The 57,671-nt window shown below is 51.3% G+C and carries 48 protein-coding genes (1 of these 48 only partly in view); 42 read left to right on the plus strand and 6 right to left on the minus strand.

Going from position 1 to position 57,671, the window contains the following annotated elements:
* Nucleotides 1–2,654 carry the 3' portion of a beta-glucosidase gene (locus tag B5F07_RS09495; RefSeq protein ID WP_087161043.1) on the plus strand. Its footprint begins 550 nt before the window's first position, so the window shows 2,654 of its 3,204 coding nt (coding positions 551–3,204); its start codon lies beyond the left edge, outside the window; the stop codon is at nt 2,652–2,654.
* A 62-nt stretch (nt 2,655–2,716) separates the two neighbouring features.
* Here the strand turns inward: B5F07_RS09495 and B5F07_RS09500 are convergent, their stop codons facing one another.
* A complete protein-coding gene (locus B5F07_RS09500; protein WP_087161044.1) occupies nt 2,717–3,949 on the minus strand; it encodes an argininosuccinate synthase in 1,233 nt (410 codons plus the stop codon).
* A 353-nt stretch (nt 3,950–4,302) separates the two neighbouring features.
* On the opposite strand from B5F07_RS09500, the gene B5F07_RS09505 reads away from it, so the two are divergent.
* From B5F07_RS09505 to B5F07_RS09520, 4 genes are all read left to right on the plus strand, one after another.
* Nucleotides 4,303–4,884 (plus strand): SOS response-associated peptidase, encoded by a 582-nt coding sequence (locus B5F07_RS09505; RefSeq protein WP_087161045.1) that lies wholly within the window; start codon nt 4,303–4,305, stop codon nt 4,882–4,884.
* Nucleotides 4,885–4,927: 43 nt separating this feature from the next.
* A complete protein-coding gene (locus B5F07_RS09510) occupies nt 4,928–6,025 on the plus strand; it encodes a tetratricopeptide repeat-containing glycosyltransferase family 2 protein (RefSeq protein ID WP_087161046.1) in 1,098 nt (365 codons plus the stop codon).
* A 623-nt stretch (nt 6,026–6,648) separates the two neighbouring features.
* Complete coding sequence (locus B5F07_RS23055; RefSeq protein WP_242972486.1) at nt 6,649–6,981, plus strand: hypothetical protein; 333 nt, start codon at nt 6,649–6,651, stop codon at nt 6,979–6,981.
* A 177-nt stretch (nt 6,982–7,158) separates the two neighbouring features.
* The gene (locus tag B5F07_RS09520) at nt 7,159–8,394 is read left to right on the plus strand and encodes a MalY/PatB family protein (protein ID WP_087161048.1); all 1,236 of its coding nucleotides are present in this window, start codon (nt 7,159–7,161) and stop codon (nt 8,392–8,394) included.
* Nucleotides 8,395–8,507: 113 nt separating this feature from the next.
* Here the strand turns inward: B5F07_RS09520 and B5F07_RS09525 are convergent, their stop codons facing one another.
* The gene (locus B5F07_RS09525; RefSeq protein ID WP_162613099.1) at nt 8,508–9,428 is read right to left on the minus strand and encodes a helix-turn-helix transcriptional regulator; all 921 of its coding nucleotides are present in this window, start codon (nt 9,426–9,428) and stop codon (nt 8,508–8,510) included.
* 273 nt (nt 9,429–9,701) lie between these two features.
* Between B5F07_RS09525 and B5F07_RS09530 the strand changes: the two genes are divergently transcribed.
* The 28 genes from B5F07_RS09530 (at nt 9,702) to dnaJ (ending at nt 40,590) form a co-directional block, all read left to right on the plus strand.
* Nucleotides 9,702–10,475 carry an MATE family efflux transporter gene (locus B5F07_RS09530; RefSeq protein ID WP_330397778.1) on the plus strand — a complete coding sequence of 258 codons (774 nt, stop codon included), beginning with the start codon at nt 9,702–9,704 and terminating at the stop codon, nt 10,473–10,475.
* A 136-nt stretch (nt 10,476–10,611) separates the two neighbouring features.
* A complete protein-coding gene (locus tag B5F07_RS09535) occupies nt 10,612–11,235 on the plus strand; it encodes a DapH/DapD/GlmU-related protein (RefSeq protein ID WP_242972487.1) in 624 nt (207 codons plus the stop codon).
* A gap of 134 nt (nt 11,236–11,369) precedes the next feature.
* Entirely contained in the window at nt 11,370–12,797 is a 1,428-nt protein-coding gene (locus tag B5F07_RS23565) for a cytochrome c biogenesis protein/redoxin (protein WP_087161050.1), read from the plus strand.
* 76 nt (nt 12,798–12,873) lie between these two features.
* Nucleotides 12,874–13,473 (plus strand): MerR family transcriptional regulator, encoded by a 600-nt coding sequence (locus B5F07_RS09545; RefSeq protein ID WP_087161051.1) that lies wholly within the window; start codon nt 12,874–12,876, stop codon nt 13,471–13,473.
* Nucleotides 13,474–13,782: 309 nt separating this feature from the next.
* Nucleotides 13,783–14,595, plus strand: coding sequence for a DNA-3-methyladenine glycosylase family protein (locus tag B5F07_RS09555; RefSeq protein WP_087161104.1), 813 nt, complete (start codon nt 13,783–13,785; stop codon nt 14,593–14,595).
* A gap of 3 nt (nt 14,596–14,598) precedes the next feature.
* The gene (locus B5F07_RS09560; RefSeq protein ID WP_087161053.1) at nt 14,599–15,789 is read left to right on the plus strand and encodes an iron-containing alcohol dehydrogenase; all 1,191 of its coding nucleotides are present in this window, start codon (nt 14,599–14,601) and stop codon (nt 15,787–15,789) included.
* A complete protein-coding gene (locus B5F07_RS09565; protein ID WP_087161054.1) occupies nt 15,786–16,106 on the plus strand; it encodes a hypothetical protein in 321 nt (106 codons plus the stop codon). The genes B5F07_RS09560 and B5F07_RS09565 overlap by 4 nt, the downstream gene beginning before the upstream one ends.
* Nucleotides 16,107–16,111: 5 nt before the next feature.
* Nucleotides 16,112–16,636 (plus strand): nitroreductase, encoded by a 525-nt coding sequence (locus B5F07_RS09570; RefSeq protein ID WP_087161055.1) that lies wholly within the window; start codon nt 16,112–16,114, stop codon nt 16,634–16,636.
* A 142-nt stretch (nt 16,637–16,778) separates the two neighbouring features.
* Nucleotides 16,779–17,657, plus strand: coding sequence for a glutamate 5-kinase (proB, locus tag B5F07_RS09575; protein WP_087161056.1), 879 nt, complete (start codon nt 16,779–16,781; stop codon nt 17,655–17,657).
* Nucleotides 17,658–17,713: 56 nt separating this feature from the next.
* Entirely contained in the window at nt 17,714–18,964 is a 1,251-nt protein-coding gene (locus B5F07_RS09580; protein WP_087161057.1) for a glutamate-5-semialdehyde dehydrogenase, read from the plus strand.
* Nucleotides 18,965–19,182: 218 nt separating this feature from the next.
* A complete protein-coding gene (gene argC / locus B5F07_RS09585; RefSeq protein ID WP_087161058.1) occupies nt 19,183–20,223 on the plus strand; it encodes an N-acetyl-gamma-glutamyl-phosphate reductase in 1,041 nt (346 codons plus the stop codon).
* Between the two features lie 153 nt (nt 20,224–20,376).
* Nucleotides 20,377–20,823 (plus strand): GNAT family N-acetyltransferase, encoded by a 447-nt coding sequence (locus tag B5F07_RS09590; protein ID WP_087161105.1) that lies wholly within the window; start codon nt 20,377–20,379, stop codon nt 20,821–20,823.
* A gap of 49 nt (nt 20,824–20,872) precedes the next feature.
* A complete protein-coding gene (argJ, locus tag B5F07_RS09595; RefSeq protein WP_087161059.1) occupies nt 20,873–22,096 on the plus strand; it encodes a bifunctional glutamate N-acetyltransferase/amino-acid acetyltransferase ArgJ in 1,224 nt (407 codons plus the stop codon).
* 146 nt (nt 22,097–22,242) lie between these two features.
* The gene (gene argB, locus B5F07_RS09600) at nt 22,243–23,145 is read left to right on the plus strand and encodes an acetylglutamate kinase (RefSeq protein WP_087161060.1); all 903 of its coding nucleotides are present in this window, start codon (nt 22,243–22,245) and stop codon (nt 23,143–23,145) included.
* A complete protein-coding gene (locus B5F07_RS09605; protein ID WP_204248836.1) occupies nt 23,132–24,322 on the plus strand; it encodes an aspartate aminotransferase family protein in 1,191 nt (396 codons plus the stop codon). The genes argB and B5F07_RS09605 overlap by 14 nt, the downstream gene beginning before the upstream one ends.
* Nucleotides 24,323–24,409: 87 nt before the next feature.
* The gene (locus B5F07_RS09610) at nt 24,410–24,841 is read left to right on the plus strand and encodes a DMT family transporter (RefSeq protein WP_087161061.1); all 432 of its coding nucleotides are present in this window, start codon (nt 24,410–24,412) and stop codon (nt 24,839–24,841) included.
* 166 nt (nt 24,842–25,007) lie between these two features.
* Nucleotides 25,008–25,727 carry a helix-hairpin-helix domain-containing protein gene (locus B5F07_RS09615; RefSeq protein WP_242972488.1) on the plus strand — a complete coding sequence of 240 codons (720 nt, stop codon included), beginning with the start codon at nt 25,008–25,010 and terminating at the stop codon, nt 25,725–25,727.
* A 24-nt stretch (nt 25,728–25,751) separates the two neighbouring features.
* Nucleotides 25,752–26,438, plus strand: a complete 687-nt coding sequence (locus B5F07_RS09620) for a response regulator transcription factor (protein ID WP_087161062.1) — start codon at nt 25,752–25,754, stop codon at nt 26,436–26,438.
* A 61-nt stretch (nt 26,439–26,499) separates the two neighbouring features.
* Nucleotides 26,500–27,879: a sensor histidine kinase gene (locus B5F07_RS09625; RefSeq protein ID WP_242972489.1), complete on the plus strand. Its 1,380-nt coding sequence runs from the start codon at nt 26,500–26,502 to the stop codon at nt 27,877–27,879.
* Nucleotides 27,880–27,881: 2 nt separating this feature from the next.
* Nucleotides 27,882–28,823 (plus strand): GerMN domain-containing protein, encoded by a 942-nt coding sequence (locus B5F07_RS09630; RefSeq protein ID WP_087161064.1) that lies wholly within the window; start codon nt 27,882–27,884, stop codon nt 28,821–28,823.
* A gap of 23 nt (nt 28,824–28,846) precedes the next feature.
* Entirely contained in the window at nt 28,847–31,225 is a 2,379-nt protein-coding gene (locus B5F07_RS09635) for a DNA internalization-related competence protein ComEC/Rec2 (RefSeq protein WP_242972490.1), read from the plus strand.
* A 10-nt stretch (nt 31,226–31,235) separates the two neighbouring features.
* The gene (gene holA / locus B5F07_RS09640; RefSeq protein ID WP_087161066.1) at nt 31,236–32,219 is read left to right on the plus strand and encodes a DNA polymerase III subunit delta; all 984 of its coding nucleotides are present in this window, start codon (nt 31,236–31,238) and stop codon (nt 32,217–32,219) included.
* A gap of 11 nt (nt 32,220–32,230) precedes the next feature.
* On the plus strand, nt 32,231–34,045 hold the full coding sequence (gene lepA / locus B5F07_RS09645) for a translation elongation factor 4 (RefSeq protein ID WP_087161067.1): 1,815 nt from the start codon (nt 32,231–32,233) through the stop codon (nt 34,043–34,045).
* 32 nt (nt 34,046–34,077) lie between these two features.
* A complete protein-coding gene (hemW, locus tag B5F07_RS09650) occupies nt 34,078–35,268 on the plus strand; it encodes a radical SAM family heme chaperone HemW (RefSeq protein WP_087161068.1) in 1,191 nt (396 codons plus the stop codon).
* 132 nt (nt 35,269–35,400) lie between these two features.
* The gene (gene hrcA / locus B5F07_RS09655) at nt 35,401–36,450 is read left to right on the plus strand and encodes a heat-inducible transcriptional repressor HrcA (protein WP_087161069.1); all 1,050 of its coding nucleotides are present in this window, start codon (nt 35,401–35,403) and stop codon (nt 36,448–36,450) included.
* A 25-nt stretch (nt 36,451–36,475) separates the two neighbouring features.
* A complete protein-coding gene (grpE, locus tag B5F07_RS09660) occupies nt 36,476–37,222 on the plus strand; it encodes a nucleotide exchange factor GrpE (protein ID WP_087161070.1) in 747 nt (248 codons plus the stop codon).
* 101 nt (nt 37,223–37,323) lie between these two features.
* Nucleotides 37,324–39,207, plus strand: coding sequence for a molecular chaperone DnaK (gene dnaK, locus B5F07_RS09665; RefSeq protein WP_087161071.1), 1,884 nt, complete (start codon nt 37,324–37,326; stop codon nt 39,205–39,207).
* A 192-nt stretch (nt 39,208–39,399) separates the two neighbouring features.
* Nucleotides 39,400–40,590: a molecular chaperone DnaJ gene (gene dnaJ / locus B5F07_RS09670; RefSeq protein WP_087161072.1), complete on the plus strand. Its 1,191-nt coding sequence runs from the start codon at nt 39,400–39,402 to the stop codon at nt 40,588–40,590.
* 506 nt (nt 40,591–41,096) lie between these two features.
* Here dnaJ and glgX read toward each other — a convergent pair.
* The 3 genes from glgX to B5F07_RS09685 all read right to left on the minus strand — a co-directional run bounded on the left by glgX (nt 41,097) and on the right by B5F07_RS09685 (nt 45,049).
* Nucleotides 41,097–43,208: a glycogen debranching protein GlgX gene (gene glgX / locus B5F07_RS09675; protein ID WP_087161108.1), complete on the minus strand. Its 2,112-nt coding sequence runs from the start codon at nt 43,206–43,208 to the stop codon at nt 41,097–41,099.
* Between the two features lie 117 nt (nt 43,209–43,325).
* Nucleotides 43,326–43,946 (minus strand): response regulator, encoded by a 621-nt coding sequence (locus B5F07_RS09680; RefSeq protein ID WP_087161073.1) that lies wholly within the window; start codon nt 43,944–43,946, stop codon nt 43,326–43,328.
* Nucleotides 43,943–45,049: a sensor histidine kinase gene (locus B5F07_RS09685; protein ID WP_087161074.1), complete on the minus strand. Its 1,107-nt coding sequence runs from the start codon at nt 45,047–45,049 to the stop codon at nt 43,943–43,945. The genes B5F07_RS09680 and B5F07_RS09685 overlap by 4 nt, the downstream gene beginning before the upstream one ends.
* A 254-nt stretch (nt 45,050–45,303) precedes the next feature.
* Here B5F07_RS09685 and B5F07_RS09690 point away from each other — a divergent pair, with 254 nt between their 5' ends.
* From B5F07_RS09690 to B5F07_RS09700, 3 genes are read left to right on the plus strand one after another with little or no spacing between them, the layout of a single operon-like run.
* On the plus strand, nt 45,304–46,233 hold the full coding sequence (locus B5F07_RS09690) for an ABC transporter ATP-binding protein (RefSeq protein ID WP_087161075.1): 930 nt from the start codon (nt 45,304–45,306) through the stop codon (nt 46,231–46,233).
* Nucleotides 46,234–46,251: 18 nt separating this feature from the next.
* Nucleotides 46,252–47,436: an ABC transporter permease gene (locus tag B5F07_RS09695; RefSeq protein ID WP_087161076.1), complete on the plus strand. Its 1,185-nt coding sequence runs from the start codon at nt 46,252–46,254 to the stop codon at nt 47,434–47,436.
* Nucleotides 47,423–48,568 (plus strand): ABC transporter permease, encoded by a 1,146-nt coding sequence (locus tag B5F07_RS09700; protein WP_087161077.1) that lies wholly within the window; start codon nt 47,423–47,425, stop codon nt 48,566–48,568. Before B5F07_RS09695 ends, B5F07_RS09700 begins: the two co-directional genes overlap by 14 nt.
* 99 nt (nt 48,569–48,667) lie before the next feature.
* Here the strand turns inward: B5F07_RS09700 and B5F07_RS09705 are convergent, their stop codons facing one another.
* A complete protein-coding gene (locus B5F07_RS09705; protein ID WP_087161078.1) occupies nt 48,668–49,684 on the minus strand; it encodes a LacI family DNA-binding transcriptional regulator in 1,017 nt (338 codons plus the stop codon).
* 219 nt (nt 49,685–49,903) lie between these two features.
* Here B5F07_RS09705 and B5F07_RS09710 point away from each other — a divergent pair, with 219 nt between their 5' ends.
* From B5F07_RS09710 to B5F07_RS09735, 6 genes are all read left to right on the plus strand, one after another.
* Nucleotides 49,904–51,304: an L-fucose/L-arabinose isomerase family protein gene (locus tag B5F07_RS09710; protein WP_087161079.1), complete on the plus strand. Its 1,401-nt coding sequence runs from the start codon at nt 49,904–49,906 to the stop codon at nt 51,302–51,304.
* Nucleotides 51,305–51,350: 46 nt separating this feature from the next.
* Nucleotides 51,351–52,175 carry a transketolase gene (locus B5F07_RS09715; protein ID WP_087161109.1) on the plus strand — a complete coding sequence of 275 codons (825 nt, stop codon included), beginning with the start codon at nt 51,351–51,353 and terminating at the stop codon, nt 52,173–52,175.
* Nucleotides 52,175–53,137 carry a transketolase family protein gene (locus B5F07_RS09720; protein WP_242972491.1) on the plus strand — a complete coding sequence of 321 codons (963 nt, stop codon included), beginning with the start codon at nt 52,175–52,177 and terminating at the stop codon, nt 53,135–53,137. Before B5F07_RS09715 ends, B5F07_RS09720 begins: the two co-directional genes overlap by 1 nt.
* 16 nt (nt 53,138–53,153) lie before the next feature.
* Nucleotides 53,154–54,647 (plus strand): FGGY-family carbohydrate kinase, encoded by a 1,494-nt coding sequence (locus B5F07_RS09725; protein ID WP_087161080.1) that lies wholly within the window; start codon nt 53,154–53,156, stop codon nt 54,645–54,647.
* 114 nt (nt 54,648–54,761) lie between these two features.
* Entirely contained in the window at nt 54,762–56,174 is a 1,413-nt protein-coding gene (locus B5F07_RS09730; protein ID WP_087161081.1) for an amidophosphoribosyltransferase, read from the plus strand.
* A 26-nt stretch (nt 56,175–56,200) separates the two neighbouring features.
* A complete protein-coding gene (locus B5F07_RS09735) occupies nt 56,201–57,598 on the plus strand; it encodes an MATE family efflux transporter (RefSeq protein ID WP_087161082.1) in 1,398 nt (465 codons plus the stop codon).
* Nucleotides 57,599–57,671: the final 73 nt, after the last annotated feature.

The following is a 57,671-nucleotide window of genomic DNA, read 5'->3' on the forward strand; positions in this document are numbered from 1 at the left end:
GCGCATCTGTCAATATTTCTGAATATCCGCTGGAAGTATATCAGAGTATATCAGATACATGTAAAGATACGATAGGAATTATTTTTATCGGAAGAGCAAGCGGAGAAGGCGGAGATTTATATACCCAGGAGTATACGGACGGGACACCACACCAGTTGGCGCTTACATCGGCAGAAAGAGATATGATCAAATTTGCGGAAGAAAACTGTAAAGGTGTCGTAGTTGTACTGAATTCATGCAATACTATGCAGATTCCGGAACTGGAAGATGATGATGAAATTAATGCGATTATACAGATGTGTACGCCGGGTGCAATGGGATTTAAATCTCTTGGCAAAATTTTAAATGGTACGGTTACTCCATCAGGAAGAACAGTAGATACTTTTGCAGCCGACCATACAATGACGCCGACCTTTGTCAATTTTAATAATGGGACGGGGAATACGGTATATGAAAATACTTCATATACAAGGGATATCTGGCTTGCGGCATTTAAAGGCGGATCAGAATTCAAGGCACCGTTCCGGGAATACGAGGAAGATGTCTATCTGGGCTACCGCTGGTATGAAACGGCTGCTGATCTGGGATACTTTACATCTGATAACCTGCCGGAAGGAGTAACAGATCCGTATTACAACCGTGATAATGGCGTTGTTTATCCGTTTGGATACGGGCTCTCATACACAACATTCGACCAGGAAATTACGGAATTTACCGATCAAGGGAATACAATAGATATTTCTGTTAAGGTAACAAATACTGGTGATACTTATGCAGGAAAAGAAGTCGTTCAGTTATACTATGAAGCACCATATACACAGTTTGATATTGATAATAGTATTGAAAAATCAACAGTAAACCTTATTGATTACCAGAAAACAGATATTCTCCAGCCGGGAGAGTCACAGACACTTTCGTTCACGCTTGAAAAAGAAGATATGGCGTCTTACTGTTATACACATCATAACGAAAATGGCACAACAGGATGCTACGTTCTGGAAAATGGAGAATATACGGTTTCTGTCCGGGCAAACAGTCATGAAATTTATGATACCCGTACTTTTAGTGTAGAAGATACATTCTGGTATGACGGATCAGACGAAGATCATATCCGCCAGTCAGAAAAAGAGGGGCAGTCCCAGTGGGATGCGGAAGGAAATCCGACAGGAACGCCGGAAAATCCGGATTCCGGGTTCGTTGCAGCGACAAATCAGTTCGAGCATGCCAATCAGTATATGACGGATGAAGAGGTCGGTCATGATGTGACAATTCTGACCCGCAGCGACTGGGCGGATACCCAGCCAAGCGCTCCGACAGAAGAAACCCGGCAGGCAAGCGATACGGTAAAAGAGTGGCTGGATTATGGATACGCTACCTATGATCTTGGAAATGGCATATGGGATGCTGATACTGATCCGGTTTTGGGAAATGTGGAAGGCAGTGAAGTATATGTACCGGAATCAGAAATGCCGGAGTCGGATCAGGACAATGGTCTGACACTGTCTGATATGAGAGGACTCGATTATTACGATCCGCTGTGGGATGAATTGCTGGATCAGATTGATTATGCAAGCGATGAAATCAACTCTGCTCTTTTTGTCAACGGTTATGCATCAGGAAAATTAAGTTCTGTTGGTAAAATGGCAACATCAGAGCATGACGGACCGCAGGGAATCGGACTAAACGATAACGAAGGAAACAGTTGGGTAGACTGCTGTTCTTTCCCGGCGGCGACTACTATGGCACAGACTTATAATGTAGAACTTGCATATGAGATGGGAAAAGCTGTTGCGGAAGAAAATTACTGGATTGATGGAGGCGGTTGGTATGCCCCGGCTGTAAATCTTCACTGGTCACCGTTTTCGGGAAGAAACTATGAATACTATTCGGAGGATCCAATTGTATCTGGAAAGATGGCTGCAAAAGTGATTTCCGGTGCAGGAGATAACGGAACGTACTGTGCTTTAAAACATTTTGCCATGGTTGATCAGGAGGAACAGAGATGGTGGATTCCATCTGTGTGGGCGACAGAACAGACAATCCGTGAACTTTATCTGAAACCATTTGAAATGGCAGTGAAGGAGTCTGTTAAAACGATCAAATATATTTCTGATGACCAGGGAACCGTATCTACAAAGACAATGCGGGCATGTGACTGTATGATGTCAAGCGGATGGTCTGGAATTGGAGGAATCTGGACAGCATATGATTATAATCTTCTTACGAATGTTTTAAGGAATGAATGGGGATTCCAGGGATTTGTGATCACAGACTACGATCAGGGAAATGGACCGAATGATGATATTGCTGTAAACAGAATGGTCAGAGCAGGTACAGACCAGCATATGATTGATAATACGATGAGTCCCGGAAAATATACGGAGACTGATAACGCGACAGGCGTAACTGCACTGCGGAAGGCTGTAAAGAATACATTGTTCACTATGGCAAATTCTGCACAGGTAAATGGGGCTGCTCCGGGAGCTGAAGTTTACTATTCGATGTCTCCATGGAGGATTGCCGTAATTGCTGTCGATATAGTAATCGGACTCGGAACTTTGTGGGGAATTGCGGTAATGATAATCCGTTCGAAGGACGCAAAAAAGAATCCTGAGAGATATAAAAAGTCAAAGAAAAAGAATGAATCTGTATAAAAATCAGAAGCAGCCGGGAATTTTTCCCGGCTGTCTTTATTAATGAACGAAAATTCTGTTTTTTATTTCGTCTCTTCTTTCTTCAGCTCACGCATCTTCATAGCGCGGACCTTCAGCGGCAGTCCGAACAGATTGATGAATCCGTCCGCATCGTGGTGATCGTAGAGATCGCCTGTTGTGAAGCTTGCCAGTGACTCGCTGTACAGCGAATACGGGGAAGTTTCTCCCGCACGGATGATGTTGCCTTTGTAAAGTTTGAACTTCACTTCTCCGGTTACATACTGCTGTGTCACATCAACGAATGCCTGGATCGCCTCGCGCAGCGGTGTGAACCATTTTCCTTCGTAGACCACCTGTGCAAGTTTATTGCCCATCTCTTTCTTGACCTCATAAACTGCACGGTCAAGTACAAGCTCCTCAAGCTGCTGGTGTGCTTCCATGAGGATCGTTCCGCCAGGTGTCTCATACACGCCGCGGGATTTCATGCCGACAACGCGGTTCTCCACGATATCGATGATTCCGATGCCGTGCTTCCCGCCCAGGCGGTTCAGTTCGCGGATAATATCGGAAACTTTCATGGCCTTTCCGTTCAATGTCTTCGGAACACCTGCCTCGAATGTCATGGTCACATATTCCGGTTCATCCGGAGCCTTCTCCGGGGTTACGCTCAATACAAGAAGATCATCATAGTTCGGCTCCTGGGAAGGATCCTCAAGTTCCAGTCCCTCGTGGCTGATATGCCAGATGTTGCGGTCACGGCTGTAGCTGTGCTTCGTGTCAAATGGAAGATCAATGCCGTGTTTCTTGCAGTACTCGATTTCATCCTCACGGGACTGCATGGTCCATACATCCGTCATACGCCATGGAGCGATGATCTTGATGTCCGGGGCAAGAGCCTTGATGGAAAGCTCAAAACGGATCTGATCGTTTCCTTTTCCGGTTGCACCGTGGCAGATTGCAACCGCGCCTTCTTTTCTTGCAATTTCAACAAGCTTCTTTGCGATAACCGGGCGCGCCATGGATGTTCCGAGAAGATATTTGTTCTCATAAACTGCTCCTGCCTTTACGCACGGCATGATGTAATCGTCGCAGAACTCATCCACAATATTTTCAATATATAATTTGGAAGCGCCGGAGAGTTTCGCCCTCTCGTCCAGGCCGTCCAGTTCTTCGCCCTGCCCGCAGTCTACGCAGCAGCAGATGACGTCATAACCGAACGTCTCCTTCAGCCATGGAATGATTGCAGTCGTGTCAAGACCGCCGGAATACGCTAAAACTACTTTTTCTTTACTCATGGTAAATGCCTCCTGAAATGTATTTTTATTAATCTGCCGCCTGCAGTACAGTGACGGCTCAGATATGGGTTATGTACTTTTGGAATGTACGATTCATGCACCGCCTGTGCGGGCTAACACATACTATACACTACATTTAATAATTATGCAAGTGAAAATTTATAAAAATTCATATAGATGCAAATATTTATAAAAATATGCATAAAAATGCAAATATCATGATTCTTTATGCATAAAAGAGAATATGTGTGAAATATCTGCTTGCTCTGGAAAAAGAAATGATTATATAATGGAAAATAGTGGAAATACATGAGTAACGGAAATAACAGAAAAGAAACAGCAGGAAAAGCAGAATGAGCAAACAGAAGAAAGAGGTGTGTGAGATGTGCGGCAGATATTTTACAGGAGGTCTGTTGGAGAGGAAGGATATCTGTCCTTCTGACCAGGCAGTGATTCTGTGCAGAGGGGGTGCAGCCGGAGAAAGGCACATGGATGGGAAGATTGTCCGGTCGGGGGCTGTATGGGGATTTCCCGCTCCGGAGGGGAATCGGCTGATCATCAATGCACGGGCGGAAAGCGCTTTGGAGCGCAGGATGTTCTGTGACAGGATCCGGCGGGAAAGGTGTGTGGTTCCGGCAGGAGGATTTTATGAGTGGAACCGGCTCAAAGAGAAAAGCGAATTTACCCGGAATGAAGGAAAAAACATGTACATGGCGGGAATCTGCGGAGAGTTCGCCGGTCAGAAAAGATTTGTCATACTGACAACAAAGGCAAATGAGAGTGTCAGTCCTGTCCATGAACGGATGCCGCTTATCCTTGAAGAATCCGAGATTGAACCGTGGATTCTGGATGATGGCCTGGTGGAATATTTTCTGGCTAAAAAACCGTCATCTCTCAAACGGGATCAGGAGTATGAACAGTTAAGTCTGTTCTGACATATTATGGAAAAAGCATAAAATGTAGTATCAGGGGAGAAGAATGGCTTCCATCAGTTTGTGTATGATTGTAAGAGACGAGGAGGATGTGCTGGGCCGATGTCTGGAAAGTGCCGGAGAACTTGTAGATGAGATTATTATTGTGGACACGGGCTCAAAGGATAAAACAAAAGAAAAAGCATTACAGTATACGGACAAGATCTATGACTATTCCTGGCAGGATGATTTTTCAGCTGCCAGGAATTTTTCTCTGGCAAAAGGGACGAAGGACTTCCTGATGTGGCTGGATGCTGACGATGTGATATCCGCAGATGATGCCGGAAAATTTAAGCGTTTGAAGGAGAAGATGGAATCGGATACGGATATGGTGATGATGCCGTATATTACAGCATTTGATGAGAGTGGAAAAGCTGTGTTCTCTTATTACAGAGAGCGGATATTCAGAAACAGACGTGGATTTGCGTTTCGGGGGAGAGTCCATGAGGCTGTAACTCCTGCGGGAAAAATCGTTTACTGGGATGCAGCCGTGGAACACAGGAAAGTTCATCCGGGAAACAGTACGAGAAATCTTCGGATCTATGAAAATATGGAACGGTCCGGAGAGTATTTTGACAGCCGGTCACTTTACTATTATGGAAGAGAGCTGATCGGACATAAAAAATATGAGAAAGCAATCCGGATTCTGGAAGAGTTTTTGGGCAGAGAAGATGCCTGGGTGGAAAACAGGATTGATGCGACAAGACGGCTGGCTGATGCGTGGTACGCAAAGGACAATGATAAAAATGCACTGAAGGCTCTCCTGAAAGCTCTGGAGTATGATGTCCCCAGAGGAGAAACATGCTGCTGTCTGGGACGGCATTTCCAGGAGCGGGGGCAGTATGAACAGGCTGTATACTGGTATACACAGGCACTTGCGGCAAAAAAGAATATGATGTCAGGAGCTTTTATCGAGGAAGATTGTTATGGTTTTCTTCCGGCAATTTCGCTGTGTGTGTGCCATGACAGGATGGGAGATCTGGAACAGGCGGAATATTATAATGAAATGGCGGGAAAATTCCGGCCGGATTCTCCGTATTATCTGCAGAACAGGGAGTATTTCAGAGGGGTGAAAGATAAGCAAAATCAAAATACCCACATATAGTAATAAGGAATCAGAATAAAAGGAGGGAAGAATATATGTTATGGTTCAGAAAAAAATCGGATACAGAAGGAAGAATCCCAGAAGGAGTGCAGGAGCAGGCAGTCGGAAACGGCAGTGAAACAGAATCCTGCAGCTGCAGAAGAGATTTCTTCGGACGGCCCTGCTGTCCGGAAACGTGTCCTTGCAAAGGACCAACCGGAGCGACGGGTCCGACCGGTCCCAGTGGAGCAACTGGTCCGAGCGGCCCGAGCGGGGCAACCGGTCCAACAGGTCCGACCGGTCCGAGCGGAGTAACCGGTCCAATAGGTCCGACCGGTCCGAGCGGAGTAACCGGTCCAACAGGTCCGACCGGCCCGAGCGGGTCAACCGGTCCAACGGGACCGACCGGCCCGAGCGGGGCAACTGGTCCAACGGGTCCAAGCGGAGCAACCGGTCCGAGCGGGGCAACCGGCCCCACAGGTCCGAGTGGAGCAACCGGCCCGAGTGGAGCAACGGGACCAACGGGACCGACCGGAGGCAACTCTTCTCCGGAGCTTCTGGCAGCTTATTCTACGCCGTCACAGACCGGGACATCAGGTAGTCCGCTTATCTTTGACCGCAACGCAGTGTCAAGTGGAGACGCAGTGACTCATACACAGAACAGCGGCAGTATTGTGATACAGGAGCCGGGATTTTATGAGGTGTCTTTCCACGGAACATTCGGTTCGGTCAGCGGGGCTGATTTCCCGTCAACGGTTTCCGTCTATCTGGAACAGCAGGGGCAGGTGGTCCCCGGTACGAATGTGCAGCATACGTTCCACACGACTTCCGATACAAGCGGTCTTTCTTTTTCACAGATTGTCAATGTGTCAGAGGTCCCGGCTACACTGGAGATCATAGGACAGGGAACAGACTGGTTTTACAGTGGAATCACTCTTACGGTAAACCGTCTGGGCGGAGATGGAACAGAATCGTAGGAAAGCCAGAGAAAAGTAAAAACGGATTATGCAAAAGAATACCGGCAGGCGTCCCGTAAGGGGCGCCTGAACCGGAGAATTTGGCAGTGAGAGCTATCACTTCGGGAAAGATGATTTTCCTGTCTGTTTGTGATAGAATAGGACAGGAGAAATGATACGAGAAAAGAGGAGAGAAAGATGAAATACGATTTTACCAGTATTTTGGACAGGCGCGGAAAGGATGCGATTGCGGTGGACGCGCCGGAGATGGAAGGAATTTTCGGCTCGGATTATTTCGGGCAGGCGAAACTGAAACCCGGATTTGACCGGATTCCGATGTGGGTGGCAGACATGAATTTTCCCACCGTACCCACAATTCCGGAAGCGATTATTGAGCGGGCGAAACATCCGGCATATGGCTATTTTGCACCGCGGGATGAGTATTTTGATGAGATTATCCGATGGCATGAGAAACGCAACGGTGTGACCGGATTAAAGAGAGAACATATCGGTTATGAAAATGGAGTTCTGGGCGGCGTGATCAGCGCTTTGAATGTTCTCTGCTCAAAAGGAGACTCCGTGCTGCTGCATTCTCCGACCTATATCGGTTTTACCGGATCAATCGGCGGAAACGGATATAATATGGTGCTGAGCCCCCTGGTTCAGGATGAGGAAGGAATCTGGCGGATGGATTATGAGGATATGGAAAAGAAGATCGTGGAGAATCACATCCACGCCGCTGTTTTCTGTTCGCCCCACAACCCCACGGGAAGAGTGTGGGAGCGGGAAGAGATGGAAAAGATGATGGAGATTTACCGGAAATATGACGTCTATGTAGTCTGCGATGAAATCTGGTCCGACCTGATTCTCAATGACAACAGACATATTCCGCTTCAGAGCATTTCCGAGGATGCCAGGAACCGGACTGTGGCGGTCTATGCCCCGTCCAAGACTTTTAATCTGGCAGGGCTGATCGGAAGCTACCATATCGTTTACAACAGGTGGCTCCGGGAAAGAATGGACAAGGAATCCTCCCTTTCCCATTACAACAGCATGAATATGCTGTCCATGTACGCTTTGATCGGCGCTTATAAACCGGAGGGCTATGAGTGGGTGGACGAGCTCTGCCAGGTGCTCAGCGGGAATATCAATTTTGCCTGTGATTTTATCCGGGAGCATTTCAAAGGCGTGAGAGTGTCAAAACCCCAGGGAACGTACATGCTTCTTCTGGACTGTGAAGAATGGTGCAGGGCGAACGGCGTATCTATCGGAGAACTGCAGGTGAAAGGTCTGGAGGTTGGCGTGCTCTGGCAGGACGGGCGTCCTTTCCACAGCGAATACGGAATCCGTATGAATCTGGCTCTGCCGTTTTCACGGGTGAAAGAAGCCTTTGAGCGTCTGGACCGGTATGTATTCAACGGGACACAGGAGTAATGCGTTGGAGAGAGAAAAAAAGACGGGGAAGGCGTGACTCGCATGAGCCGCGCCTTCTCCTGTCTGGAACGGTCTGCTTTTCGCCGGCCTCTCATCTGTTTCCCGTCCGCTTTTCATTTGTTATCTGCTGTCTTCTGCCATCTTTTCCGCATCTCTGAGGGGCTGATTTTCAGCCATTTCCGAAATGTCTCAGCGTAATAACTGGCATTGGAAAATCCTACTGACAGGGCGATCTCCGTAATGGACAGATCCATATTCCGAAGCAGTTCCACACTTTTGTCCAGACGGTAATGAGTCAGGTATTCCCCGGGAGTCTGGGAATAGTATCTGGCAAAGAGCCGGCAGCATTTACTCTGTCCGACAGCCCCGGCAGCGGCGATCTGGGCGAGAGTAATCTTATTTCTGTAATTTTTCTGAATAAATCCCACCATATTTTTCATAATGACAAGATCCTGGCTGGGGGCATGATCCGTTCCGGTATCCTCCGGGGCATGTTCGCAGAGCAGCCCCCAGATCCGGGCAAAGGCGGACAGTGCAAAGAGGGGAATTGTGTTTTTTGCTTGTCTGTTCCGGGAAAGTTCTTCATTTTCAGAAAAAAGTCTGCGCAGCAGGGAAAGAATCTCTTCCTGCCAGTCAATTTCCGGGAAAAGCAGGGAGTAAGGCATCCGGCTGTTGCGGATCAGGGGGAGGATGAAATCACTTTCAAAAGGATACATGGAGCACAGAAGCATGGGATGGAAGAGGATGCACAGAAAATCGCATTCGCTTTCTGAATCCGAAAATACGAAATGCATCTGTCCCGAATTGACAAAGATTCCTTCTCCGCTTTTCATGGTTACAATCTCTCCGTTTATGTTGTACTGCATCTGCCCCGAAAGGATGCAGATCAGTTCCACATCATCGTGCCAGTGGTTCGGGGCACGGTAATCCGGGTAAAGGGAGAGAAGCCCTCTGCGGATATAGACAGGATAACCGGGGAAGGTATAGCGGACTTTTTCCGAGCGGTCATCGTTTAAAAGAATCGATGGCGTCATGGAAAGAGACCCAGTTCGGGATTGGGGCTGGAACATAAATATCACCTCGCAGGATTGTTATGGAATCTGACAGATATCTGATAGATATTCTGTATTTGGTACAGTAAAATTATATTTGATACGGCGAAACGTGTCAAGCGGCCGGCATGTGTCAGAACATGCGGTCTGTCGGGCGGCAAAACCTGTCAGGTGGTTGACAGTATCGGGCGGCGAAAGCCGTCAGGTGACCGGATATGCCGGCAATATATACGGAAAGAAGGGAATTTTGGAAATATGGATGACAAAGAATTTCGCAGAAAGCTGGTCAGCCTTGTACTGCCCATCACATTCCAGCAGTTTATGCTTGCAGTGGTCAGCGCCTGTGACGCGCTGATGGTTGGAGTGATCAGCCAGGATCTGCTCTCGGCGGTATCCCTGGCGAGCCAGATTACTTTCGTATACAATCTGTTTTCCGCTGCGCTGACCATCGGGACAAGCATGTTTGCGGCGCAGTACTGGGGGAAGGGGGACAGAAGATCCATTGAGAAAATACTGGGAATCGTGCTGAGAACCTCTCTTGGCGTGTCCATGGTCTTCTTTCTGGCGGCGGTCTTTTTCCCGGATCTTCTGATGAAGATCTTCACAGCGGACCCGATTCTGGCAGAGTATGGCTCCGGCTATCTGAGGATCGTGGGAATCACGTATCTTCTGTGCGGCATATCCCAGATCTATCTGTGCATTATGAAAAACAGCGGTCTGGCGGCGAAAAGCATGGTGATCAGCTCGACTGCTGCGGTGTTGAATATTTTCCTGAACGCAGTGCTGATCTACGGACTTTTCGGCGCGCCGAGGATGGAGGCAGAGGGAGCTGCTGCGGCATTATATGGTGGGAAAATATGTAAACAGCACGACCATCGGCGGTATTTTCTGCGCGGGCGGAGATTCCAGATTCGGGTTCCTGTGCGATACGGTTACTCTCTGGTGCTTTACAGTTCCGGCGGGGTTTCTGGCGGCATTTGTGCTCAAATGGCATGTCCTCGCCGTGTATTTCATCATCAGCCTGGATGAGATCGTTAAGCTGCCGGCTGTATACAGGAGATATAAACGGTATGTGTGGCTGAAGGATCTGACGAAGGTCGGAGGAAGCGGAAAATAAGAGGATGCTGGAAGGAAAACCCGAAAAGAAAAGACGGAGGGAGAAAAGATGAAGGAAAAAAAGATGACAATGCGGGAGAGAATCATGCAGGGAAAACTGTTTACCGATGAGTGCGAGGGGCTGCCAGAGGAACGGCTTGCCGCGAAGAAACGAATGAAAGCATTTAACGATTCTGCACCGGATGAGACAGAGAAAAGGCAGGCGCTTCTGACGGAGATTTTCGGAAAGAAGACGGACGTCTGGATCGAGCCGCCGTTTTACTTCTGCTATGGGACTCACATTTCGGTTGGAGAAGGGTCTTACATTAATATGAACTGTAATTTTATTGATGATGGATCGATTAGCATCGGAAAAAATGTCATGTTCGGTCCGGCTGTTACGGTTGCAACCGTGGGACATCCGGTAAATCCCGGACTGCGGGGATACATGTATACAGATCCGGTGAGGATCGGCGACAACTGCTGGATCGGCGCGAACGTGATGATCTGTCCCGGCGTTTCAATCGGGGAGAACAGCGTGATCGGAGCGGGCAGCGTGGTGACACGCGATATCCCGGCAGGTTCTGTCGCTGCGGGGAATCCCTGCCGCGTGATCCGTGAAATTGGAGAGCGGGACGAAGTGTACTATTATAAGGAACGGAAGATCGAGCTGCCGGAAGAGCAGCAGGAGTGATGTTTATCCGATTTCACGGAAGTCCGGAATGAACGGAAAAGAAACAGAAAAATTTTTCGGGAAAATGTGATTCTGTCACTGACTGTAGAGAAATAGTATGATATACTGGCAGAAAAATGACAGGAGAAGCATTTATGGGATTTACGATAGAGACAAGTATATCAGCGATTACGGTTTTTCTGCAGGGGCTTTTAAGCTTTTTCTCGCCCTGTGTTCTTCCGCTCGTCCCCCTTTATCTGGGGTATCTTTCCGGTGGGATCGGCGCGGAGAGCAGGAGACAGGAGAGTAAGAAGGATGAAAATCAGTCCGGAAGCGTGGGACAGTCCGGCAAAGTGCAGTCCGGACACAGGGATGGGCTCGCAGGGGGCAGGATGCGGATTTTCCTGCGCGTTCTCTTTTTCGCGCTAGGGATCAGCGCCGCCTTTTTCGTCCTCGGTCTGGGAGCGACGGCGGCGGGAAGTTTCCTGAATGAGAACCGCATGCTCTTTGCCCGGATCGGGGGAGTGCTGATCATTCTGTTCGGTCTGTACCAGATGGGCGTGTTCGGCAGTTCCAGGCTCCTGGGAGAGGAACATCGCATCCCCTTCCATCTGGAAAAGATGACCATGTCTCCTGTTACGGCTCTGATTATGGGCTTTACTTTCAGCTTTGCCTGGACGCCCTGCGTGGGACCTGCGCTTACCAGCGTGCTTCTGATGGCAGGCAGCGCCCAGAGCAGTGCGAAAGGTTTTCTGCTGATCGGAGTATATACGCTTGGGTTTGTTCTGCCGTTTCTTGCTGCGGGAATCTTTACATCGCAGTTGCTTGGATTTTTCCGGAAGCATATGAAAGTTGTTCGCTATACGGTGAAAATCGGCGGCGTGCTCATGATTCTCATGGGTGTTCTCATGTTTACCGGGACGATGAATAATATCACCGGGTATCTTTCCACGGTGCAGCAGGCAGAATCCGAAGGCGGGGATACAGCCGGCACGGAGAATGTGGCTGATACGGAGAGCGCCGGGCAGCAGGAGAGCTCTGCGGAAAGTCAGACAGATGAAAACAGTGCAGCGGCCAGTCAGACAGAGAATGAAGAGAACCAGTCCGGGAACGCGGACGGAAGCTCTGAGGAAAACCGTACGAAAGCCTATGATTTTACTTTGACAGACCAGTATGGCAACACCCATACACTGTCAGATTACGAGGGAAAAGTGATCTTCCTGAATTTCTGGGGAACCTGGTGTCCGCCGTGCAGGGCGGAGATGCCGGATATCCAGAAGCTCTATGAGGAGTATGCTTCCCAGGGTGACGATGCTGAGGTGGTGATCCTCGGCGCGGCAGCGCCCGGCATGGGGCAGGAAGGATCGAAAGAAGAGATTACTTCATTTATGGAAGAAAACGGATACACTTATCCGGTACTCATGGATGAGACATATGAGATGTTTAACTGGTATGGGATCACAGCCTTTCCTACCACTTTCATGATTGACAGGGAAGGATATGTTTATGGTTATGTAAGCGGTCAGATGACCGAGGATATCATGCGCAGCATTATCGACCAGACGTTAAGCGGGGGAAAATAAATATTTTTCTTTCAAATTCTTGACCTTCCAGGGACTTGAAGGTGTATAAAGAAGGCGGAAACGGAGGAATGAGGCTGTGAATATAAAAGATGCAGAACGGCTGACCGGACTGAAAAAGGCAAATATCCGCTATTATGAAGAGATGGGGCTTCTGACACCGGAGAGAAACGAGCAGAATAATTACCGGGAATATGGGGAGCGGGAGATCAGGATCCTGGAACGCATCAAACTTTTGCGGCTTGCCGGTGTTCCTATACAGGAGATCCGAAAGCTTCAGGAAGGAAAGTCATCCGTGCCGGAGATTATGCAAAAGCGAAGAATGGAACTTGCTGCGGAGATGGAACACCTGAGAGAACTGGAGGACCTCTGCAGAAAACTGGAAAGACAGGGAACAACATTCGAAAGCCTGGATCCGGCAGTGCTGGATTATGGCAGCCTTTTCTTTAAAAAGAAAGGAGAGGTTCTGATGAAGACAGACAGAAACCGGAAATATGAGCAGCTGATGGATCTGGTACGGACGCTGATGTGTGTGGCTGCGGCACTGGGAGTACTTGTACCGTTTGCAGGACGTGTTGCCGGTATGCACGTGCCGGGCTGGTTTGTCGCCTTTCACCTGTTTGTCCTGGCTGTGCTGTTTGTATGTTTCTGCATATTCCGGTATAAAAGCGTAGAATAAATATGAAATATAAAATTTTGATTGACTGATCAGAAAAGAGAATTGAGACATGCGCAGAGAGCGGAGAAAATCCGACTCTGCTGATATGTCTCTTCTTTTACCCATTTTTTTATTAACTTATTTAATTATCCGCGCAGTACAGCCGGATGATTGGCAGAATACGCTCCCCTTAACACTTGCAGGAGTCCGGAAAAGCCAGTATAATAAAGAACGTGAATATGCAGGAATATACATGGACTATGCATAGTCACAAAAGAAATAAATCTACAGAAGAAACAAATATACAGAAGAAACGGAATGACGGAAACGATGGTTACGATACAAAATGAATATTTTTCCATTCCGCAGATCTGTGATTCCGGACAGTGCTTCCGCATGGAGAAGACCGGGGACCATGTCTACGAGCTGGTGGCAGGGAACCGGTATCTGAAGATCCGTATAGAGGAAAATGAGACGGTACTGGAGTGCACCAGGGAAGAGTACGAGGAATTCTGGAAGTCTTACTTTGATCTGGAGAGCTGTTATGAGGACTACATATCCGGGATTGATGAGCATGACGCTTACCTGAAAGAGGCTGCGGCGTTTGGAAAGGGGATCCGGATTCTGCGCCAGGATGTGTGGGAGATGATTATTACCTTTATTTTAAGCCAACAGAACAATATTCCCAGAATTAAAGGGATGATCCGCGCGCTTTCCCGCCGTTACGGAAGAAAGATCGAGATGCCGGATGGAATAATATTTGACGCATTTCCGGAACCGCAAGGTCTGGCAGAAGCCACAGAAGAGGAATTGAGGGAGATGAAATTCGGCTACCGCAGCCGCTATATTGTCGGAACAGCGAAGAAGATCACCTCCGGGGAAGTGAATCTGGAAGAAATCGCAGAGATGGACTATCCGCAGGCGAGGAAAGAACTGATGAAACTTCCCGGAGTGGGCGGCAAGGTGGCGGACTGCATCTGCCTGTTTGCCCTGCATCAGCTGGATGCATTTCCGGTGGATACACACATCCGGCAGGTGTTGGATGCCAGGTATGAGAACGGTTTCCCGTTTGAAAGATACCGGGGCTTTGCCGGGGTGCTGCAGCAGTACATTTTCTATTTTGATTTGAAAGGAGAAAAGTGAGATATGGAAAATTTTAAATACTACACTCCGACGAAAGTTGTTTTCGGAAGAGGGGTGGAGAACCAGGTCGGAGAACTGGTAAAAGAACAGGGATGCAGAAAGGTGCTTGTTCACTATGGAAGCGGAAGCGTCCTAAGAAGCGGGCTGCTGGACCGGGTGCTTGATTCCCTGAAAGCGGAAGGGATTCCTGCTGTGGAACTGGGAGGAGTCGTTCCGAATCCGCGGCTGTCTCTTGTCCGTGAAGGAATTGAGCTGTGCCGCAGGGAAGGAATTGATTTCATCCTTGCCGTGGGCGGGGGCAGCGTTATTGATTCTGCAAAGGCTATCGGTTACGGTGTTGCAAATGAAGGCGATGTGTGGGACTTCTATGAGAAGAAGCGCCAGGCAAAAGGGTGCCTTCCCATCGGCGCGGTACTTACCATTTCGGCAGCAGGTTCGGAGATGAGCGATTCCTCCGTGATTACCAATGAAGACGGCTGGCTGAAGCGGGGGTACAGCAGTGATTACGGCAGGGCGAGATTCGCGGTGATGAATCCGGAGCTTACCATGACACTTCCGAAATACCAGACGGCAAGCGGATGTGTGGATATTATGATGCACACCATGGAGCGCTATTTTAATATGAGCGAAAATATGGAGCTGACGGACGGAATCAGCGAACAGCTGATCCGCACTGTGAAGAAAAATGCAGAGATCCTCATGGATGAGCCGGATAATTATGATGCGCGTGCGGAAGTGATGTGGGCGGGAAGTCTTTCCCATAACGGACTTACCGGATGCGGAACAGACGGCGGCGACTGGGCAAGCCATCAGCTGGAACATGAGCTTGGGGGCATGTTTGACGTGGCTCACGGCGCGGGGCTTGCTGCAATCTGGGGGACCTGGGCGAGATATGTGATCGATGCCCGCCCGGAACGTTTCGCACAGTTTGCCGTAAAAGTTATGGATGTGGAGCCGGGAAAGGATGCCCTGGAGACCGGTCTGAAAGGAATCGAGGCCATGGAGGCATTTTACCGGAGAATCGGTATGCCTGTCTGTATCTGTGATCTGGGAATTGATCCGACGGAAGAGCAGATGCGGGAAATGGCGGAAAAATGCAGTCACTTCCGGAAACGGACGGTTGGGTGCGTGAAGAAACTGGATGTAAATGACATGTATGAGATTTACAGAAACGCGAAAGGAAGGATGGCATGAAAAGTGCAGTAGAAATACTGGATGAGCTTCAGAACCTGGCGATTGGTGACAGTAATCTGAGGGAACGGCTGCTGAAGACACGGCAGAGTGAAGATCCTTTGGAGGAATTCTGCCGGGTGTGCCGGGAACTGGGATATGAACTCTATCCTATGGACATTGTTCAGTCAGGAGATGAGTTCTACGCAACAATGAAACGGAGCACGAACGGCGGCGGGGAGAATTCTCCGGTTCTTGAAGGAGAGGACGACCCGTATGAAATGTTTTTTGCAAGCCTGGAACAGGCAGAAAAAGAAAATAGATTACAGCAGGAGGAGTAACAGTTATGGAAGGAACATTAAATGATTTGAAGGCAAGAAGAAGTATCCGTGCATACAGACCGGAGCAGATTAAAGAGGAAGAACTGCAGAAGATCCTTGAGGCGGGAACCTATGCGCCCACCGGTATGGGAAAACAGTCGCCGAAGATCGTTGTCGTGCAGGATCGGGAGACGAGAGATCTTCTGTCCAGGCTGAATGCAGAGGTGATGGGAACGGATTCCGATCCGTTTTACGGAGCTCCCACTGTGCTTGTGGTTCTGGCAGACCGGGAGAGACCGACCTGTGTGGAGGACGGCTCCCTTGTCATGGGAAATCTGATGAATGCGGCACATGCGGTCGGCGTTGGTTCCTGCTGGATTCACAGGGCCAGGGAAGTGTTTGATTCAGAGGAAGGAAAGGCGCTGCTGAAAAAGTGGGGAATCGAAGGGGACTACATCGGTGTCGGACACTGTATTCTCGGATATCCCGCGGAGGGTGCGGTCCCGGAGGCAAAACCGCGGAAAGCAGATTATGTCGTATATGTAAGATAGCGGACATTTTCCGGCTTTATACTTCCTTCAGACTTTGCAAAATATACTATGGCAGAAATGGAGGAATAATGGTATACTATAATGCAGTCGGCAGGGGGGAGTTATTCCCTGCGGATGTACAGTTTGATGGAAGGTCAGAAAAATGGACAGGAAAGAGATACTGGTTAATAAGAAACGAATAGTGATCAAGGTGGGAACGACCACGATCACATACAGCGAGACGGGGAATATCAATCTGGACAAACTGGAAAAATTTGTCCGGGTTCTCATCAATCTGCGAAATCAGGGAAAAGAAGTCATCGTCGTTTCCTCGGGAGCGGTGGGCGTCGGGAAAAATGCTCTCGGCATGAAGCAGAAACCGGAGACAGAGGCGGCGAAGCAGGCCTGTGCAGCAGTAGGACAGGCGAGATTGATGATGATCTATGAAAAATTATTTAATGAATATGCTCAGCTGACGGCTCAGGTACTGCTCACCAAGGAGTCGGTTACGAACAAGGAGTGCAGGCGCAATGCGCGACAGGCGTTTGACGAGCTGTTCCGGATGAATGTGGTTCCGATTGTCAATGAGAATGACGCCATATCCGTGGATGAACTTTCCTATGGGAACTTCGGAGACAACGATACGCTGGCCGCCTATGTGGCGAAACTGGTGGATGCAGATCTGCTGATCCTCATGTCGGATATCAACGGGCTGTATACGGATGATCCGAAACTGAATCCTCAGGCAAAGCTGATTCATACGGTCGGACGGATCGATGCCCGGCTTGAATATATGGCAAAGGGTGCCTCCACGGAACTCGGGACAGGCGGTATGGCGACAAAGATCAAGGCGGCAAAGATCGCTACGGCGGCAGGTGCGGATATGGTGATCGCAAATGGGGAGAACATTTACACGATTAACGATATTATGGCCGGAAAACGTGTCGGGACGCTGTTCCTCTCCAAAGAACACCGGAAGGACAGGGCAAAGAAGCCGGGAATGAAGAAGAAATCTGCAGAGGCAGAGGAGACAAAGAGCTGAGAACCTGCCGGACGGCGGGACAGGAAGGAATACGGAGAAAGGAGTACTAGAACAGGATGTCAACTTATATGGAGATGCTGGCCGGACTGGCAAAGGAAGCTTCCAGGGAGGCGGCGAAACTCGGTACTAATGACAAGAACAGGGGACTTGCTGCCGTGGCAGACGAACTGATTGCCCAGCAGGAGAATATTCTGGCGGAAAATGCAAAGGACCTGACGGCGGCAGAGGCAAAGGGAGTAAAGAAGTCCCTGCTTGACCGCCTCGCCCTTTCCGAGAAGCGGATCGCCGATATGGCGGAAGGTCTCAGACAGATTATCTCTCTGGATGATCCTATCGGGGAACTGCTGTATATGAAGAACCGCCCGAACGGGCTGCGGATCGGGAAAAAGAGAGTGCCTCTCGGGGTTGTGGGAATTATCTATGAGTCCCGCCCGAATGTGACTGCGGATGCTTTCGGGCTCTGTTTTAAGACAGGAAATGCAGTAATTCTCCGTGGCGGAAGTGATGCAATTCACTCCAACCAGGCGATTGTAAAAGCAGTGAAAGCCGGTCTGAGAAAAGCAAAGCTCTGTCAGGACCTGATCCTTCTTGTAGAGGATACAAGCCGTGATGTGGTCAATGAGATGATGCGGATGCATGGACTTATTGATGTGCTGATTCCGCGAGGAGGAGCCGGCCTGATTGCAAATGTAGTGGAACACAGCACGGTCCCGGTAATCGAAACAGGTACCGGAAACTGTCATATTTATGTGGACCAGTCTGCGGATCCGGCGATGGCGGCGGAGATCGTGGAAAACGCAAAGACTCAGAGAATGGGCGTGTGCAATGCATGTGAGTCCCTTGTGATCCACGCGGATGCGGCGCCGGTGGTCCTGCCCCGTATTGTCAGAAAGCTGAAAGATCATCAGGTTGAGATACGCGGGGATGAGCGGGCGATGGCGATCAGCCCGGAGATTGTCCCTGCCACGGAGGAAGACTGGGGAACCGAGTATCTGGACGCCATTATTTCGGTGAAGACAGTGGATTCCATTGATGAGGCGATCGCGCATATCAATAAATACAATACAGGACATTCAGAGTCAATCATCACAAAAGACTATGACAATGCTCTGAAATTCCAGGATGAGATTGATGCTGCGGCAGTGTATGTGAATGCTTCCACACGCTTTACTGATGGATTTGAGTTTGGTTTCGGTGCGGAGATCGGTATCAGCACACAGAAGCTCCATGCCAGAGGACCTATGGGGCTGGAGGCGCTGACTACTACGAAATATGTGATTTTTGGAAATGGACAGGTAAGAAAGTAGACAGACAACTTCAGAGCTGAATACCGAGCATCAGGTAATAAGGTTACAGAACCCGGTTTTGCGGACAGCCTGCCAGGGGCGGTTCAGAAAACCGGGTTTTTTCGCGGATTTAAAAATAATGGTTGCATAATATGCAAAAAAGATGTATTATTATGCAATACAAATCAAAACAGTAAGATCTGATTTGGAAAAATGATGATAGAAAGGAACGGACAGATATGATAAAAGCAGGAATTATCGGAGCAACGGGATACGCGGGCGGAGAGCTGGTCCGAATCCTTCTGGGACATAAAGATGCTGAAATCAAATGGTATGGTTCCAGAAGTTATATAGATAAAAAATATGCGGAAGTGTATCAGAATATGTTTCAGATTGTCGATGCAGTCTGCATGGATGACAACATGGAAGCACTGGCCGATCAGGTGGATGTGATTTTCACGGCCACACCACAGGGGCTCTGCGCTTCTCTGGTCAGCGAGGAGATCCTGTCAAAAACAAAAATCATTGATTTAAGTGCAGACTTCCGTCTGAAAGATGTAAAGACATATGAGGAGTGGTATAAGATTGAGCATAAGGCCCCGCAGTTTATCGACGAAGCGGTTTACGGACTGTGTGAGATTAACCGTGAGGATGTAAAAAAAGCCCGTCTGGTGGCAAATCCGGGCTGCTATACAACATGTTCCATTCTGACGGCATATCCGCTGGCAAAAGAGGGGCTGATCGACATGAGCACACTCATTATCGATGCGAAATCCGGAACTTCAGGAGCCGGAAGAGGAGCAAAACTACCCAACCTCTTCTGCGAGGTCAATGAAAATATCAAGGCTTACGGTGTGGCGACACACCGCCATACGCCGGAGATCGAGGAGCAGCTCGGCTATGCGGCAGGAGAAAAAGTTGTGCTTAATTTTACACCTCATCTCGTTCCCATGAACCGGGGCATACTTGCCACAGAGTACGCAAAGCTCACAAAAGATGTAAGCTATGACGAGGTAAGGGCTGTTTACGAGAAATATTACGGCGGTGAGAAATTCATCCGCCTGCTGGACCGGGATGTGTGTCCGGAGACAAAGTGGGTGGAAGGCAGCAATTATGTGGATATCGGCTTTAAGATCGATCCGAGGACCGGAAGAATTATCATGATGGGTGCGATTGATAATCTTGTGAAAGGTGCGGCGGGGCAGGCAGTTCAGAATATGAACCTGATGTTCGGGCTGCCGGAGAGCGAAGGTCTGGAACTCGTACCGATGTTTCCGTAAATAATCGGGGACGTAGTAAAATGCAATTTGACTACGTCCCCAATTGAAGTCAGGGGTGTCCCGAATTGCGATATACTGTGTCCCAAAATGAGCAGCAGTATGTCCCGGATTAGAAAAAGGGGTGTCCCTGGATGATGCAGAAAGGTGAAAATGATGATTCGTGTAATGACTATTGACGATTACGATGAAGTATATGCGCTGTGGAAAAAGATCAAGGGATTCGGCATCCGCAGCATTGATGATTCCCGGGAGGGTGTGGAAAGATTCCTGCGGAGAAATCCCACGACGAGTGTGGTTGCGGTGAAAGACGGCAAGATCGTGGGAAGTATTCTCTGCGGTCATGATGGAAGGCGCGGATGCCTGTATCATGTCTGTGTGGATGAGGCATACAGAAGACATGGCATTGGAAAAGAGATGGTTGTGCATGCAATGCGGGCGCTGAAAGAGGAAAAGATTAACAAAGTTTCTCTGATTGCTTTTACGAAAAATGATATTGGAAATGCGTTCTGGAATACGATCGGATGGACGGAGCGACTGGATTTGAACTATTATGATTTTACACTGAATGAAGAGAATATTACAGCATTTAACGAGCAGTAGATCCGCAAAATGTAAATGAGCGGACAGCAGATTAAGGAGGAGATCAGATATGAAAGTGATTGAAGGCGGCGTTACAGCGGCAAAAGGATTCGAAGCTGCGGCTGCGGCTGCGGGAATCAAGTATCAGGGACGCACGGATATGGCGCTTGTTTACAGTGAAAAACCGTGCAAAGTCGCAGGTACATTTACGACGAATGTAGTGAAAGCTGCCCCTGTAAAATGGGATCAGAATATCGTGGCAAACGGATGGAAATCCCAGGCGGTTATCGTAAATTCCGGGATAGCAAATGCGTGTACCGGAGAGGAGGGAATGCATTACTGCGCGGAGACGGCAAAAGAGGCTGCAAAAGTACTGGGCGTGGATGAAAAAGCGGTTCTGGTCGGCTCAACCGGCGTGATTGGAATGCAGATTCCGATTGAAAAACTGAAAGCGGGTATTACAATGCTTGCCAGTGCAAAAAGCCCGGATCTGCAGAGTGGGACGGATGCTGCCAGGGCGATTATGACTACGGATACCCGGAAAAAAGAGGCGGCAGCGACATTTGAAATCGGCGGAAAAACAGTAACTGTCGGCGGAATGTCGAAAGGCTCCGGAATGATCCACCCCAATATGTGTACCATGCTGGCCTTTGTGACAACGGACGCTGTGATTTCCCGCAAGGCGCTGCGCAAAGCGCTGAAAAGCGTGGTAAAAGACACCTATAACATGATTTCGGTGGATGGAGATACTTCTACGAATGACACGGCACTTCTTTTGGCAAACGGTATGGCGGAAAACGAAAAAATACGTTATGGCACAGAGGAATATGAAAAATTCAAAGAGGCACTTCTCTATGTAAATGAAACTCTTGCCAAGGAAATGGCAGGAGACGGAGAGGGCGCCACGGCTCTTCTCGAAGTAAAGATTGTCGGGGCTCAGTCAAAAAAACAGGCAAAAAAACTGGCAAAATCCGTGATTTGTTCGAATCTGACAAAAACCGCTATCGCCGGGCATGACGCCAACTGGGGCAGGATCCTGTGTGCAATGGGATACTCCGGCGCACAGTTTGATCCGGAAAAAGTTGATCTGTTCTTCGAAAGTAAAGCAGGAAAACTGCAGATCATAGAAAATGGAGTTGCTCTCCCTTACAGTGAAGAAAAGGCGACAGAGATCCTCTCCCAGGAAAAAGTCACGGTTACCGCTGACATAAAGGAAGGCGGATATGAGGCGGCGGCATGGGGATGCGATCTGACTCACGGGTATATTGAAATTAATGCAGATTACCGGAGCTGATGACCGGTAACAGAACCCCTTAACTCTCCGTAAATCTACTACATTATATCAAAAAGGGACGGGGGTTAAAGCATTTGGGGACACACTTAACGTTAATTGGGGACGTAGTAAAATTGAATTTTACTACGTCCCCGAAGGAGGTAATCATGAACGAAAACATGCAGAAATATCTTGAAAAGGCGCAGGTGCTGATCGAGGCGCTTCCGTACATCCAGCGCTTCAACCGCAAAATCATCGTCGTGAAATACGGCGGCAGCGCCATGGTGGACGAGAACTTGAAGAAGCGGGTGATCGAGGACGTGACGCTCTTAAAGCTCTGCGGCTTCAAGCCGGTTATCGTCCACGGCGGCGGCAAGGAGATCAGCAAATGGGTCGGCAAAGTCGGAATGGAGCCGAAATTTATCAATGGGCTGCGGGTGACGGATGAGGAGACCATGGAGATCGCAGAAATGGTTCTTGGCAAGGTGAACAAAAGTCTTGTCCAGCTTGTGGAGAGTCTCGGAGTGAGGGCCATCGGAATCAGCGGCAAGGACGGGGCGCTTCTGAAAGTGGAAAAGAAGTATTCGGAAGGCCAGGATATCGGATATGTCGGAGAGATACGAGAGGTCAATTCATCGATTATATATGATCTTCTGGAGAAGGATTTCCTGCCGATCATCTGTCCGGTAGGACTTGACGACGATTACAACACTTACAATATTAACGCGGACGATGTGGCGTGTGCGGTAGCCACGGGGCTCAATGCGGAGAAACTTGCATTTCTGACGGATATCGAAGGCGTTTACAAGGATCCGGATGATCCGTCTACCCTGATCTCGGAGCTTGAGGTGGAAGAGGCGAAGAAACTGATCTCTTCCGGCTATATCGGCGGCGGTATGCTTCCGAAACTCCAGAACTGCATCGACGCCATCGAGAATGGTGTCTCCCGGGTGCATATCCTGGATGGAAGAATCCCCCATTGTCTCCTTCTGGAGATTTTCACGAACAAAGGAATCGGAACAGCAATATTGAGCAGTAAAGAAAGCAGGTATTACAATGGTGAACAGTAACATTCAGGCGGCAGAGGAAAATCTGATCCACGTCTATAACAGATTTCCCATCGCTCTTGACCACGGCGAGGGAATGTATCTCTATGACACAGAGGGCAGGGAATATCTTGATTTTGCAGCAGGGTTTGCGGTTGTCGGCCTGGGGTATAACTGCCGGGAACTGAACGATGCGCTGAAAGCGCAGATCGACCGGCTGTACCATACTTCCAACCTCTACTATCACGAGAGCTGCGGAGAGGCGGCGCAGGAACTGAACCGGATTTCCGGCATGGACCGGGTGTTTTTTACAAACAGCGGCGGCGAGGCAAACGAAGGCGCGCTGAAAGCTGCGAGAAGATATGCCTATACGAAACAGACCGGGCGCTATGAGTTTATTGCCATGGAAAATTCCTTCCACGGGAGAACGTTCGGTGCGGTATCCGTGACCGGACATGAGGAGTACCGGGAGCCGTTCGAACCCCTGGTGCCGGGCGTGAGATTCGCAAAATTCAACGATCTTGACAGCGTGAAAGCGTTGGTAAACGAAAAGACCTGCGCTATTATTCTGGAGCCTCTCCAGGGCGAAGGCGGCATCAACCTGGCAACCCCGGAATTTATGGAAGGAATCCGTAAGATCTGTGACGAGAACGGAATCCTGATGATCTGCGACGAAGTGCAGTGCGGCATGGGAAGAACGGGAAGCATGTTTGCGTGGCAGAAGTTCGGGGTGAAACCGGATATCATGACCATGGCGAAAGCTATCGGAAACGGTATTCCGGTAGGCGCTTTTGCAATGACGGAGGAAGTGGCGCAGTTTTCTCTGAAACCGGGTGATCACGGCGCTACATACGGCGGGAATCCTCTGGCATGCACGGCGGTGAAGAAAGTCATTGAGATTTTTGAACGCGAAGATATCGTCGGTCATGTAAACAAGGTGGCTCCGTATCTGACAAAACGCCTGGACGAAATCGTAGAAGAGTTCGACTGCGTTACAGAGAGAAAAGGAACCGGACTGATGCAGGGCCTTGCATTTGCACCGTCAAAACCGGTTGCGGAAGTGAACAGCCGTGCGGTGGAAGAGGGGCTGCTTGTGATCCAGGCACTGCAGAATGTGATTCGTTTTGTCCCTCCGCTTATCGTGGAAGAAAAACATATCGACGAGATGATTGAGAAACTGAGAAAAATTCTCTCGGAATAGGGGATTGTTCGGAAAAGCACGCATAAAAAACCGTTCATCGGACATACTACCAGGCAGACAAGCATATACTGCATGGAGGTAGGAATGATGATCGGTTTTTTGATTGCTCTTTTATCGGGAGCGCTGATGAGTGTTCAGGGTGTATTTAATACGCAGGTTACAAAGACGACAGGGGTCTGGGTCAGCAACGGCTGGGTTCAGATTTCTGCTTTTGCGGTCTGTCTTGTAGTCTGGCTTTTTACCGGGCGGGACAGCATTGCGGCGCTTGGAAAGGTGGAGCCGAAATATATGCTTTTAGGAGGTGTTATCGGTGCGGGGATCACCTGGACCGTGATCAAGAGCATTGAAGCCCTCGGACCGGCAAAATCTGCTCTCCTCATTGTGATCGCACAGCTTGCGGTGTCTTATATCATCAGTCTGTTCGGAATGTTCGGGATGGATAAGGAGCCCTTTGAGTGGCGGAAAGCAGGGGGGCTTCTCCTGGCTGTGATCGGAATTGCGATTTTCCAGTGGGAATAAACGGCATGTAATATTTATGTAATAAAACGAGGGAAAATGTAACAAAATCCGGATCTCTTAACAAAGATGTAATTGTCTATTGTAATTTCTCCGGAAATTCGATACAATGTTACTGTCCGGCATAAAAGGGGTATTTCTCACGGCCTGCGGACTGTGAGGAGATTATATGCAGGAAAAGAACGGAAAACAGAAGAGAATGTTGTGTGTGCCGGCCATGATGCTTTTCTTCATGGCATTTCTTTTCTGTACGGCATGTGGAAACGGAAAAACGGAAGATGGACTGCAGGAGATCAAACTTGCCGGTGCGGGAGAAAACAGCGGCACAGAAAACAGCGGCACAGACGGTGCAGGTTCTGGTGCGGCGAAGGATGGTTCAGAGCAAAACGTATACGTATATGTGTGCGGCGCGGTAAACAGTCCGGGAGTCTATGAACTTGCCGGGGGATCCCGCGTATTCGAGGCGCTTGCCCTTGCAGGCGGCGTCACGGAGGATGCAGCTCCGGAACTGGTCAGCCAGGCCAGGGCTGTGGAGGACGGAGAACAGATCTATGTTCCCACCAGGGAAGAGGCGCAGCGGTACGCAGACGGAGGAGATGGCAGCGGCTTACAGGCCGAAGGTGCAGGTGCTTACGGGGCGGGAACCGGCTGGTTGAATCCGGCTGATGCATGGAACGCTCAGGGCACGGAGAACAGTGGAAAAGTTAATATAAATACTGCCGGAAAAGAGGAACTTATGACGCTTACCGGGATCGGTGAGGCGAAGGCGCAGAGTATCATCGCCTACCGGGAGAAGAACGGAAGGTTTCAGAGCGTTGAAGAGATCATGGAGATCGAGGGAATCAAAGAGGGCGTATTTAATAAGATAAAGGATGATATTACAATATAGAACAGGGAGTCTGAAAACAGGAGTATGAGTAAAAAAATTTTGGTTGTAGATGACGAGAAGCTGATTGTGAAGGGAATCCGTTTCAGCCTGGAACAGGAAGGGATGGAAGTGGACTGCGCATATGACGGCGAGGAAGCGCTTGAGTATGCCAGAAACTGCGAATACGATCTTGTTCTGCTGGACGTGATGCTGCCCAAGCTGGACGGTTTCCAGGTGTGCCAGCAGATCCGGGAATTTTCCGACATGCCGATTGTCATGCTGACAGCAAAAAGTGAAGATATGGATAAGATCCTGGGACTGGAGTACGGCGCAGATGACTATATCACCAAGCCTTTTAACATCCTGGAGGTTAAGGCCAGGATCAAGGCGATCATGCGCAGGACATCCAAGCGCAGGGAACCTGCACAGAGTCCCATGCTGATCAAGGGAAATATGAAGATTGACTGCGAGAGCCGCCGGGTTTTCATCGGAGAGCGGGAGATCAATCTGACGGCGAAGGAGTTCGATGTACTGGAACTTCTGGCCATGAATCCGAATAAGGTATACAGCCGGGAGAACCTGCTCAATCTTGTCTGGGGATATGACTATCCGGGCGATGCCAGAACCGTGGATGTACATATCCGCCGGCTGAGAGAGAAGATAGAGACCAATCCGAGCGAACCGAAATACGTACATACAAAGTGGGGAGTGGGTTATTATTTCCAGGGGTAAGCTGAAGTACAAATTAAGAGACCGGATTTTTAAGAACCTGCGGTTCCGGATTATCCTGTTTATGCTTCTGGCAGGGATCATCCCGTGTGTTGCCGCGCTTTTTGTGATTGTGACCGCCTATGAAAGCCGCGCGGTGGCGCTGCGGACGGCGGAGATCCAGAACCAGTGCACGATTCTGTGCAACCAGCTGAATAATTACCAGTACCTGCAGGATCCCTCCTCGGAAGTGATTAACGTCAGCCTGTACCAGCTCACCAATATTTACAGCGGGCGGGTGATGGTAATCGATGAAAACCTGAAGGTGGTGAAGGATACATACAGCCTGGATGAGGGAAAAACGGATGTATCGGAGAACGTGATCCGCTGTATGCGGGGAGAGACGCCCAGTTTTTATGACCGGGAGAACAACTATATCGAAGTCACATCCCCTATTATGGAGCCGGGAGGAAACCGGGTCATCGGAGTGATGCTTGCCAGTGTTTCCACAGATGTCATCGAGGACTCCATCGATATCCTCTATACCCAGGGAAGCGTGATCATCGGCATTGCCCTGCTGCTTCTCGGAGTGTGCAGTGTGTTTGCGGCAGACCGGGTAGTGCGTCCTCTTCACCGGATTACCGGGGCGATTGAAAATGTAAATGAAGGTTATACGGATGACGTACTCCATGTGGATACCTTTACCGAGACGAGGCAGATGAGCGAGGCGTTCAACAAGATGCTGGGACGTCTGAAAATTCTGGATGAATCCAGGGAGGAGTTCGTCTCCAATGTCTCCCATGAACTGAAGACCCCCATGACTTCCATGAAAGTCCTGGCGGACTCCCTTCTTGAGCAGGATGGTGTGCCCGAGGAAATGTATAAGGAATTCCTGGGGGATATTGCAAAGGAGATTGACCGTGAGAACCAGATTATCACGGATCTTCTTTCCCTTGTAAAGATGGACAAGACAGGGCAGAATATCAATATTACGTCTGTGAATATCAACGATCTGCTGGAGCAGATTTTAAAAAGGCTCAAACCCATCGCAGAGAAGAAAAACGTGGAGATGGTCATGGAGAGTTTCCGTCCTGTGACGGCAGAGATCGATGAGACGAAGTTTTCACTGGCGGTGTCCAACCTTGTGGAAAATGCCATCAAGTATAACCATGACGACGGCTGGGTGCATGTGTCCCTGAATGCGGATCACAAGTATTTCTATATCAAGGTGGAAGATTCCGGTATCGGGATACCGGAAAAGGACCAGGCTCACATTTTTGAACGGTTTTACCGGGTGGACAAGTCCCATTCCCGGGAGATCGGCGGCACCGGCCTGGGGCTTGCCATTGCAAGAAATGCAGTGATTGTTCACCGGGGATCAATCCGCGTGTACAGCAAAGAAGGAGAAGGAACCACGTTCACCGTGAGAATACCGCTGATTTACGTGGCGGCGCAGGAGGGATAAAGATGAGAAATACAGGAAAATATCTCCATCGGATCCTGTGCCTGCTTCTTGCAGTTCTGACCGGGGCAGCACTGACTGCCTGCAGCAGCAGGACGGATGTGAGACCGGGGGATTCCTTTATCTATTGCCTGAATACAGACCGGACAGGGCTGGTGAAAGTCACCTGTGAGATCCCGGCGGGGGATGCTCAGGAACAGGCAGAGGCGGTTCTCGAAGAAATGAAGGCCCCGGCGGAGGAGATTGAGTATACAACGGTGATTCCGGCCAAAGTGGAGATCCTGGGATGTACGCTTCGGGGGAGCATCCTGGATGTGGATTTCAGTGCGGAATACCTGGAGATTGAGAAACTGGAAGAAAAGCTGATCCGTGCGGCGGTTGTCCAGTCGCTTGTACAGATCAGCGGAATTAATGCGGTCTCGTTTACTGTAGACGGAAATGCACTGCAGGATGAGACGGGAAATGCCGTCGGTCTGATGAACGGAGACGATTTCGTGGAAACTGCCGGGTCATCTCCCAGCAGTTATCAGACAGACTCGCTGACGCTGTATTTTGCGAACGGGAGCGGAGACAAACTCGTTGCGCAGAAGATGGACGTCAGATACAGCAGCAATGTGTCAAAGGATAAACTGATTGTGGAAAAACTGATGCAGGGGCCTCAGGGAAGCGGCGCATATCCGACCATCAACCCGAATGCCAACCTGCTGAGCGTGACGATCAAGGATGGGATATGCTATGTGAATTTTGACAGCGCATTTCTCACGGGGGCCTATGACGTCCTGCCGGAAATCACAGTCTATTCCATCGTGAACTCTGTCGTGGAGGGCACGGAGGCACATCAGGTGCAGATCACCATCAATGGTGAATCAAACGCAAAATATATGGAGACTGTGGATCTGTCACAGCCTCTTTCTGAAAATCTGGAATTGGTCGCAGCTGAAGATTAAGAATGATAAAAAGGCCTTTGTGCATGACATGTATACTGTTCCTTGTCATCCAGGCCGTAAGAACCGTAGTTCTCGGGCAGCCGGAGGAGCTTAAGCCGTCTGCCCTGGAACGGGCTGTCTCCGGTGGGGAACAGGTGACACTTACGGGTACGGTGGAACGGGTGGAGGAGAAGGAAAAGGTGACGGCTGTCTTTCTGAGGGACAATGCCGTATCAGTTGACGGGCAGATCACAGAAGAATCCCATATACTTGTTTACATCAGAAAAAATAATAATCCGGGAGAGGAGGATACGGCAGAGCTATGTCCTGCACCCGGAAACATCGTCCGGGTGTCCGGGGAAACGCAGCTTTTTGAGAGCGCTCGGAATCCCGGGAACTTTGATCAGAAATTCTATTATCAGAAACAGGGGATCCATGTTCTTGTCTGGGCGGAAGAACTCCATATCATATCCGCAGAGACAGATAGGCTGCAGGTATTCCTCTCAGACTTGAGATCCAGGTGGAAGGAGCTTCTTCTCAGACACCTGGGCGAGTACTACGGGGGTACCATGAGTGCCATACTGCTCGGGGAAAAGAGCGGAATGGACGACGGGATGAAGAAGCTTTATCAGAAAAACGGGATCAGCCATATTCTGGCCATCTCCGGACTTCATATGTCTTTCATCGGTATGGGGCTCTACAGCATGCTCCGCAGGATGGGATTTTCTTTTGCTCCTGCAGGAATTGCCGGGGGAACGGTCCTCCTGCTCTATACGGTAATGATCGGAGCAGGCGTGTCGGCCCTGCGGGCGCTGATCATGTTTCTGGTCAGGATCGGGGCGGACATTACGGGAAGGGATTACGACCTGCCTACGAGTCTCGCGCTGTCGGCAGCCATCCTCTGCGCTGTTCAGCCTCTGAATCTGCTGGACGCCGGATTCCAGCTCTCCTTCGGGGCGATCCTGGGGATATCCCTTTTTCATCCGGTATTCTCAGAAATGTTCGGCTGTGCCGGACTGCGGGAAACTGTCAGACAGCAGGAAAATGCCGGGAGCCGGCCGGGACTGCGCTTTCTGCTGAAGATTTTCGAAGGACTTTCCACGAGCATGGCGGTCAATGTGCTTCTTCTGGGACCGCTGCTCTACTTTTATTTTGAGATCCCGCCCTATTCGGTAATCCTTAACCTGATTGTGATACCGGTGATGCCTCTGGCAATGGGGGCGGGAATCCTGGGGTCTGGCCTGGCACTTCTGTGGGACAGGGCAGGAGGCGTGGTGCTTAAGTTCTCGGGCGCCGTGCTCTTTTTCTACGACCGGGTCTGCGGGGCGGCTTCGGTCCTTCCGGGCAGCCGGATTGTGACGGGACAGCCGGATACCGGGTGGCTTGTCATATATTACGGTATCCTTGCCTTTTTCTGCATCTTCTTTTTCTGTCTGCAGAGGAAGAAAAAAGCTGTGGAAGGAGCTGTGGAAAAAGACAGAATACAGCAGGATCCCCGGTACCGGCGCTGCCGCCGGATGATGCGGCTGACCGGAGGTGCCGTACTTCTTTTTGCAGTGGCAATGATATTTTCCTGCCGCAGTGGATACACAGGCAGCGGCGTGCAGGTGACGGTGCTGGATGTAGGGCAGGGAGACGGAATTTTCATCCGCGGTCCCTCGGGGGAAAATTATTTCGTGGACGGAGGGAGCAGCAGCGTCTCCTCTGTGGGCACATACCGGATCGAACCCTTTCTTCTGTCCCAGGCGGCAGAGTGTATTGATTACGCTTTTCTCACCCACGGGGATGAGGACCATGTGAACGGCATCCTGGAACTTCTGGAGAATCAGGAGCTTGGAATCCGCATACGGACCCTGGTGCTCCCGGCAGAAGAATATCTGGATGAAACTCTTCTCGGGGCAGCGCGCACCGCGCGGGAGAACGGCACCCGGGTGGTGACCATGGATGCCGGAGCGCAGATCCGGGAGAAAGAAAAAGGAGGAGAGCAGGAACTTGTGCTCACCTGTCTCGGCCCGTCAGGCGCAGGGAAAGCCGGAAACGCGGCTTCTCTCGTCCTGGACCTTTCCTATGGAGCTTTTGACATGCTTTTTACCGGCGACGTGGAAGGACAGGGGGAAAAGGCGCTTCTGGAGAGCGGCAGGCTCCGGCAGTATGATGTGTTGAAGGCAGCCCACCACGGCTCGAAGAATTCCGGAAGCGAGGAATTTCTGGCGGTGGTAAAGCCGCTGCTTACCATAATATCCGCAGGCGTGGACAACCGCTACGGGCATCCCCATGAGGAGACGCTGGACCGGCTTGCGCAGGCGGGAAGCGAAGTCTGTTCCACCCAGGAGCAGGGGGCGGTCACGATCCGGACCGACGGAATAAAAATGACCGTGAAGCCTGCAATCCCTCTTGTCAAACCCGGGGCATTTCCTATATAATACAAGAGTTATGAAAAGCTTGAATGAAGATTTGAAAACCGGAAATTTTAAACAGATCTATCTTCTGTACGGAGAAGAGGGATATCTGAAAAAACAGTATAAGGACCGTTTCATCAAGGCAATGCTCCCTGACGGGGACACGATGAACTACGCCTACTATGAGGGCAAAGGGGTGGATGTAAAGGAGGTCATCGACCTGGCGGAGACGCTGCCCTTCTTCGCGGAGCGCAGGCTGATCGTGTTCGAGAATACGGGGTTTTTCAAAAGCGCGGGCACAGAACTTGCAGATTATGTGAAGGATATGCCGGAGACCACGTATTTCATCTTTATCGAAAACGAGGTGGACAAGCGCAGCAAACTCTACAAGGCGGTAAAGGCAAAAGGGCATATCGTGGAGCTGTCCACACAGGATGAGAACACGCTGCGGCGGTGGATCGCAGGCCTTGTAAAGAAGGAAAACAAGGCGATGTCCGGCGATACGATCACCTATTTCCTGAACCGGGTGGGAACCGATATGGAGAACATCCAACGGGAACTGGAGAAAGCGGTCTGCTACGCCATTGACAGGAACGAGATCACAAAAGCGGATGTGGATGCGGTCTGTGTCACTCAGATCACCAGCCATATCTTTGAGATGGTGGATGCGGTGGCGGACAGAAACCAGAAAAAGGCGCTGGATCTCTACTATGAGCTGTTGGCACTCAAGGAGCCTGCCATGCGGATCCTCTTTCTTCTGATCCGACAGTACCGGCTCCTTTTCCAGGTGAAGGCGCTTGCAGGTCAGGGGTACGGCAGAAAGGAGATCGCCTCAAAGGCGGGCCTGCATCCTTTTGTGGCGGGAAAATACATGGATCTGTCCAAACGGTTTAAGGCAGGTGAACTGCGCGCAGTCATGGAAGAGGGCGCGGAGATCGAGCAGAGTGTAAAGACCGGGCTTCTCACCGACACGCTTGCGGTGGAGCTCTTTATTGTAAAATATTCAGGCAGGGCTTAGGAGGAATAGAATTGGCTGCTATAGAACAGAAGAATATAAGAAATTTTTGTATTATCGCACACATTGACCACGGAAAATCGACGCTGGCGGACCGGATTATCGAGATGACCGGGCTCCTTACGAGCCGGGAGATGCAGTCCCAGGTCCTGGACAATATGGATCTGGAGCGGGAGAGAGGAATCACCATCAAGGCCCAGGCAGTCCGGACAGTTTACAAGGCAGATGACGGAGAAGAATATCTGTTTAATCTGATCGACACCCCGGGACATGTGGACTTTAACTATGAAGTGTCCAGAAGCCTGGCAGCCTGTGACGGCGCTATTCTCGTGGTGGATGCGGCGCAGGGGGTGGAGGCGCAGACGCTGGCAAATGTCTATCTGGCTCTTGACCATGATCTGGATGTCATGCCGGTGATCAACAAGATCGACCTGCCCAGTGCAGACCCGGAGAGGGTGAAGGAGGAGATCGAGGATGTGATCGGGATCGACGCAGAGGACGCCCCGCTGATTTCCGCAAAGACGGGCCTCAATGTTCATGAGGTGCTGGAGCAGATTGTCAGGAAGATTCCGGCGCCCCAGGGAGATCCGGATGCGCCGCTCAAAGCGCTGATCTTTGATTCCGTCTACGACTCCTACAAGGGAGTGATCGTGTTCTGCCGGATCAAGGAGGGAACCGTAAAGCGGGGAACCCCCATGCTGATGATGGCTACCGGAGCGAAGGCTGATGTGGTGGAAGTAGGGACTTTCGGAGCCGGGCAGTTTATTCCCTGTGATGAACTGAGCGCCGGAATGGTAGGCTACATCACGGCAAGCCTGAAAAATGTCCATGAGACCCGGGTGGGCGATACCATTACAAACGCGGAGAATCCCTGTGATGAGCCGCTGCCCGGATACAAGAAAGTCAACCCCATGGTATACTGCGGACTTTATCCATCTGACGGGGCCAAGTATCCGGACCTGAGGGATGCTCTGGAGAAACTGCAGTTAAACGACGCTGCCCTGCAGTTTGAACCTGAGACATCCGTGGCGCTGGGATTCGGCTTCCGCTGCGGTTTCCTGGGACTGCTCCACCTGGAGATCATCCAGGAGAGACTGGAGAGAGAATACAACCTGGACCTGGTGACCACAGCGCCCAGTGTAATTTACAAGATCCACAAGACCAACGGGGAAGTCATCGATCTGACGAACCCCACCAACATGCCGGATCCCTCCGAGATCGACTATATGGAGGAGCCGATGGTGAAAGCGGAGATCATGGTGACCTCGGAGTTCATCGGCGCGATTATGGATCTCTGTCAGGAGCGGCGCGGTGTCTATCAGGGCATGGAGTACATTGAGGAGAAGCGCGCAGTCCTGCATTACAACCTTCCTCTCAACGAGATCATCTATGATTTCTTCGATGCCCTCAAGTCCCGTTCCAGAGGATATGCATCCTTTGATTATGAGATGATGGGATATCAGCGCTCCGAGCTTGTGAAGCTGGATATCCTGATAAATAAGGAAGAAGTGGATGCACTGTCATTCATCGTATACGAAGGAAGCGCATACGACAGAGGCCGGCGTATGTGCGAGAAACTGAAAGAGGAGATCCCGCGTCAGCTCTTCGAGATCCCGATCCAGGCAGCCATCGGCAGCAAGATTATTGCCAGGGAGACGGTCAAGGCGATGCGCAAGGACGTTCTTGCCAAATGTTACGGAGGAGATATCTCCCGTAAGAAGAAACTTCTGGAAAAGCAGAAGGAAGGAAAGAAGCGGATGCGCCAGGTGGGAAATGTGGAAATTCCGCAGAAAGCCTTCATGAGCGTGCTGAAACTGGATGACGACTGAGAAGGAGTCTTCTGAGAAAGGAGTTCCTTAAGATGAGAGAAAAGAAAGAACTGGAACTGTATGTGCACATTCCTTTCTGCATCCGGAAATGCGCTTACTGTGATTTCCTGTCCGGACCGGCGGATGAGAATACACGGGCGTCCTATGTGGACGCGCTGGTCCGGGAGATTCTGTCAAACAGGGATACATTTTCAGATTACCGTGTGAGTACGGTGTTTCTGGGCGGTGGAACCCCCTCTGTTTTAGAGGGGGCTCAGACCGCCCGGATTTTTCATGCCCTGCGGGAAAGCTTTGACATAGAGAAAGAGGCGGAGATTACAATCGAGGCAAATCCGGGGACTGTGACGGAGGATAAGCTGGACGTCTGGAAGAAATGCGGCATCAACCGCCTGAGCATCGGGCTTCAGTCTGCGGATGACCGGGAGCTTGCCATGCTGGGCAGGATCCACACGTACCGGGAATTCCTGGAGACCTGTGAGATGGCGCGGCAGAAGGACTTTTTTAATATCAATGTGGACCTGATATCCGCCATTCCGGGGCAGACGGTACAGAGCTGGAAGCGAACCCTGGAGACAGTGGCGGCGCTGGGACCGGAACACATTTCCGCGTACAGCCTTATTATAGAAGAGGGAACTTTGTTCTATGAGAGATACGGGGAAGAAGGGCAGTACGCCAAAGAGACGGCCGGGCAGGAGACGCGCCTTAGGAATCTCCCGCCGCTTCCGGATGAAGAGGAGGACCGGCTCATTTACAGCATGACGCGGGAAATTCTGAAAGATTACGGCTATCACAGATATGAAATCTCCAATTACGCCAGAGAAGGGTATGAGTGCCGGCACAATCTGGGATACTGGGAGAGGAAGGAATATCTCGGACTTGGCCTGGGTTCTTCCTCTCTGGTGGGAGAGAAGCGTTTCCACAATACGGCTGATATGAAAAAATATATGCAGGCACCCGCATCCGCAGAGATCAGGGAGGAGATCCAGGAACTGTCCGTGCAGGACCGGATGGAGGAGTACATGTTCCTGGGCCTGAGAAAAATGGAGGGAATCTCCGCCGCGGATTTCGCCCGTACATTTCAGACGGACATCGATGCAGTGTACGGCGAACAGCTCCGGAAACTCAGGGAGGAAGGGCTGCTTGAACGGGAGAACGGGAGAATCTGCCTCACTGACCGGGGAATTGATATCAGCAACTATGTGTTTTCTGAATTTATTTTGTGAAAAAATCGAGAATCGGTGTTGACAAACCGAAATCCCGGTGCTATCTTAATATACGTAAGGTGTTAGCACTCGAATGAACGGAGTGCTAATAACCCGAAAAACCCGGATACATTCAGAGAGGAGGCAAGAGGTATGGCAGTCGATACAGAATTAAGTGACAGAAAGCTCACGATACTTAAGGCTATCATACAGAACTACCTCGAGACAGGTGAGCCGGTCGGTTCCCGGACATTGTCAAAGTATACGGAACTGAATTTAAGTTCCGCAACGATCCGGAACGAGATGGCGGATCTTGAAGATCTGGGATATATCTTCCAGCCCCACACTTCGGCGGGAAGGATCCCTTCAGATAAAGGATACCGGCTGTATGTCGATATGCTGATGGAGGAAAAAGAACAGGAGATTACGCAGAGAGAGGACGCGATGCTGGAGAAGGCCGACAAGGTTGAAAAAGTTTTGCAGCAGGCGGCAAGAGTCCTGGCATCGAATACCAACTATGCGACGCTTGTCTCCTCACCGGTCAATAACCGGAACACATTAAAATTCATTCAGCTTTCACAGGTGGATGAAGAACAGATCGTGGCGGTTATCGTTCTGGGCGGCAATGTGATCAAGAATAAAATCATTGAAGTCGGTGAAAGACTAAGCAATGAGACGATGCTGAAGCTGAATATGCTTCTCAACACAACGCTGAACGGAATGTCCATCGATCAGATTACACTTGGACTGATCGCAAGGCTGAAGGAACAGGCAGGCATCCACAGTGAAGTGGTTGGTCATGTTCTGGATGCAGTGGCAGAGATCATCCATGTTGACGATGATATGCAGATCTACACAAGCGGTGCGACGAATATTTTCAAATATCCGGAGCTCAGCGACAAGCAGAGCGCACAGGAGATTATCAGTGCGTTCGAGGAAAAACAGCAGTTGGCGGATCTTGTGACTGAGACACTTGCAAGCGAGGACAGCCACGGGATTCAGGTTTACATCGGTGATGAGACGCCGGTCAAGAACATGAAAGACTGCAGTGTGGTGACAGCTACCTACGAGTTGGGAGAAGGCATGAAAGGTACGATCGGTATCATCGGTCCCAAGAGGATGGATTATGAACATGTCATGAGGACGCTGAAGACTCTCCAGAGTGAGTTGGATGCGATTTACAATAAAGACCCGAAAGAATAGAGAGGGAGAAAGCTGGTGAACAGAGATGAGTAATGAAGATAAGGTAAAGGAAGCTGTAGAGGAAGCAAAGGCAAAGGCAGCCAAAACGGCGGAGGAAGCTGCGCAGGCAGAAGAAAGTACCGGAGACGGGAAAGCCGGAGCGGCGGAAGATAATGCCGGGGCAGCCGGAAATGCGGATTCAGCGGCAGATACAGCGGATCAGACAGATCCGGAAGACGGGACAGAGGCCGAAGAAACGGCAGCTGATGAAGAAAACCCGGATGATGCAGAGAATGACAAATCTGCAGAAGAAAAACAGGAGAAGAAAAAATTCTTCGGAAAGAAAAACAAAAAAGACAAGAAGGATGAGAAGATCGAGGAACTGACCGACCGGCTCACCCGCCAGATGGCAGAGTTTGATAACTTCCGCAAGCGAACGGAAAAGGAGAAATCCCATATGTACGAAATCGGTGCGAAAGATATCATAGAAAAGATTCTTCCGGTTGTCGATAACTTCGAACGCGGACTTTCGTCCATGCCGGAGGAAGAAAAATCCACTCCTTTTGCAGAGGGAATGGAGAAGATTTACAAGCAGCTGATGACCACGCTTGATTCGATCGGCGTCAAGCCCATCGAGGCGGTCGGAAAGGAATTCAACCCCGATTTCCACAACGCGGTGATGCATGTGGAAGACGAGGAGGCGGAAGAAAATATCGTTGTTGAGGAATTCCAGAAAGGCTACACTTACCGCGATACCGTGGTAAGGCACAGCATGGTAAAAGTTGCAAACTGACAGTGAGCGCTTGGCGAGGTTTTTTCAAGCCTGGCGAGCCGAACATCACTTTAGAAATAATCAACATTTGGAACAATAAATTTATGGAGGAGGACTTCACTATGGGCAAAATAATTGGTATTGACCTTGGTACAACGAACAGCTGTGTGGCTGTTATGGAAGGCGGTCAGCCGACAGTCATCGCGAACACAGAAGGAGCGAGAACGACACCGTCTGTTGTGGCATTCACAAAGACAGGAGAGCGTCTTGTAGGAGAGCCGGCAAAACGTCAGGCAGTTACAAACGCATCCAGAACGATCTCTTCAATCAAGAGAGAGATGGGAACAGATTATAAAGTAGACATTGACGGAAAGAAATATTCTCCGCAGGAGATCTCTGCAATGATCCTTCAGAAACTGAAAGCAGATGCAGAAGGATACCTGGGAGAGAAGGTTACAGAGGCAGTTATCACAGTTCCGGCATACTTCAATGACGCACAGCGTCAGGCTACAAAGGATGCAGGAAAGATCGCAGGACTTGATGTAAAACGTATCATCAACGAGCCTACGGCAGCTGCACTGGCATATGGACTTGACAATGGAAAAGAGCAGAAGATCATGGTCTATGACCTTGGCGGCGGTACATTCGATGTATCGATCATCGAGATCGGCGACGGCGTTATCGAAGTTCTTTCCACAGCCGGAAACAACAGACTCGGCGGTGATGACTTTGACCAGAAGATCACAGATTACATGCTTGCTGACTTCAAGGCAAAAGAGGGCGTTGACCTGTCAGGAGACAAGATGGCTCTCCAGAGACTCAAAGAAGCCGCAGAGAAAGCAAAGAAAGAGCTTTCTTCCGCAACAACGACAAACATCAACCTTCCGTTCATCACAGCGACATCTGAAGGACCGAAGCACTTCGATATGAACCTGACGAGAGCAAAATTCGATGAACTGACAAGAGACCTTGTAGACAAGACAGCAGAGCCGGTAAAACGTGCTCTTTCCGATGCGGGAATCACAGCTGCAGACCTTGGCCAGGTACTTCTGGTAGGCGGATCTACACGTATTCCGGCTGTACAGGAAGAGGTTAAGAGACTGACAGGCAAAGAGCCGAGCAAATCTCTGAACCCGGATGAGTGTGTGGCACTCGGTGCTTCGATCCAGGGAGCAAAACTTGCAGGCGATGCAGGCGCAGGAGACATCCTTCTTCTGGACGTTACTCCGCTGTCACTTTCCATCGAGACGATGGGCGGCGTCGCTACAAGACTGATCGAGAGAAACACTACGATCCCGACGAAGAAGAGCCAGATCTTCTCCACAGCGGCAGATAACCAGACAGCAGTTGACATCAACGTTGTACAGGGCGAGAGACAGTTCGCAAAGGACAACAAATCACTCGGCCAGTTCAGACTGGACGGAATCCCGCCGGCTCCGCGTGGAGTACCGCAGATCGAGGTTACATTCGATATCGATGCAAACGGTATCGTAAACGTATCCGCTAAGGATCTCGGAACAGGAAAAGAGCAGCACATTACAATTACAGCAGGTTCCAATATGTCTGATGCCGAGATCGACAAGGCTGTCAAAGAGGCGGCTGAGTTCGAGGCTCAGGACAAGAAGAGAAAAGAAGCTATCGATGCGAGAAACGAAGCTGACGCAATGGTATTCCAGACAGAGAAAGCCCTCAAAGATGTGGGAGACAAACTGGATGCCAGCGATAAGGCAGCAGTTGAGGCAGATGTTCAGGCACTTAAAGATGTGCTTGCAAAATCCACTCCGGAGACTGCAGCCGATGCAGATGTAGCTGAGATCAAGGCTGCAAAAGACAAACTGATGGAGAGCGCCCAGAAGCTGTTCACAAAGATGTATGAGCAGGCAGGCGCGGGCGCCGGAGCAGGTGCCGGTGCAGCAGGCGGTCCGAATCCGGGAGCAGGAGCAGGTCCGGCACCGGATGGATTCCAGGGCGACGACGTTGTAGACGGAGACTACAAGGAAGTTTAAAAAGAATCTGACTGGTTTCACACAGGATAAAGAAAAAGTTTCTGTGACCATGGCCCTGCGGCTGTGGCCGCAGAAACTTTATTCGCGCAAAGGCGGCTGACATGAAATCAGCTGCATGCACGGGAAGAAGATACGAATGCCGGAGCAGAGAATGCGCGTGGATTTTAGAATGAAAGGTAGAGTATTAGTGTTATGGCAGAGTCAAAGAGAGATTATTATGAGGTGCTTGGCGTAGGAAGGGACGCCGATGAGGCAGCCATCAAAAAGGCATACCGTACCCTTGCAAAAAAGTACCATCCAGATATGAACCCGGGAGATGCCGAAGCCGAGAAGAAATTCAAGGAGGCATCGGAGGCGTATGCTGTCTTAAGTGACCCTGAAAAACGCCGTCAGTATGACCAGTTCGGCCACGCAGCATTTGAAGGCGGCGCCGGTGGAGCCGGTGGTTTCGGCGGTTTTGATTTCAGCGGTGCGGATTTCAGTGACATTTTCGGTGATATATTCGGCGATCTGTTCGGCGGCGGCCGCAGAGGCGGCAGGGGCAGCAACGGACCGATGAAGGGAGCCAATCTGAGGAAGAGCGTCCGCATTACTTTCGAGGAAGCTGTATTCGGATGTGAGAAAGAACTGGATCTTGTGCTGAAAGATCCCTGCGAAGACTGTCACGGGACAGGGGCAAAGCCGGGAACTACCCCGGAGACATGTACAAAGTGCGGCGGAAGAGGGCAGGTTGTCTATACTTCCCAGTCATTTTTCGGAACGGTTCAGAATGTTCAGACATGTCCGGAGTGCGGCGGTTCCGGTAAAGTGATCAAGGAGAAGTGTCCGAAGTGCTCCGGTACAGGTTACACTTCCAGCAGGAAGAAAATTAAGGTTAAGATCCCGGCAGGAATTGACAACGGACAGAGCGTTCGTATCCGGGATAAAGGAGAGCCGGGAATCAACGGAGGACCGAGAGGAGATCTTCTCGTGGAAGTCAATGTCTCCAGACACCCGATTTTCCAGAGACAGGATGTGCATATCTTTTCCACTGTGCCGATTTCGTTCGCAGTGGCAGCTCTTGGCGGAGATGTGAAGATCCCCACTGTAGACGGCGACGTAATCTATACAGTCAGCCCGGGAACAAAGACAGACACGAAGGTGCGCCTGAAAGGAAAAGGTGTTCCGTCACTGAGAAATCCCCAGGTGCGCGGCGACCATTACGTCACCCTCGTTATCCAGACGCCGGAACATCTGAGCAGCGAGGCAAAAGAAGCCCTGCGCAGATTCGATGAACTGACAGGAAACACCCTGCATCAGAACGATTCCGCAGAGGAGAAGAAAGAGAAAAAAGGGAAGAAGAAAGGTTTCATGGACAAAGTAAAAGAAGCCTTTGAAGAATAAAGATCGAAAAAATAAATCTTTCGCGGAGAGACAGACGGTTTCTTTCTGAATTAGTGATATGACAATAAGTCGCAGAGCATACAGAGATTTCAACACTCCGTATGCTCTGCTTGTTTATCAATCCGGAAGAAGGGAAGCGGTATGTGTGACTCTCTGCGAAAATTTGTTTTTTCGGTAAGGCTCAATTCCTTGTACTTTTACTGAAAAAATCTTTTGTACAGAGTTCAAATTGCGGAAAATAAAAAATTACTGATCTGAGAAGCCAACACAGACCGGGAGGATGATGCGTGAGCGGTGCGTTAAGCGGAACGTTCCGAACACAGTTGGTTCGGATTGTTAGTCTGATGCGGACAGGAGTTCCTATGAACGAGTGTCTGTATCAGGCGTTACAATCCTTCCAACGGGTGAGGTAAAGTGGAGCCTGCACCGTGATGCATCATCCTTCCGGACTGTGGACCGTTTCGGATACAATTTTATCGCTGAAATATAAACTCTGTGCGAAAGATTTATTTTTTCACCCCCACAAAGACGATCACGGACCGTTCTCCGAGGAGCAGTGTCTTTTCTGCCGTCGGCATCTGCCCCTCCGGGAAGGTCTGCTGTTTCGGGTCGCCGGTGTTGACAGCAATCTTCCAGCAGTAGTCTTCCGGAAGATCCGGGAGTGTCAGGTTCGCGGCGTTCCAGTGTGCATTTACAGCCACATATACAAGATCTTCCCTCTGTTCTTCCTCGTCGTATCCGGCGAAGAGGACGCAGGAGACGAAGGCACTTTCCGGGGCGTCGGGTTTTCCGGGAGTGAGCCCGTGGAGGCTCATGGCAGGCAGCCCGATATAGCTTGGCTCCAGGTCTTTACGGATGGCAGGATGAGCCTTGCGGAATGCGATCATATAACGGAAGAACTCAAAGAGGTCTGTATTCCTGTCGAGAAGGGACCAGTCCAGCCAGGAGATCTGATTGTCCTGGCAGTAGGGGTTATTGTTGCCGTAACGGGTGTCCCCGAATTCGTCGCCGGAGAGAAACATGGGCGTCCCCCGGCTGCACATCAGCGCCGCACAGGCATTTTTCATCATTTTCATGCGCAGGGCGAGGATCTCCGGATCTGAGGTCTCACCTTCCTCGCCGCAGTTCCAGCTGTTATTGTCGTCTGTCCCGTCCGTATTGTTCCAGCCATTTGCCTCGTTGTGTTTCTGATTATAGCTGTACAGGTCATTGAGAGTGAAACCGTCGTGACAGGTGAGAAAATTGACGGATGCGTTTCCGCCCCGGGACTCCGGATCGTAGAGATCCTGGGAGCCCGTCATCCTCTGGGCGGCGATCCGTGCCATGCCGGGATCTCCTTTCAGGAAGCAGCGCATGTCGTCCCGATAGCGTCCGTTCCATTCCGCCCATCGTTTCCATGAGGGAAAGGAGCCCACCTGATAGAGACCGCCGGCGTCCCAGGCCTCGGCGATCAGTTTCACATTGCCGAGAATGGGGTCAAATGCCAGGCTGCGCAGGAGCGGCGGCTGGTTGAGAGGCGTGCCGTCCTCATTTCGTCCGAGGATGGACGCCAGGTCAAAGCGGAAGCCGTCCACGCGGTAGTCCGTCACCCAGTACCGCAGGCAGTCCAGGATCAGTTCCTGAACGACCGGATGGTTGCAGTTCAGGGTGTTTCCGCAGCCGCTGAAATTGTAATATTTGCCGTCCGGTGTCAGCATATAGTAAATATTATTGTCAAATCCCTTGAAACTGAAACAGGGACCGTATTCATTTCCCTCGGCGGTGTGGTTGAACACCACGTCGAGGATCACATCAATTTCATTGTCGTGGAGCGCCTTGATGAGCCGCTTGAGTTCCATGCCTTCCCGGTTGTATTCGATCTGGGAGGAATAGCTGGTGTTCGGGGAAAAGAAGCAGACCGGGTTGTACCCCCAGTAGTCAAGCAGCTGGTTCTCGTCGATCAGACGGGCGTCCCGCATCTCGTCAAACTCGAAAACCGGCATCAGTTCCACTGCGTTTACCCCGAGATTTTTCAGATAGGGAATCTTTTCCTCAAGTCCGCGGAAAGTGCCGGGACAGGCAACGTTGGAGGAAGGAGATCTGGTAAAGCCACGGACATGGAGTTCATAGATGATCAGATCTTCCATGGGAATCGTCGCATTCCGTTCCAGTCCCCAGTCAAAGTTGTTCTGGACAACCCGGGCGCGGTAGCCGTGCTGGGCATTGTTCTTGCAGCCCCAGTGGCTCTGGCCGGTGACGGCGCGGGCGTAGGGATCCAGAAGAATTTTCGTGGGATCAAAGCGCAGCCCTTTCTTCTCGTCGTAAGGTCCGTCCAGGCGGTAGGCGTATTCAAATTCTTCCACGTCCAGACCGAATACAATCATGGAGTAGACGAATCCGATCCTGTAGTTGTCCGGAAATTTCAGGGCGGCATAGGGCTCTTCGGCTTCCCGGTGGAAGAGCAGGAGCTCGCAGGATGTGGCCCCGTGGGACTGAATGGTAAAATTTACACCCCCGGGAATGACTGTGGCGCCAAAAAAGCGGAAGAATCCCGGGCGAACCTGGAAGCCTTCTATATTGTCAAGAGGTTTAAGCTGACGGCCCGGAACAAGAACCAGGTCGGATGTGTGAAGTGACATAGGGCAGTCTCCTTTCTGTGTCTGGTCTGCAGTCCGCTTTCTGGTTTTCCATTTTCCGGAAAACCAGAACTTTTTCCGGCGAACCCGAAACTTTTCCGGCAAATCCGGACTGCAGGTTTATTTTCGCTCCAGATAAAAGATCGCAGCCTGGGTGCGGTCACGCAGGCCAAGTTTATCCAGAATGGCTGTTAAATAGTTTCTCACGGTTCCCTCGCTTAAATACAGGCGGGAGGCGATCTCCTTATTACTCAGGCCTTCGGCAATGAGAGCAAGTACGTCGGTTTCCCGTTCGCTTAAGCCCCAGGCCTCGCAGTCAAAAGCAGCTTTCTTCCCGAGCAGATCCGGAATCCGGGAGACGATGGAGCCGCCGAATACGGTCTGCCCGGAGCAGACGGCGCGCAGAGCGGGAACGATATTCTGGTAATCCTGTTTCAGAAGGTACCCGCAGGCGCCGATTTTCAGTGCTTTTATAATATATTCATCATCCTGAAAAGTGGTGAGCAGAAGAATCCGCGCATCCGGATATTCAGCCAGGATCTGCGAGGCGGCTTCCAGACCGTCCACATCTTTCATGCGGATGTCCATCAGAAGGACATCGGGCAGATGGTTTCGGTAGAGGTTCAAAGCATCGCATCCGTCCTCAGCGGTGGCAGCCACTTCGATATCCGGCTGTGCCTCAAGAATCATTTTCAGGGCGCTTACGACAAGGCAGTCGTCGTCGATCAGTATCAGTCTCATATCTGTCTCTCCTTTGGAACTGTAATCAGAATCCGAAATCCCTTTTCTGTAAAAATATGCATATTTCCGTGCAGCTTCTCCACCCGCTCCTGCATGTTGGAAAGACCGATCCCCGTTCCGCCGCCCGGGAAACGTCCGTCTGTACCGGAGCTGTCTCCCGCCGTCTCCCCGTTATCCTCGATGGAGAGCTGATACAGGGCGGGATGCTCCCGGACTGTGACAGCGGCCCGGGTGGCATTGCTGTGGCGCATGATGTTGGAAAGCGCCTCTTTGGTGATATTGATAAAGCTGTACCGGACTTCCCGGGGAATCTCCCTTCCTGCATCGTACTGGTAAGTGACCGGACAGAAGGTGAAATCCCGGATCAGCGAACGCAGTGATTCATCCAGATCCACCGCGTCATCGTGCAGATCGTGGACGCTTCTGCGGATGCTGTCCATTGCCTCGCCAAGGGTGCTGTCCAGCGACTCCAGGGGATCGGAGAGCTGTTCGTTTTTATTGATGGTTTTCAGGGCTCCGGTGAGCAGGATGGAGCGGGAGAGCAGATGTCCCACATTGTCGTGGATCTCCCGGGCGATCCGGTTGCGCTCCCGGAGGGTGGCGGTGTAGATCTGATAGTCCTGGTTTTCCAGGAGGGTCCGGTTCTTCTCGGTCAGCAGCAGATCCCGCTCCTTGCTGTCATCCTGGGTGCGCCGGAGGGCCTCTGTGAGCGCCTCGTTCCGGGCGGAGAGGCTCACCAGGAGATACGCCGCGGCGAATCCGAAGAGCTCCAGAAAGAGAAGGAGCCCGGGAAGCGGGTGCAGTGCCAGCGCGAGCACGGCAAAGGCGGCGCCCCCTGCGGCCAGTGTCCGGAAACACCGGTGAATCATGAGGATACACGCCACTGCCGGGTAAAAGTACAGAAACGGCTCCAGGAAGAAGGAGGCAGTGAAAAACAGGAGAGAGGCTCCCGCCACCGCTGCGCTGCTGTCAAGGGAAAGGCCGATGCCGCAGACGATCAGCGCGCATAGAAACGCACACACATACCGGATATCCGGCAGTGTGAAAAAAAGCGAAAACATACAAAGCGCAAAAACCGCCGCCAGGCTTGAAAAATGTCTCATTTTCCTGTCATCGACCGTTCCTTTCCCTCAGAATCCGGGTGCAGAAAAAACACCAGGTGCCTCAATTATAGCATGATTTTCAGACCGGCGGAATACTTCGTTGGGATTATGACATTTGTCATATGCTAAAGTGACAGGGGACACTACAGGAAAATGTCGGATCAGAGTATAGTATAGATACAGGGAACGAAGAAAATGTTTTCGGAACAAGACGGTAAACTGTGAATATTGCGGTATAGAAGGAGGAAACGACAGTGGTTCAAATAGAAAATCTGGTGAAGCGGTACGGCGATGTGATCGCACTGGATCATTTTAATCTGCAGGTAAGGGAAGGGGAGATCTTCGGACTCCTCGGGCCAAACGGCAGCGGCAAGACCACAGCTATCGGCTGTATGCTTGCCCTGCTGAAGTTCGACCGGGGGAGCGTGCGCATCATGGGTGAGGAGATGGCGCCGGACAATTACCGGGTGAAGCGGCAGATCGGCGTGGTGATGCAGGATGTGGCGGTGTTCGAGGAACTTTCCGTATACGACAATATTGATTATTTCTGCGGACTGTATGTAAGTGACCGGAAGCGGAGAAGAGAACTGGTGGAGGACGCCATCCGATTCGTGGGACTGGAGGATTACCGGAAGACATATCCCAAAAAGCTCTCCGGCGGACTCTTAAGGAGGCTCAACATCGCCTGCGGCATTGCCCACAGACCGAAGCTGATCATCCTCGACGAGCCCACTGTGGCAGTGGACCCGCAGAGCCGCAACCGGATCCTGGAAGGGATCTGCGAGCTGAACCGGCAGGGCTCTACCATCGTCTACACGTCCCACTATATGGAGGAGGTGGAGCAGATCTGTACGAGGATCACTATTATGGACCACGGCAGGAGTATTGCCTCGGGGACAAAGGAAGAACTGAAAAGAATGATCAAGACCGGGGAGACGATAAGTGTGGAGACGGGGATGGCAGAGGAAAGACTCATGAACAGGCTGGGAAGTCTGCCGCCGGTGTTCGATGTGAAATACGAGGAGGGCATGCTGGTGGTGCGCTGCACCAGATCCGAGGGCAGTTTGGTCAGCATTCTGAAGATTCTCCAGGAAGAGAATATTCCCTTTGGACGGGTCTATTCGGAACCGCCCACGCTCAACGACGTATTTCTGGAGATCACAGGGAAAGCCCTGCGCGACTGAGAAAGGAGAGGAGAACTTATGCTTCATCTTGTGAAATATGCGATGAAAACAAAGCTCCGCAATTTCAATAATGTGGTATTCTGGCCGCTTGTCTTTCCACTGGCGCTCGCAACCCTTCTATACCTGGCAGTGAGCGGCATGGATGAAGCGGATTTCGAGACCGTGCCCGTGGCGGTAGTGATGGCACAGGCCAGTGCGGATCCGACGGCGGAAGCGGAGACAGATGGAAATACAGGGCCAGAGAGCAATAATGGGGCAGATCCGTTTCTGCTATTTCTGGATTCTGTGGAAACGGAATCCGATCTGATCCGCACGGAAGAGATGTTCTGGGAGGATGCACTGGACGCTCTGGAAAACGGAGAGGTGGAAGGTATCTTCTGTACCGGGGCAGCGCCTTCCCTGCATGTGTCTGGAAGCGGACTGCCGGAGACGATCCTGCAGTCGCTTCTGGACAGCTATATGGAAGGAAAGCAGACACTGGAGGATATCGCACAGACCCACCCGGAGGGGATGGAAGACGCCCTGGGCGCCATGGAGAATTATCGTCCAGTGGTCCGGCAGGTCTCTCTGGGAGGAAAGACCACCGATGGGACTGCCCAGTATTTCTACGCGCTGATCGGCATGGGATGTCTGTACGGGAGCTTTATCGGGTTCCAGTGCGCCATGAGCCTGCAGGCAAATCTCTCGCCTGTGGCGGCACGGCGCTGTGTCTCCTGTGTGCACCGGCTGAAAATGATTGCCGCGGAAGCAGCGGCTGCCTTCGGGATTCATTTCGTAAATATGCTGATTCTTCTCATTTATCTGAAATATATCCTGCGCCTGGAATTTACCGGGTCCTACATCCGCATGGTTCCCGTGGTGCTGGCGGGAAGTATGATCGGAGTGGCGATGGGACTTTTTGTCAGCAGTTTCGGACACATGAAGGAGAGCGTGAAGATCGGGATTCTGATCGCCGTGTCTATGGCAGCCAGCTTCCTGGCAGGGCTCATGAACCCGGATATCAAAAATGCGGCGGAACAGCATTTTCCGGCGCTGCGGCTGATCAATCCGGCTTCCCTGATTTCGGACGCACTGTACTGCATTAATGTATACGATGCGCCCCGCAGGCTGATGACAGATCTTATCATTCTCTTTGTCATGTGCGGCGTGATGATTTTCGGGGCATTTCTGATGGTGAGGAGGGAACGCTATGACAGTATTTAAAGCATATATGAAGATCACGAAGAAAAATATCTGGCTTATCGTTATGTACCTGGCGATCTTTTACGGCCTGACCATTATGTTTCAGCAGTTCACGGCCACGGACGGACTTTCGGACTACCGGGCAGAGAGTGTGCCCGTGGGGATTGTGGACCGGGACGGCGGTGCGGCAGCAGAGGGGCTGATTGACTATCTCGGCAGGAGCAACCGGATCGTTCTGGTGGAGGATGATACGGAGAGCCTTCAGGAGCACCTGTTTTACCGGGATGTGGAATATATTGTAAGGATTCCGGAAAACTTTATGGAACGGTGTATCCTGGGCAGTGGGACGCTGGATGTGACTGCAGTGCCGGACACCTATGCGGGATACTATATCGGGCAGCAGATCAGCAGCTACATCAACTTCGCATCCGTGTATGCAGCAGCGGGATTTACCGAAAAAGAGATTGCAAAAGCCATGGAAACGCGGGAGGAAGCGGAGGTTGTGCTTCATGATTTCAGCGGAAACGGAGGCGATGCGCCGGGATACACTTACTATTTCCGGTATCTGCCGTTTCTCCTTCTCAGTGTGATCTGCTATGTGTTGGGATATATCCTGCTTGCATTCCACCGGGGAAAGCTTCGGGACCGGATGCGTGCCTCGGCGGTCTCCGCCCATCGCCAGAATCTGGAGGGCATGGCTGCCGCGGGGGTGATCTCCCTTGCCCTGTGGGCGGTCTGCATCCTTACCTCCGCACTGATCTACGGGAAATCATTCCTGGAGAGCCCGGGGTTATACTACTATCTGCTTAATTCCTTCGCGCTCTTAGTGGTGTCCCTGGCTGTCGCCTGGCTGATCGGCATGGTGGTGAAAGACTCCAACGCGCTCAGCGGTATTGTAAATGTTGTGGGGCTCGGCATGTGCTTTCTCTGCGGCGTGTTTGTGGAACAGGATCTGCTTGGCAGTGCGGTCCGGAGGGCGGCGCAGTTTTTCCCGGTATACTGGTACGAGTATGTCAACAACCTGCTGACAGAGTCCGGGAAAGTCCTGGAAAATGTGCGCGCAGAGATCTTCCGGGGGATCGGGATTCAGTTCCTCTTTGCTGCGGCGCTGGTGTGTGTGACCATGGTGATCGTGAAGAGAAAAGCAGTATGATTCCCAGATGCCGCCCTCTCTGAAAAAGACAGGGAAATTGCGGAATTAAAAGCGCAGCTTGCCAGTCTTTCATCCGGCGGCAATTCGGGAAAGTAATTCTTACTTTCCCGTCGATCCTCTCTTCATCAGCGTAGTGGCAATCTCAATCTTAACCGCAGGCTGGGCAGGAGACTCCAGCAGTTCGATCAGCCGTTTCGCAGCGGCTTCTCCCAGGTACTGCTTGGGAACGTGAACTGTGGAGAGTGGCGGTTCGATGACTGTGGAAGCGGGCATATTGTCGAATCCGGCGACAGCGATATCGCCGGGGATGGCAAGGCCCGCTTCTTTTATCGCCTTCATGGCGCCGATGGCGATCAGGTCATTGTCGGCAAAATAGCATCGGGCAAGTTCCTCCCCGTTTTTTATGATCTCCATCATATCCGCATACGCTCCTTCCACAGAGGGCGTGAGCAGATGGACGGTGCTCTTTGAGGCGGACATGCCGCAGGAGCGCACAGCGTTGAAAAACCCGGTGGCACGCTCGGAAAAATTGCTGATCTGATAGGAGGAGCGCAGATACCCGGGCTGCTTTTTGTACGTCCGGGTCAGGTGCATGGCGGCAAGATAGGCGCCCTGCATGTTGTTGATCAGCACGCAGTTGCATGGCACCGTCTCAAAATATGCATCCAGAAGCACCAGGGGAAGGTTCAGGGCAAGAAACTGCCGTACATCCTCCGGTTTCATCTCTGTACCCAGAAGGATGATTCCGCAGCAGTCGGATACCCTGAGATCTTCGATCTGTCTTGTCAGCGTCTCTTCATCTTCCTCATAAAAATAGCTGATCTTCAGTTTATAGTTTTCTTTTCGGCACTCCAGGGCAATCCCTTCCGATACCTGGGAAAAGAAGGGGGTATCCGCCACGACGGTGCCGTGTTTTTTATAAATAATAAAGTAAATCGAACCCTGCCGGACATTCTTATCCGCGATCCGGGTGAAATCATATCCGTATTTCTCGGCGGCTTCCAGTACCGCCTGTCTTGTCTGCGTGCTCACGCCGGGCTTGTGGTTTAAAGCCATGGATACGGCGGCTGCTGAGAGGTTCAGCTTCTTTGCCAGTTCTTTTGCAGTGATTCCCATTTAAAGTACCCCTTTCATCATCTTTCAGAAGTGTTTCTTCTTTCTCTCTCAGAAGGATTTTCTTTTCTCTCTGAATTTGAATTAATTATACAGGAGTAAGTATAAATAAAGCAACAATTCAGTTAAAAATTAAGTGAAAAACACTGAATATTGTAGTGAAGTTAAGTGAAAAGGCGACTAAAATGAAGCCAGAAGCCGAAGAAAAGGAGAGTGCAGATCATGAAAAGAATCAGACTGGGCTATGCGCCTACCAGAAGAAGCATCTTCAGCGCGCCGGACGCGGTGAAGTACAGAGGACTTACAGCGGACCGATTAAGGGAGATGGGAGTGGATTTTGTCGACATTACAGATATCAATGAAGAGGGGCTTCTCTACGACGACAACGATGTGGAGAAGATTGCCGCGAAATTCCAGGCAGAGGGCGTGGACGGACTTCTTCTCGCCCACTGCAATTTCGGCACCGAGTTTGTCTGTGCCAGACTGGCAAAGAGACTTGGGGTTCCGGTCCTTCTGTGGGGGCCGCTGGATGAGCGCCCGGAGCCGAACGGAGTCCGCTTAAGAGACACCCAGTGCGGCCTGTTTGCCACGGGTAAAGTGTTGAGAAGATTTCAGGTGCCCTTTACCTACCTGACCAACTGCCGGTTGAGCGACCCTGTATTCGAGCGCGGGGTAAAGGATTTCCTGGCGGTATGCAGCGTGGTGAAGACGTTCCGGAATATACGGATTCTCCAGATCTCTACAAGACCTTTCGAATTCTGGTCAACCATGTGCAACGAGGGAGAGCTTCTGGAGAAGTTCAACATTCAGCTTTCCCCGGTGCCCATGACGGAACTGACTGAGGAGATAAAAGCGGTGAAGAAAGACCACGCCGCAATGGATCAGATGCTTTCGCAGATCCGGGAGACAATGGACGTGCAGATCAAGGAAAATGAAGTGGAAAATGTGGCGGCTCTTGCTCTTGCCATGTTAAACCTTGTGAAAAAATACGGATGCCAGGCAACGGCAATCCAGTGCTGGAACGCCCTGCAGACGGAGATCGGCATCATGCCCTGCGCGGCCAATGCGATTCTCAACGAGATGGGAATCCCGGTTGTCTGCGAGACAGATATTCACGGCGCAGTGACAGCGCTGATGGCAGAGGCAGCGGCGATGGGAGAGATGAGGAGTTTCTTTGCGGACTGGACGATCCGCCATCCGGATATCGAGAACGGCGAACTCCTTCAGCACTGCGGCCCCTGGCCTGTATCTGTGGCAAAGGAGAAGCCCATTCTTACATACCCGCTTGCTTTCGACCATCCGGGAAGCCTGACGGCGGAGGCGAAACACGGCGAGGTGACGCTGTGCAGGTTCGACGGGGACAACGGTGAATACTCCCTGCTCCTGGGAACTGCAAAAGGCGTAGACGGACCGAAAGGAATGGGAACCTACCTCTGGGTTGAGGTGGAGAACATCAAACGTCTGGAGGCAAAGATTGTGGAAGGACCTTATATCCATCACTGTGTCGGCATCCATAAAAATGTGGTTCCGGTTCTCTATGAGGCATGCAAATACATCGGTGTGAAGCCGGATCTGTACGACCCCATCGAGGAAGAGGTTAAGGCATATCTGCGCGGCGAATGAAGTGCAGGGGAATAACCGGAAAACAGAATCGGAAAGGAAGATGAGCATGAATTTAAAAGCACTGGCGTATCAGTTGAGAGAAGATGCCGTCAATATCATTTGTTCCGGAAAAGCCGGGCATATCGGCGGCGACATGAGTGTGATGGAGGTTCTTGTGGAGCTGTATTTTTCGCAGATGAATATCAGTCCTGAAAATATAGACGACCCGGACCGGGACCTCTTTGTATTGAGCAAGGGGCATTCCATGGAGGCATACTATGCGGTCCTGGCTGAGAAAGGGTTTCTCGACAAGGAGGATATCCTGAAGAATTTCAGCCGTTTCGGCTCAAAATATATCGGTCATCCAAACAACAAGCTGCCGGGAATCGAGATGAATTCCGGCTCCCTGGGGCACGGCCTTCCGGTATGCGTGGGCATGGCCAGGGCCTGCAAAATGGATCACCGGGACAACCGGGTCTATGTGGTGATGGGAGACGGCGAGCTGGCGGAAGGTTCCGTCTGGGAGGGCGCCATGGCAGCGCACCAGTATAAGTTGGATAATCTGTGTGCAGTAGTGGACCGCAACCGTCTGCAGATCTCGGGAAATACGGAAGATGTGATGGGGCATGACGACCTGCATGAGCGGTTCCGCAGTTTTGGCTGGCATGTGATCGACGTGGCGGACGGCAATGACATAGACCAGCTCCACGCGGCATTTGAGGAGGCAAAGACCGTGAAAGGACAGCCTACGGTCCTGATCGCGAATACAGTCAAGGGAAAAGGCTCGCCGATTATGGAAAACAAGGCGTCCTGGCATCATCATGTGCCGGATGCGGAAGAATACAGCCGGATCATGCAGGATCTGGAAGCGGCAAAGGAGGCGCTGATGTGATGATGAATACGAATAAAACCGCGAACAAGCAGATGATCTGCAAGGTGCTGATGGAAGCGGCAGAGAAAGACAGAAATATTGTGGCGCTGTGCAGTGATTCCAGGGGAAGCGGATCATTTACGGCGTTTGCGGACACTTATCCGGAGCAGTTCGTGGAGACGGGAATCGCGGAACAGAACCTGGTAAGCATTGCCGCAGGTCTGGCAAAATGCGGCAAGAAAGCCTACGCGGTATCTCCGGCATGTTTCCTTTCCGCGCGCAGCTATGAGCAGTGCAAGGTGGATGTGGCATATTCCAATACCAATGTGAAGCTGATCGGCATCAGCGGCGGAGTCAGCTACGGTGCCCTGGGAATGAGCCATCATTCGGCGCAGGATATTGCGTCCATGAGCGCCATCCCCAATATGCGTGTCTATATTCCAAGCGACCACCTGCAGACGGCGGAGCTGATCCGGGCCCTTTTAAAGGATGAGAAGCCTGCATATGTGCGGGTCGGGCGAAATGCCGTGGAGCCGGTCTACGAGGAGGGAAAGGTTCCCTTTGAGATGGATAAGGCAACTCTGGTAAAGGCGTGTCCGGACGGCGCGGATGTGGCGATCATCGCATGCGGTGAGATGGTAAAACCGGCGTTGGACGCGGCAGAGCTTCTGGAAGAAAAGGGAATCCGTGCCTCGGTAACCGACATGTACTGCGTGAAACCTCTTGACCGGGAGGCTGTGATCCGGGAGGCGGAAAATGCAAAAGCAGTGATTACTGTGGAAGAGCATGCACCTTTTGGCGGTCTTGGATCCATGGTGTCCCAGGTGGTGGCATCCGACTGCCCGAGACGGGTGTGGAATCTGTCTCTGCCGGACGCTCCGGTGATTACGGGAACATCGCAGGAGGTATTTGACTACTACGGCCTGAATGCAGAGGGCATCGCCCGGAAGGCAGAAGAGATCCTGCAGACGGCAGAGAAGTAAAGAGGAGTACAGGATTATGAGCGAAGCAGGAAAATCGGGCAGTTATATTATCAGTATTGACCAGAGCACCCAGGGGACGAAAGCCCTTCTGTTCGATGAAAGCGGAAATCTTCTTATGCGGGAGGATAAGCCCCACCGTCAGATCGTCAATGAACTGGGATGGGTCTCCCACGATCCGGAGGAAATCTACCGGAATACTGTGCAGGTAATTAAAAATCTGGTGGAGCGCTCCGGAGTGGAGAAAGAGAAGATCGCGGGGATCGGCATCAGCAACCAGAGGGAGACTTCCCTGATCTGGAACCGGGACGGCTCCCCGGCGGCGGATGCCGTAGTCTGGCAGTGCGCCAGGGCAGAAGAAATCTGCAGGAGAATCGAGGGCGCAGCATCTGCTGAAATAATCCGGCAGCGCACCGGGCTTCCCCTTTCCCCTTATTTCCCGGCGGCAAAGCTCACCTGGCTTCTGGAGAACACGGAAGGGGCAGGGGAGAAAGCAGCCGCCCATGAGCTCTGTATGGGAACTGTCGATACCTACCTTGTTTACCGTCTGACCCATGGGAAGAGTTATAAAACCGACTACTCCAATGCCTCCCGGACTCAGCTTTTTAATATCTTTGAGCTGAAATGGGACGAGGATATCTGCTCCATGTTCGGCATCTGTCCGGAGGATCTGGCAGAAGTCTGTGATTCGGACAGTCTCTTCGGAGAGACGGATGTGGAAGGATACTTCCCTCACCCGATTCCCATCCACGGCGTTCTGGGGGATTCCCACGGAGCTCTGCTGGGACAGGGGTGTCTGAAGGAAGGAATGGCGAAGTGTACTTACGGAACCGGATCTTCCATTATGATGAACGTGGGAGAGAAGCCGGTGGTGAGCACCCACGGTGTGGTGACTTCCCTTGCCTGGGGCATGGGCGGAAAGGTGAATTATGTCCTGGAGGGAAACATCAACTATACGGGCGCCGTCATCTCATGGCTCAAAGACGATGTGAAGCTGATCGGGAGCGCAGGGGAGACAGAAGCGCTGTGCAGGAGTGCCGTACAGGATGATACCCTCTACTTTGTACCGGCATTTACGGGACTTGGCGCGCCTTACTGGGACAGCACCGCCCGGGCGTCTCTCTCCGGAATCAGCCGGACCACGGGAAAGGCGGAGATCGTCCGTGCCGGGATCGAGTGCATTGTCTACCAGATCACGGATGTGGTAAAAGCCATGGGAGAAGACGCGGGAGTTCTGCCCGGAGAGCTTCGGGTGGACGGCGGCCCCACTCGAAACGGATATCTGATGCAGTTCCAGAGCGACATCCTGGACACGAACGTGCTTGTGCCGGATGCAGAGGAACTTTCCGGAATCGGCGCCGCTTACGCAGCAGGGATCGGGCTTGGTATGTACGGCGGGGAAGTCTTCGAGAGAATCCGGAGAAAGCGGTATGTCCCCTCTATGGAAGAAGAGCGCAGGACGGCAAAATACGCGGGGTGGAAAAAAGCAGTCGGAACAGTTCTCGGAAGATAAGATATTCTATTGACTTTTTGATATATTTTCCTTTATGCTGTATGAGGTGATACAGTGTAAAGGAATTTTTTTTGAAAAAAATCACAGCTTGAATGAACAGGAGGAAGGAAAGCAATGGGCGGATTTTTTGGAGTTGCGTCAAAGAACGACTGTGTACTGGAACTTTTTTACGGAGTGGACTATCACTCCCATCTGGGAACAAGGAGAGGAGGTATGGCGGTCTACGGTGCCGGAGGATTCAACCGCGCCATACACAATATAGAGAACTCCCCTTTCCGGACAAAGTTTGAGAGGGATGTGGAAGAATTAAAAGGAAACCTGGGGATCGGATGCATCTCGGACTATGAGCCCCAGCCCCTTCTTATCCAGTCTCATCTCGGCAGTTTTGCCATCACTACAGTGGGAAAGATCAACAACCAGGAGGAGATTCTTGAGAAGGCATACCGGGAAGGACATTCTCATTTTCTGGAGATGAGCGGCGGGCAGATCAACGCCACGGAACTGATCGGCTCCCTGATCTGCAGGAAAGAATCTCTTGTGGAGGGAATCCGTTACGCCCAGGAGACAGTGGACGGCTCCCTGTCTCTTCTGATCATGACGAAGGAGGGCATCTATGCCGCCAGGGACCGTTACGGAAGAACACCGGTTGTGGTGGGAAAGAAAGAGGACGCCTACTGTGTTTCCTTCGAGAATTTCGCCTATATCAATCTGGGATACACGGATTATAAGGAACTGGGTCCCGGGGAGATCGTCTTTGTCACGCCGGAACATGTGGAGACACTGCGGGAGCCCGGCAAGGAGATGAAGATCTGCTCCTTCCTCTGGGTTTACTACGGATATCCGACTTCTTCCTATGAGGGAGTGAACGTGGAGGAGATGCGCTACCGCTGCGGCAGTATGCTGGCAAAGCGGGACGGGGACAGCGTCCACCCGGATATTGTGGCGGGAGTGCCTGATTCGGGCGTGGCACATGCCATCGGATACTCCAATGAGTCCGGAGTTCCCTACGCAAGACCCTTTATCAAATACACGCCAACCTGGCCCCGTTCCTTCATGCCCACGAACCAGAGCCAGAGGAATCTGATCGCCCGGATGAAGCTGATCCCGGTGCAGGCGCTGATTGAGAATAAGAGGCTTCTTCTGATCGATGACTCTATCGTGCGGGGGACCCAGCTTCGGGAGACTACGGAATTCCTCTACCGGAGCGGTGCGAAGGAAGTTCACGTCCGCCCGGCATGTCCGCCTCTTGTGTACGGGTGCAAATTCCTCAACTTCTCCCGGTCCAACTCGGATCTGGAGCTGATCACAAGGAGGGTGATCCGTGAGGCGGAAGGGGACAACTGTTCCCGGGAGGTTCTGGAGGAGTACACGAACCCGGATACCTGCCGCTATGCACAGATGATTGAGGCGATCCGAAGACAGCAGAATTTTACGTCGCTGCGCTATCACAGACTGGACGACCTTGTGGCGTCCATCGGAATCGAGCCGTGTAAACTCTGCACGTACTGCTTTGACGGAAAAGAGTAAAATGAATGACAGGAGACTTATGAGGGATGTTTGGAAAAGGAAAACACAGGGAACCGGAAATTGACTGGAGGAAATTCTACCGGAATGTAATCGCGCTGGTTGTTCCCATGGCGCTTCAGAATCTGATTAATGTGGGAGTGACGGCAACGGACGTCATCATGCTCGGGGCAGTGGGGGAGACAGCGCTCTCCGGCGCTTCCCTCGCCGGACAGGTGCAGTATATCATGACGCTGTTCCTGTTCGGACTGACTTCCGGGGCAACAGTGCTTACTGCCCAGTACTGGGGTAAAGGAGACCGGACTGCCATCGAGAAAGTGCTCGGCATGACGGTGAAGGCGGCAGTTTTCGTGACGGCCGTATTTACCGTGGCAGCCCTTCTCATACCGGGGCTCTTGATGCAGATTTTTACGGGTGACCCGGCGGTGATCGCAGAGGGAATCAAATATCTGCGGATCGTGGCGTTTTCCTATATTCTGATGGGAATCACCCAGTCCTATCTCTATGTGATGCGGAGCGTGGAGCGGGTGATTGTGGCGACGGTTGTCTATCTCGCCTCCCTGCTGTGCAACATAGTGCTGAACTCCATCTTTATCTTCGGGCTTCTGGGATGCCCTGCCATGGGTGTGAGCGGAGCGGCGCTCGGAACTCTGTGTTCCCGGGTTCTGGAGGTGATCCTTGTGGCGGGATACGCCAGGCTGTATAACAAAGATATCAAGCTCAGGCTCAGCTATGTGCTCCACACGGATAAGCTGCTGTTCGGCGATTTTATGAAGTATGCCCTGCCGGTTGTGGCAAACGAGGTGATGTGGGGACTCGGAACTGCGGCAAACACAGCGATTCTGGGACATATGGGAAGCCCTGCCGTAGCGGCAAATTCTGTGGCGCAGGTGGCAAGGCAGCTGGCGACGGTGGTGGCTTTCGGGCTCTCCAGCGCGGCGGCGATCACTCTGGGGAAGACCATCGGAGAGAAGAAGATGGAGTATGCGGCTGCCTACTCCAGACGGTTTATCCGCTTAAGCCTGATTATGGGTGTGGCGGGAGGCGCGGTGATCCTTGCCGTGCTTCCGGTGGCTTCCGCTTTCCTTTCCCTGTCCGCAGCGGCGAAAGAATATCTCCGGCTCATGTTTTTTGTCATGTCCTATTTCGTGGTGGCGCAGGCGTTCAACACCACCATGGTTGTGGGGATCTTCCGATCCGGCGGGGACACCCGGTTCGGTCTTGCCCTGGATGTGGGGACGATGTGGGGGTGTTCCATCCTTCTGGGCTTTATCGCGGCGTTTATCCTGCACCTCGGCGTCCCGGCAGTCTATGTGATCCTGATGAGTGATGAGATTATCAAACTTCCGATTACGTATTGGAGGTACAGAAGCCGGAAGTGGCTCAGGGATGTGACGAGAGAAAACAGAGCCGACAGCAGTATTTGATTTTTTTGAATTTACCCTTTCCTTTTTCATGAAAGTCTGCTATAATAAAAAAGCTGTGGAAAAATGCACACGG

This window comes from Lachnoclostridium sp. An169 (assembly GCF_002160525.1).
Taxonomy (GTDB): domain Bacteria; phylum Bacillota; class Clostridia; order Lachnospirales; family Lachnospiraceae; genus Mediterraneibacter; species Mediterraneibacter cottocaccae.

Coding starts and splice junctions, on each gene's coding strand:
- B5F07_RS09500 (WP_087161044.1), bottom strand. CDS start 3,949: ATGAGTAAAGAAAAAGTAGTTTTAGCGTATTCCGGCGGTCTTGACACG.
- B5F07_RS09505 (WP_087161045.1), top strand. CDS start 4,303: ATGAGCAAACAGAAGAAAGAGGTGTGTGAGATGTGCGGCAGATATTTT.
- B5F07_RS09510 (WP_087161046.1), top strand. CDS start 4,928: ATGGCTTCCATCAGTTTGTGTATGATTGTAAGAGACGAGGAGGATGTG.
- B5F07_RS09520 (WP_087161048.1), top strand. CDS start 7,159: ATGAAATACGATTTTACCAGTATTTTGGACAGGCGCGGAAAGGATGCG.
- B5F07_RS09525 (WP_162613099.1), bottom strand. CDS start 9,428: ATGACGCCATCGATTCTTTTAAACGATGACCGCTCGGAAAAAGTCCGC.
- B5F07_RS09530 (WP_330397778.1), top strand. CDS start 9,702: ATGGATGACAAAGAATTTCGCAGAAAGCTGGTCAGCCTTGTACTGCCC.
- B5F07_RS09535 (WP_242972487.1), top strand. CDS start 10,612: ATGAAGGAAAAAAAGATGACAATGCGGGAGAGAATCATGCAGGGAAAA.
- B5F07_RS23565 (WP_087161050.1), top strand. CDS start 11,370: ATGGGATTTACGATAGAGACAAGTATATCAGCGATTACGGTTTTTCTG.
- B5F07_RS09555 (WP_087161104.1), top strand. CDS start 13,783: ATGGTTACGATACAAAATGAATATTTTTCCATTCCGCAGATCTGTGAT.
- B5F07_RS09560 (WP_087161053.1), top strand. CDS start 14,599: ATGGAAAATTTTAAATACTACACTCCGACGAAAGTTGTTTTCGGAAGA.
- B5F07_RS09565 (WP_087161054.1), top strand. CDS start 15,786: ATGAAAAGTGCAGTAGAAATACTGGATGAGCTTCAGAACCTGGCGATT.
- B5F07_RS09570 (WP_087161055.1), top strand. CDS start 16,112: ATGGAAGGAACATTAAATGATTTGAAGGCAAGAAGAAGTATCCGTGCA.
- proB (WP_087161056.1), top strand. CDS start 16,779: ATGGACAGGAAAGAGATACTGGTTAATAAGAAACGAATAGTGATCAAG.
- B5F07_RS09580 (WP_087161057.1), top strand. CDS start 17,714: ATGTCAACTTATATGGAGATGCTGGCCGGACTGGCAAAGGAAGCTTCC.
- argC (WP_087161058.1), top strand. CDS start 19,183: ATGATAAAAGCAGGAATTATCGGAGCAACGGGATACGCGGGCGGAGAG.
- B5F07_RS09590 (WP_087161105.1), top strand. CDS start 20,377: ATGATTCGTGTAATGACTATTGACGATTACGATGAAGTATATGCGCTG.
- argJ (WP_087161059.1), top strand. CDS start 20,873: ATGAAAGTGATTGAAGGCGGCGTTACAGCGGCAAAAGGATTCGAAGCT.
- argB (WP_087161060.1), top strand. CDS start 22,243: ATGAACGAAAACATGCAGAAATATCTTGAAAAGGCGCAGGTGCTGATC.
- B5F07_RS09605 (WP_204248836.1), top strand. CDS start 23,132: ATGGTGAACAGTAACATTCAGGCGGCAGAGGAAAATCTGATCCACGTC.
- B5F07_RS09610 (WP_087161061.1), top strand. CDS start 24,410: ATGATCGGTTTTTTGATTGCTCTTTTATCGGGAGCGCTGATGAGTGTT.
- B5F07_RS09615 (WP_242972488.1), top strand. CDS start 25,008: ATGCAGGAAAAGAACGGAAAACAGAAGAGAATGTTGTGTGTGCCGGCC.
- B5F07_RS09620 (WP_087161062.1), top strand. CDS start 25,752: ATGAGTAAAAAAATTTTGGTTGTAGATGACGAGAAGCTGATTGTGAAG.
- B5F07_RS09625 (WP_242972489.1), top strand. CDS start 26,500: ATGCTTCTGGCAGGGATCATCCCGTGTGTTGCCGCGCTTTTTGTGATT.
- B5F07_RS09630 (WP_087161064.1), top strand. CDS start 27,882: ATGAGAAATACAGGAAAATATCTCCATCGGATCCTGTGCCTGCTTCTT.
- B5F07_RS09635 (WP_242972490.1), top strand. CDS start 28,847: ATGACATGTATACTGTTCCTTGTCATCCAGGCCGTAAGAACCGTAGTT.
- holA (WP_087161066.1), top strand. CDS start 31,236: ATGAAAAGCTTGAATGAAGATTTGAAAACCGGAAATTTTAAACAGATC.
- hemW (WP_087161068.1), top strand. CDS start 34,078: ATGAGAGAAAAGAAAGAACTGGAACTGTATGTGCACATTCCTTTCTGC.
- hrcA (WP_087161069.1), top strand. CDS start 35,401: ATGGCAGTCGATACAGAATTAAGTGACAGAAAGCTCACGATACTTAAG.
- grpE (WP_087161070.1), top strand. CDS start 36,476: ATGAGTAATGAAGATAAGGTAAAGGAAGCTGTAGAGGAAGCAAAGGCA.
- dnaK (WP_087161071.1), top strand. CDS start 37,324: ATGGGCAAAATAATTGGTATTGACCTTGGTACAACGAACAGCTGTGTG.
- dnaJ (WP_087161072.1), top strand. CDS start 39,400: ATGGCAGAGTCAAAGAGAGATTATTATGAGGTGCTTGGCGTAGGAAGG.
- glgX (WP_087161108.1), bottom strand. CDS start 43,208: ATGTCACTTCACACATCCGACCTGGTTCTTGTTCCGGGCCGTCAGCTT.
- B5F07_RS09680 (WP_087161073.1), bottom strand. CDS start 43,946: ATGAGACTGATACTGATCGACGACGACTGCCTTGTCGTAAGCGCCCTG.
- B5F07_RS09685 (WP_087161074.1), bottom strand. CDS start 45,049: ATGAGACATTTTTCAAGCCTGGCGGCGGTTTTTGCGCTTTGTATGTTT.
- B5F07_RS09695 (WP_087161076.1), top strand. CDS start 46,252: ATGCTTCATCTTGTGAAATATGCGATGAAAACAAAGCTCCGCAATTTC.
- B5F07_RS09700 (WP_087161077.1), top strand. CDS start 47,423: ATGACAGTATTTAAAGCATATATGAAGATCACGAAGAAAAATATCTGG.
- B5F07_RS09705 (WP_087161078.1), bottom strand. CDS start 49,684: ATGGGAATCACTGCAAAAGAACTGGCAAAGAAGCTGAACCTCTCAGCA.
- B5F07_RS09710 (WP_087161079.1), top strand. CDS start 49,904: ATGAAAAGAATCAGACTGGGCTATGCGCCTACCAGAAGAAGCATCTTC.
- B5F07_RS09715 (WP_087161109.1), top strand. CDS start 51,351: ATGAATTTAAAAGCACTGGCGTATCAGTTGAGAGAAGATGCCGTCAAT.
- B5F07_RS09720 (WP_242972491.1), top strand. CDS start 52,175: ATGATGAATACGAATAAAACCGCGAACAAGCAGATGATCTGCAAGGTG.
- B5F07_RS09725 (WP_087161080.1), top strand. CDS start 53,154: ATGAGCGAAGCAGGAAAATCGGGCAGTTATATTATCAGTATTGACCAG.
- B5F07_RS09730 (WP_087161081.1), top strand. CDS start 54,762: ATGGGCGGATTTTTTGGAGTTGCGTCAAAGAACGACTGTGTACTGGAA.
- B5F07_RS09735 (WP_087161082.1), top strand. CDS start 56,201: ATGTTTGGAAAAGGAAAACACAGGGAACCGGAAATTGACTGGAGGAAA.